The organism is Halorubrum salsamenti, assembly GCF_007671685.1.
Lineage (GTDB): Archaea > Halobacteriota > Halobacteria > Halobacteriales > Haloferacaceae > Halorubrum > Halorubrum salsamenti.
This window is the reverse complement of record NZ_VCNL01000003.1, coordinates 386,832-443,763: the sequence shown is the minus strand read 5'-3', so window position 1 is coordinate 443,763 and position 56,932 is coordinate 386,832. Positions and strand designations below refer to the sequence as shown.

Annotated in this window: 51 protein-coding genes and 1 pseudogene (2 of these 52 only partly in view); 21 read left to right on the top strand and 31 right to left on the bottom strand. The window is 70.7% G+C overall.

Annotated elements, in window-relative coordinates; translation table 11 throughout:
- Positions 1–500, bottom strand: the 5' end (the start) of a protein-coding gene (locus FGL94_RS11185) for a DNA-directed DNA polymerase (protein WP_144924930.1). The gene continues 2,302 nt to the left of window position 1, outside the view; 500 of the gene's 2,802 nt are visible here — the first part of the coding sequence; its start codon is at positions 498–500; its stop codon lies off the left edge, out of view.
- Between the two features lie 101 nt (positions 501–601).
- Here FGL94_RS11185 and FGL94_RS18345 point away from each other — a divergent pair, with 101 nt between their 5' ends.
- From FGL94_RS18345 to FGL94_RS11175, 3 genes are all read left to right on the top strand, one after another.
- Positions 602–775 carry a DUF7331 family protein gene (locus tag FGL94_RS18345; protein WP_186313395.1) on the top strand — a complete coding sequence of 58 codons (174 nt, stop codon included), beginning with the start codon at positions 602–604 and terminating at the stop codon, positions 773–775.
- A gap of 102 nt (positions 776–877) precedes the next feature.
- Positions 878–1,315 (top strand): DUF7322 domain-containing protein, encoded by a 438-nt coding sequence (locus FGL94_RS11180; protein ID WP_144924927.1) that lies wholly within the window; start codon positions 878–880, stop codon positions 1,313–1,315.
- Between the two features lie 27 nt (positions 1,316–1,342).
- Entirely contained in the window at positions 1,343–1,783 is a 441-nt protein-coding gene (locus tag FGL94_RS11175; protein WP_144924924.1) for a DUF7346 family protein, read from the top strand.
- Between the two features lie 252 nt (positions 1,784–2,035).
- Here FGL94_RS11175 and rad50 read toward each other — a convergent pair whose 3' ends face one another.
- From rad50 to FGL94_RS11155, 4 genes are all read right to left on the bottom strand, one after another.
- Positions 2,036–4,744 carry a DNA double-strand break repair ATPase Rad50 gene (rad50, locus tag FGL94_RS11170; protein WP_144924921.1) on the bottom strand — a complete coding sequence of 903 codons (2,709 nt, stop codon included), beginning with the start codon at positions 4,742–4,744 and terminating at the stop codon, positions 2,036–2,038.
- On the bottom strand, positions 4,741–6,060 hold the full coding sequence (mre11, locus tag FGL94_RS11165; protein WP_144924918.1) for a DNA double-strand break repair protein Mre11: 1,320 nt from the start codon (positions 6,058–6,060) through the stop codon (positions 4,741–4,743). Before mre11 ends, rad50 begins: the two co-directional genes overlap by 4 nt.
- 66 nt (positions 6,061–6,126) lie before the next feature.
- The gene (locus FGL94_RS11160; protein ID WP_144924915.1) at positions 6,127–6,435 is read right to left on the bottom strand and encodes a hypothetical protein; all 309 of its coding nucleotides are present in this window, start codon (positions 6,433–6,435) and stop codon (positions 6,127–6,129) included.
- Between the two features lie 101 nt (positions 6,436–6,536).
- On the bottom strand, positions 6,537–6,800 hold the full coding sequence (locus FGL94_RS11155; protein ID WP_144924912.1) for a MarR family transcriptional regulator: 264 nt from the start codon (positions 6,798–6,800) through the stop codon (positions 6,537–6,539).
- Positions 6,801–6,940: 140 nt separating this feature from the next.
- Here FGL94_RS11155 and pan1 point away from each other — a divergent pair, with 140 nt between their 5' ends.
- Positions 6,941–8,158 carry a proteasome-activating nucleotidase Pan1 gene (pan1, locus tag FGL94_RS11150; RefSeq protein ID WP_144924909.1) on the top strand — a complete coding sequence of 406 codons (1,218 nt, stop codon included), beginning with the start codon at positions 6,941–6,943 and terminating at the stop codon, positions 8,156–8,158.
- 58 nt (positions 8,159–8,216) lie between these two features.
- Here pan1 and FGL94_RS18340 read toward each other — a convergent pair whose 3' ends face one another.
- From FGL94_RS18340 to FGL94_RS11095, 12 genes are all read right to left on the bottom strand, one after another.
- Entirely contained in the window at positions 8,217–8,363 is a 147-nt protein-coding gene (locus tag FGL94_RS18340; protein WP_186313394.1) for a hypothetical protein, read from the bottom strand.
- 81 nt (positions 8,364–8,444) lie between these two features.
- Entirely contained in the window at positions 8,445–9,620 is a 1,176-nt protein-coding gene (locus FGL94_RS11145; RefSeq protein ID WP_144924906.1) for a DHH family phosphoesterase, read from the bottom strand.
- A gap of 118 nt (positions 9,621–9,738) precedes the next feature.
- Entirely contained in the window at positions 9,739–10,677 is a 939-nt protein-coding gene (locus FGL94_RS11140) for an NAD-dependent epimerase/dehydratase family protein (RefSeq protein WP_144924903.1), read from the bottom strand.
- On the bottom strand, positions 10,674–11,123 hold the full coding sequence (locus FGL94_RS11135) for a DUF5791 family protein (RefSeq protein WP_144924900.1): 450 nt from the start codon (positions 11,121–11,123) through the stop codon (positions 10,674–10,676). The genes FGL94_RS11140 and FGL94_RS11135 overlap by 4 nt, the downstream gene beginning before the upstream one ends.
- Positions 11,124–11,165: 42 nt before the next feature.
- Entirely contained in the window at positions 11,166–14,456 is a 3,291-nt protein-coding gene (locus FGL94_RS11130) for a DUF7286 family protein (RefSeq protein WP_144924897.1), read from the bottom strand.
- Between the two features lie 2 nt (positions 14,457–14,458).
- On the bottom strand, positions 14,459–15,100 hold the full coding sequence (locus tag FGL94_RS11125; RefSeq protein ID WP_144924894.1) for a DUF7284 family protein: 642 nt from the start codon (positions 15,098–15,100) through the stop codon (positions 14,459–14,461).
- Positions 15,097–15,537, bottom strand: coding sequence for a DUF7285 family protein (locus tag FGL94_RS11120; RefSeq protein ID WP_144924891.1), 441 nt, complete (start codon positions 15,535–15,537; stop codon positions 15,097–15,099). Before FGL94_RS11120 ends, FGL94_RS11125 begins: the two co-directional genes overlap by 4 nt.
- Positions 15,518–16,006, bottom strand: a complete 489-nt coding sequence (locus FGL94_RS11115; protein ID WP_144924888.1) for a DUF7283 family protein — start codon at positions 16,004–16,006, stop codon at positions 15,518–15,520. Before FGL94_RS11115 ends, FGL94_RS11120 begins: the two co-directional genes overlap by 20 nt.
- 69 nt (positions 16,007–16,075) lie before the next feature.
- Positions 16,076–17,899, bottom strand: coding sequence for a type II secretion system protein (locus FGL94_RS11110; protein ID WP_144924886.1), 1,824 nt, complete (start codon positions 17,897–17,899; stop codon positions 16,076–16,078).
- The gene (locus FGL94_RS11105) at positions 17,896–19,866 is read right to left on the bottom strand and encodes an ATPase, T2SS/T4P/T4SS family (protein WP_144924882.1); all 1,971 of its coding nucleotides are present in this window, start codon (positions 19,864–19,866) and stop codon (positions 17,896–17,898) included. The genes FGL94_RS11110 and FGL94_RS11105 overlap by 4 nt, the downstream gene beginning before the upstream one ends.
- Before the next feature lie 33 nt (positions 19,867–19,899).
- Positions 19,900–20,370, bottom strand: coding sequence for a DUF7311 family protein (locus FGL94_RS11100; RefSeq protein WP_144924879.1), 471 nt, complete (start codon positions 20,368–20,370; stop codon positions 19,900–19,902).
- 27 nt (positions 20,371–20,397) lie between these two features.
- The gene (locus tag FGL94_RS11095) at positions 20,398–21,111 is read right to left on the bottom strand and encodes a DUF7310 family coiled-coil domain-containing protein (protein WP_241659159.1); all 714 of its coding nucleotides are present in this window, start codon (positions 21,109–21,111) and stop codon (positions 20,398–20,400) included.
- A 223-nt stretch (positions 21,112–21,334) separates the two neighbouring features.
- Between FGL94_RS11095 and FGL94_RS11090 the strand changes: the two genes are divergently transcribed.
- Together FGL94_RS11090 and FGL94_RS11085 are read left to right on the top strand one after the other, a co-directional pair.
- On the top strand, positions 21,335–22,414 hold the full coding sequence (locus FGL94_RS11090) for a tubulin/FtsZ family protein (RefSeq protein WP_144924873.1): 1,080 nt from the start codon (positions 21,335–21,337) through the stop codon (positions 22,412–22,414).
- Between the two features lie 85 nt (positions 22,415–22,499).
- Positions 22,500–23,198, top strand: a complete 699-nt coding sequence (locus FGL94_RS11085) for a phosphoglycerol geranylgeranyltransferase (protein ID WP_144924870.1) — start codon at positions 22,500–22,502, stop codon at positions 23,196–23,198.
- A gap of 41 nt (positions 23,199–23,239) precedes the next feature.
- Here the strand turns inward: FGL94_RS11085 and FGL94_RS11080 are convergent, their stop codons facing one another.
- A complete protein-coding gene (locus FGL94_RS11080; protein WP_144924867.1) occupies positions 23,240–23,842 on the bottom strand; it encodes a riboflavin synthase in 603 nt (200 codons plus the stop codon).
- A gap of 128 nt (positions 23,843–23,970) precedes the next feature.
- On the opposite strand from FGL94_RS11080, the gene FGL94_RS11075 reads away from it, so the two are divergent.
- Positions 23,971–24,285 (top strand): DUF7533 family protein, encoded by a 315-nt coding sequence (locus FGL94_RS11075; RefSeq protein ID WP_144924864.1) that lies wholly within the window; start codon positions 23,971–23,973, stop codon positions 24,283–24,285.
- Between the two features lie 39 nt (positions 24,286–24,324).
- On the opposite strand, the gene FGL94_RS11070 is transcribed toward FGL94_RS11075, so the two are convergent.
- The 6 genes from FGL94_RS11070 to FGL94_RS11050 all read right to left on the bottom strand — a co-directional run bounded on the left by FGL94_RS11070 (position 24,325) and on the right by FGL94_RS11050 (position 30,615).
- Positions 24,325–25,713, bottom strand: a complete 1,389-nt coding sequence (locus FGL94_RS11070) for a M24 family metallopeptidase (protein WP_144924861.1) — start codon at positions 25,711–25,713, stop codon at positions 24,325–24,327.
- Positions 25,710–27,554, bottom strand: coding sequence for a UvrD-helicase domain-containing protein (locus FGL94_RS11065; protein WP_144924858.1), 1,845 nt, complete (start codon positions 27,552–27,554; stop codon positions 25,710–25,712). The genes FGL94_RS11070 and FGL94_RS11065 overlap by 4 nt, the downstream gene beginning before the upstream one ends.
- 128 nt (positions 27,555–27,682) lie before the next feature.
- Positions 27,683–27,841 (bottom strand): DUF7563 family protein, encoded by a 159-nt coding sequence (locus FGL94_RS18335; RefSeq protein WP_008002314.1) that lies wholly within the window; start codon positions 27,839–27,841, stop codon positions 27,683–27,685.
- A gap of 88 nt (positions 27,842–27,929) precedes the next feature.
- A complete protein-coding gene (locus tag FGL94_RS11060; protein WP_095635507.1) occupies positions 27,930–28,112 on the bottom strand; it encodes an HVO_0416 family zinc finger protein in 183 nt (60 codons plus the stop codon).
- Between the two features lie 149 nt (positions 28,113–28,261).
- On the bottom strand, positions 28,262–28,999 hold the full coding sequence (locus FGL94_RS11055) for a G protein-coupled receptor family protein (RefSeq protein ID WP_144924855.1): 738 nt from the start codon (positions 28,997–28,999) through the stop codon (positions 28,262–28,264).
- Positions 28,996–30,615: a methyl-accepting chemotaxis protein gene (locus tag FGL94_RS11050; RefSeq protein WP_144924852.1), complete on the bottom strand. Its 1,620-nt coding sequence runs from the start codon at positions 30,613–30,615 to the stop codon at positions 28,996–28,998. Before FGL94_RS11050 ends, FGL94_RS11055 begins: the two co-directional genes overlap by 4 nt.
- Positions 30,616–30,736: 121 nt before the next feature.
- Here FGL94_RS11050 and FGL94_RS11045 point away from each other — a divergent pair, with 121 nt between their 5' ends.
- On the top strand, positions 30,737–31,186 hold the full coding sequence (locus FGL94_RS11045; RefSeq protein ID WP_144924849.1) for an acyl-CoA thioesterase: 450 nt from the start codon (positions 30,737–30,739) through the stop codon (positions 31,184–31,186).
- A 349-nt stretch (positions 31,187–31,535) separates the two neighbouring features.
- Complete coding sequence (locus tag FGL94_RS11040) at positions 31,536–33,305, top strand: L-lactate permease (RefSeq protein WP_144924846.1); 1,770 nt, start codon at positions 31,536–31,538, stop codon at positions 33,303–33,305.
- Between the two features lie 621 nt (positions 33,306–33,926).
- Here the strand turns inward: FGL94_RS11040 and FGL94_RS11035 are convergent.
- The gene (locus FGL94_RS11035) at positions 33,927–37,028 is read right to left on the bottom strand and encodes an FAD-binding and (Fe-S)-binding domain-containing protein (RefSeq protein ID WP_144924842.1); all 3,102 of its coding nucleotides are present in this window, start codon (positions 37,026–37,028) and stop codon (positions 33,927–33,929) included.
- 105 nt (positions 37,029–37,133) lie between these two features.
- On the opposite strand from FGL94_RS11035, the gene FGL94_RS11030 reads away from it, so the two are divergent.
- A complete protein-coding gene (locus tag FGL94_RS11030) occupies positions 37,134–37,502 on the top strand; it encodes a VOC family protein (RefSeq protein ID WP_144924840.1) in 369 nt (122 codons plus the stop codon).
- Between the two features lie 510 nt (positions 37,503–38,012).
- Here the strand turns inward: FGL94_RS11030 and FGL94_RS11025 are convergent.
- The 5 genes and pseudogenes from FGL94_RS11025 to FGL94_RS11010 form a co-directional block, all read right to left on the bottom strand.
- Positions 38,013–38,924 carry an HpcH/HpaI aldolase/citrate lyase family protein gene (locus tag FGL94_RS11025; protein ID WP_144924838.1) on the bottom strand — a complete coding sequence of 304 codons (912 nt, stop codon included), beginning with the start codon at positions 38,922–38,924 and terminating at the stop codon, positions 38,013–38,015.
- 186 nt (positions 38,925–39,110) lie between these two features.
- The gene (locus FGL94_RS18330) at positions 39,111–39,287 is read right to left on the bottom strand and encodes a hypothetical protein (RefSeq protein WP_186313393.1); all 177 of its coding nucleotides are present in this window, start codon (positions 39,285–39,287) and stop codon (positions 39,111–39,113) included.
- Positions 39,288–39,422: 135 nt separating this feature from the next.
- A pseudogene (locus tag FGL94_RS11020) lies at positions 39,423–39,638 on the bottom strand (alcohol dehydrogenase catalytic domain-containing protein); the annotation flags it as partial.
- 51 nt (positions 39,639–39,689) lie between these two features.
- Positions 39,690–40,676, bottom strand: coding sequence for a bile acid:sodium symporter family protein (locus tag FGL94_RS11015; protein WP_144924835.1), 987 nt, complete (start codon positions 40,674–40,676; stop codon positions 39,690–39,692).
- Positions 40,677–40,761: 85 nt separating this feature from the next.
- Positions 40,762–41,913, bottom strand: coding sequence for a sensor histidine kinase (locus FGL94_RS11010; protein WP_144924832.1), 1,152 nt, complete (start codon positions 41,911–41,913; stop codon positions 40,762–40,764).
- Between the two features lie 376 nt (positions 41,914–42,289).
- Between FGL94_RS11010 and FGL94_RS11005 the strand changes: the two genes are divergently transcribed.
- Entirely contained in the window at positions 42,290–43,555 is a 1,266-nt protein-coding gene (locus FGL94_RS11005) for a dicarboxylate/amino acid:cation symporter (protein ID WP_144924829.1), read from the top strand.
- Positions 43,556–43,579: 24 nt separating this feature from the next.
- Here FGL94_RS11005 and FGL94_RS11000 read toward each other — a convergent pair whose 3' ends face one another.
- Positions 43,580–44,665, bottom strand: coding sequence for a sulfite exporter TauE/SafE family protein (locus FGL94_RS11000; RefSeq protein ID WP_144924826.1), 1,086 nt, complete (start codon positions 44,663–44,665; stop codon positions 43,580–43,582).
- A 294-nt stretch (positions 44,666–44,959) separates the two neighbouring features.
- Here FGL94_RS11000 and FGL94_RS10995 point away from each other — a divergent pair, with 294 nt between their 5' ends.
- From FGL94_RS10995 to FGL94_RS10950, 10 genes are all read left to right on the top strand, one after another.
- On the top strand, positions 44,960–47,266 hold the full coding sequence (locus tag FGL94_RS10995) for a type II/IV secretion system ATPase subunit (protein ID WP_144924823.1): 2,307 nt from the start codon (positions 44,960–44,962) through the stop codon (positions 47,264–47,266).
- Positions 47,263–49,257 (top strand): type II secretion system F family protein, encoded by a 1,995-nt coding sequence (locus FGL94_RS10990; RefSeq protein ID WP_144924820.1) that lies wholly within the window; start codon positions 47,263–47,265, stop codon positions 49,255–49,257. Before FGL94_RS10995 ends, FGL94_RS10990 begins: the two co-directional genes overlap by 4 nt.
- A gap of 85 nt (positions 49,258–49,342) precedes the next feature.
- A complete protein-coding gene (locus tag FGL94_RS10985; protein WP_144924817.1) occupies positions 49,343–49,573 on the top strand; it encodes a DUF7860 family protein in 231 nt (76 codons plus the stop codon).
- 840 nt (positions 49,574–50,413) lie between these two features.
- Positions 50,414–51,493 carry a nicotinate-nucleotide--dimethylbenzimidazole phosphoribosyltransferase gene (locus FGL94_RS10980; RefSeq protein ID WP_144924814.1) on the top strand — a complete coding sequence of 360 codons (1,080 nt, stop codon included), beginning with the start codon at positions 50,414–50,416 and terminating at the stop codon, positions 51,491–51,493.
- Positions 51,490–52,815 (top strand): cobyrinic acid a,c-diamide synthase, encoded by a 1,326-nt coding sequence (locus tag FGL94_RS10975; protein ID WP_144924811.1) that lies wholly within the window; start codon positions 51,490–51,492, stop codon positions 52,813–52,815. Before FGL94_RS10980 ends, FGL94_RS10975 begins: the two co-directional genes overlap by 4 nt.
- Positions 52,816–52,820: 5 nt before the next feature.
- Positions 52,821–53,882, top strand: a complete 1,062-nt coding sequence (locus FGL94_RS10970) for a CobD/CbiB family cobalamin biosynthesis protein (protein ID WP_144924809.1) — start codon at positions 52,821–52,823, stop codon at positions 53,880–53,882.
- A complete protein-coding gene (gene cobS / locus FGL94_RS10965; RefSeq protein WP_144924806.1) occupies positions 53,873–54,661 on the top strand; it encodes an adenosylcobinamide-GDP ribazoletransferase in 789 nt (262 codons plus the stop codon). The genes FGL94_RS10970 and cobS overlap by 10 nt, the downstream gene beginning before the upstream one ends.
- The gene (locus tag FGL94_RS10960; protein ID WP_144925054.1) at positions 54,661–55,344 is read left to right on the top strand and encodes an NTP transferase domain-containing protein; all 684 of its coding nucleotides are present in this window, start codon (positions 54,661–54,663) and stop codon (positions 55,342–55,344) included. Before cobS ends, FGL94_RS10960 begins: the two co-directional genes overlap by 1 nt.
- Complete coding sequence (locus FGL94_RS10955) at positions 55,341–56,405, top strand: pyridoxal phosphate-dependent aminotransferase (RefSeq protein ID WP_144924803.1); 1,065 nt, start codon at positions 55,341–55,343, stop codon at positions 56,403–56,405. Before FGL94_RS10960 ends, FGL94_RS10955 begins: the two co-directional genes overlap by 4 nt.
- Positions 56,398–56,932 carry the 5' portion of an adenosylcobinamide amidohydrolase gene (locus FGL94_RS10950; protein ID WP_144924799.1) on the top strand. Its footprint extends 221 nt past the window's final position, so only the first 535 of its 756 coding nucleotides appear in the window; it begins with the start codon at positions 56,398–56,400; its stop codon lies off the right edge, out of view. Before FGL94_RS10955 ends, FGL94_RS10950 begins: the two co-directional genes overlap by 8 nt.

The following is a 56,932-nucleotide window of genomic DNA, read 5'->3' as shown; positions in this document are numbered from 1 at the left end:
TCGCGGGGCGTGCGAGTGACGATCCGGGTGAGCGGCTCGCCGCGGATGCTCTCGTACGGCTCGCCCTCGACGTTCTCCTCGCGCGTGCCGATCACCACGTCGTACTCCTCGACCGGGTCGCGGTCGAGGTCGGCCGTGGGGACGTAGAAGTACGGCTCGACGCCGAGTACCCGGAGATGTTCGACGGTGTCGTTCTCGGCGTCATCGTCGGTGTGTTCCGCCGGCCGCCGACCGAACACGTGTACGACCGGGTACTCGTCGCTGCCGTACCCCTCGACGGCGTAGTCGATCTGGGTGATCATCAGCTCGACGGTCCCGGTCGATTCCGGGAACTTCGCCTCGTCGACGTCGACCACGTCGCTGACGTGTCCGCGCCCGCCGCCGGCGACGGCGGCCGCCTCCTGTGCGGCCAGCTCCTCCCGTTCGGCCTCCGTGCTGTCTCCCGGCCCGTCGCCCGTCTCTCCGGACGACGAGAAGTCCGACAGCCCCGACTGAGTCATACCCCCGCTTCGGCGCACCCGGCTAAAAAACTCGGCTTTCGGGTGCGGCGAGGAGTCCCGCCACGGAAAGGCATATAATGTGTGACGGCATACCACGCTCTATGTCTTCGGACCCACGTTCCGAATCCCAGGCGGCTCGCCCGGCCGATCGCGACGAGGTCGACGCCGAAGTGGAGGTGTACGAGGACGACGGGAACGTGGTGATTTTCGACGCCGCGAACCCCCTCGCGTGGGTCGAGGCGAGCCGAACGGTCAGGCTGGCCGACGCGGTCTGACGGCGGCTGATCCTTTCGTCCCGATCTGCTTCCCTCGAAGCCGCGGCTCGCGAATCGAATCGGTGCGGAACCCCTTTGCCCCGCCCCCTCGTACGTCCGGGCGTGTTCAGCCTCGACGAGGACGACGAGGGCGAAATCTCCGTCGGCGAGAGCTCCGACGCCGAGCGGGAGATGACCCCCGACATTCCGAAGGCGCCCTCGGTGAAGACGTTCGACGACGACGGCGACTTCGAGGGCGCGAGCGACGTCGACTCGGGGACCCTCCGCGCGTTCGTCGTCGCCGTCGTCTACGCCAACGCTGCGGTCCTCCTCGTCGCGCTCGGTCCGATGGTGTGGTTCTTCGAGGGCTGGTCGCGGATCGGTCCCGTCCTGTTCGTCGCCGGGCTCCTCGCGGGCGTCCGGACCTACCAGACGTACCGGTCGTGGAAGCGATCGAAAGACGCGGCGGAGTCGGATCCCGGAGGCGACGCGGACAGCGGCGACGAGTCCGGTTCCGATTACCCCGCCGACCCAGACGGCTCCTCGCCCCCGGAAGCGTAATGCCCGCGCGGCCGCTTTCTCCGATCCATGCAGACGGTTCGTGACGCGGCCGGCGAGACGTACCTCCTCGTGAAACGCTCCGCCGAGTCGAGCCGGGTGCGGGACCCGGCCACCGGCGAGGAACGGTACGTCGACAACGACGAGCTCCGCGTCGTCGACGGCGAGTCGCCGCTCGCGACCGCGGCCTCGGGTGTGCCGGCGCCGGTCCGGCGGACGCTCGGGGCGGTCCGCGACGACCGGTCGCTCGGCCTCCTCGCTGTGGTCGTCGACGAGGGGCCGATCGCCGCGATCGACCTCCTCGACGCGGCCGATATGTGCGAGTCCGACATTCACGGGACGATCTCGGAGTTCCGCGCGGCCGGCCTGATCGACGAGGTCGACGTCGCGGGGCGGCGAGGCTACGAGGCGACCTCGGTCGCGGTCAAGGCGCTGGGGCTGTTAAGGGGCGGGTCGGAGGGCGACGAGTAGCTGTTTATAAGCCCGGCCCGTGGCCGTTCGCGGCTGTTCGCGCCTGTCCCCTCACCCGGCCGAGCGTGTGCCTCGCGCCTCCCCAGCCTCGTCGGTCGGCGCTTTTAAGCGCCGACCGACTCCCTCGCGGACCGCTCGCGCCTTATAAGGCGCGAGCGGGCGCGCCGATGTGGGTATGGAGGCTGTCGTCGCCGCTCCTCTCCGATCGTCTCGCAGTCGCCTATAGGGTGAGAGCGCAGAGAGCCCACTCGCTCAGTCGTCGGCGAGTTCGCCGATATCGAGCTCGTCGGCGTCGAGCGCGGCGGCGTCCTCCCGGTGAACCGTCGACCGGTTCGTGCGCGGGTCCTTCTCCACCGTCACCAGCTCGTCGGCCGCGCCCACCAGCTCGTCGTCGTGGCTGACGATGAGGATCTGGCGCACGCCGAACCCGCGCATCTCCTCGACGAGCCGGACGAGCCGGGAGACGTGGCCCGAGTCGAGGAAGACGGTCGGCTCGTCGAGGATGAGCGGCGGGGTCGGCGCCGCGCCCTCGATACCCTCCGAGAGCAGCCGGTAGATCGCACAGCGCAGCGAGAGGTTGAACAGGGCGCGCTCGCCGCCGGAGAGCTGCTCGGGGTCGAGCGGCTCGCCGTCCTTCTGGTAGACGGTGAGAACGTACTCGCCGTCCAGCTCGATGTGCGAGTAGGCGTCGTTGCCGTAGACGAGGTCGAACGTCTCGTTGAGGGTGCGCTCCAACTCGGCGACGTTACGCTGGCGGAGCTCCGCCCGGAGGTCGCCGTACATCGCCTCCAGCTCGCTCGTCTCCTCGTGGAGGTCCTCGAGCGCCGCGACGGTGTCGGCCAGCTCCTCGCGCTCGTCGCGGAGGTTCTCCAACTCCCGAATTTCCCCCTTCACCCCGCCGATCGCGTTCTCCAGCTCGGTCCGGCGCTCCGCGAGGCTGTCGAGCTCGCCCTCGACCTTCTCGAGGTACTCCTCCGCGCGCTCCTTCTTCCCTCTCGCCTCCTCGACCGCCTCCTCGTCGACGGCGTCGGCGAGCTCGCCGCGGCGCTCGCGCTTGTCTGCGAGCCGGTCGCGACGCTCGTCGTTCATCTCGCTCAGGTTCTCCCGCTTCTCGCGGCGACGCTCGATCTCGTCTTCCGCGTCTGCGACCGCCGAGAGCCGCTCTTCGATCGCCGCCACCGCCTCACGGGCGTCGTCGACCGCCGCGAGCGCGTCTTCGAGCTCCGTCACGCGTTCCGCGGCCTCCTCGGCCTCCTCGCGCTTCCGGGCGGCGACCTCGCGGGTCTCCTCGGCCTCATCGCGGAGTTCTTCTGCCCGATCGCGCTTCTCCGCGGCCGCCTCCCGCTTCCGCTCCGCCTCGGCGCGCTTCTCCTCGACCCGCTCTTCGAGGGTGTCGACCGTCTCGTCGATCTCGTCGAGCCGGTCCGCCGCCGACGCGAGACCGTCCAGCTCCGCGATCCGGTCGTCGAGGTCGCTCTCGCGCTCGCGGGCGTCCTCTAGCTCGGCCTCTAGCTCGGTGACGCGCTCGCGGTCCTCGTCGATCCCGCTCGCGTGCGGGGAGTCTTCGACGGGCTGGCCGCACTCGGGGCACTTCCCCGCCGCGAGCAGTTCCTCGGCCTCTTCGACGCGCTCGCGGGCGTTCTTCAGCTCCGCCGACAGCTCCGCGATCCGCTCGCGGACCTCGCCGCGCCGCTCCCGGAGGGCCTCTCGCTCGTCCGCCACGCCGTCGCGGTCCACGTCGGCGTCGGCGGCCGCGAACCGCTCGCGCAGGGTCTCGGCCTCCTCGCGGAGCTCCTCGATCGAGGACTCGCGCTCGTCGGCCTCGTCCGCCGCCGCCTCGGCCTCGTCGGCGAGGCTGTCGGCCTCGGAGTCGACCTCCGCGGCGCGCTCGGCGCGGTCGTCGGCCTTCCCGGCGAGGTTCGTCGCCTGGTTGCGGAACGCCTCGGCGCTCACCCGCTCGTCGTCGAGCTCCTCGCGGACCTCGCTCTCCCGGTCGTCGAGCTCCTCGCGTCGCTGAGCGATGGCTTCCTCGCTCGCCGCGTCGAGCCCGGCGTCGTCGAGCCGGTCGTCGATCGCGGCCTCGATCTCCGCGATCCGCTCGCGGGCCTCGCGGATCGCGTCCCGATGCTCGTCGCGCTCCCGTTCGGTCGTCCGGATCGTCTCTTCGATCCCGTCGATCTCCGCCTCGACCGACTCCAGCTTCTCCCGCTTCTCCGCGTGGGTCGACAGCGTCTCCGCGGCGGCCTGGCGCGTCTCCTTCGCCTGCTCTCGCTGCGTCTCGTAGCGGCCGATCTCGTCGGTGACCTCCGAGAGGTCGCTTTCGAGCCCGTTGAGCCGGTCGTGGAGCTCCTTCTCCTCCTTCTCCGCGATCTGGTCGTCGAGCTGGTCGAGCCGCCCGCGACGGTTCTCCAGCACGTCCTCGACGCCGAGCCGGGCGTCGCCGGCGCGCTCGCGGTACTCCTCCAGTTTCCCGAGCTGGAGCAGGTCGTCGATCGTGTCCTGGCGCTCGCGCGGCGTGGCGTTGATCAGCTTGTTCACCTCGCCCTGCCGGACGTACGCGCAGTTGACGAACGCCTCGGCGTCCATCCGGAGGAGTTCCGTGACGAAGTCCCGCACCGCCCGGGCGCCGTCGCGGGTCGCGTCGCTCCCGTCCGTCGCCTCGAGCGTGCACTGGTGGTCGATCCGCCCGTCGTACGCCTTGAGCCGTCGCTCGACGTGGTAGGAGACGCCGTCGTGGGTGAACCACAGGTCGACTTCGGTCTCCTCCTCGCCGTTCGTGATCACGTCTTCGAGGGTGCCGTCGAGCGCCTTCGAGCCGTAGAGCGCGAAGAAGCAGGCCTCTAACAGCGAGGACTTCCCGCTGCCGTTGAGTCCGTGGATGACCGTGACACCCTCGGTCAGTCGGAGATCGGCGTCGCCGTACGGCTTGAAGTTCGCGAGTCGGACGCGGTCGAAGTTCACAGGTAATCCTCCATGGAGACCTGCCCGTCGGTGTCGGTCGCGCTGGTCGTCGCGGTCTCGTCGTCGCCACCGGTCGGTTCGCCGTCTGTTTCGTCGACCGCGAGTTCGGGCTCGCCGTCTTCGGGTTCAGTCTCATCGCCCTCGGACGTGGATCGCTCGCCGTCGGATTCGTCCCCGTCTGCCTCCTCGCCTCGGTCGAACGCGTCGAGATCGTCGATCCGTTCTTCGACCCGGCGCTTCACCGCCTCCCTGACGTTCGTGTCGGGGACCGTGCCGGAGCGGACCGCCTCCTCGACGTCGAGGGCGGCCTCCGACAGCGCCATCTCCTCGACCCGCTCTCGGACGGCGTCCTCGGGGTCGGCGAAGCTCACGTCGACCTCGGCGTCCGTCTCCACCTCGCGACGGTCGGTCACGCGGGCGATCAACGCCCCCTCGTCGGTCGCGAACTCCTCGATCGCGGCCGGCGTGACGGGGTCGCCGTCGCCGGTAACGTCGACGAGGACCACGGCGTCGTCGAGGTCGTGTTGGCGGACCTTCTCGCGCACCCGCGCCGCGCCCTCGCCCTCGCGGAGGTCGGCCTCCACGAAGACGAACGGGCGGGTGTCGAGCGCGCGCCGCCGGATCTCCACGCGGTCGTCGCCCCCGGCGGCGTCGGCGTCGAAGGTGACGAGGTTGTACCCGCGCCCCTCGCGCTCGCTCGCGCTCGCCCGCTCGGTCGAGCCGGGGTACGTGACCCACGTGTCGTCGACCTCGGCGGAGTCGGGCGTGTGGTTGTCGCCGAGGAGCATCGCGTCGAACGCCACGTCGCTCTCGGCGAGCACCTCCTCGGTGTCCCAGTCCGCGTAGCCGAACGGCTCGAAGAGGCCGTGCGCGACGAGGGCGGCGTACTCCGCGTCGTGGTCCGCGAACGCGTAGCCGAGGTCGTCGCGGCGCGAGACGGGGACGTGATCGAGCCCGTAGAAGGCGGTGTCGCCGACGACGGTCGGCTCGTCGTCGAGCCGGGTCGCGAGCCCGAGCCGCTCGAACAGGTCGAGCCACTGGCCGCCCCGCGTCGACTCGTGGTTCCCGACCACGGCGAGGAAGGGAACCCCCGCGTCGTCGAGCCGGCGGAGAACCGTGATCGTCCCCATCAGGTCGCCGAGTTCCGGGCGGCGGTCGTGAAAGAGGTCGCCGGCGTGGACCACCGCGTCGACCTCGTCCTCGATCGCGTCGTCGATCACGGCCGCGAACGCGTCGAGGAAGTCCTGCCGTCGGACCGGCGAGTGGTACTGCGCGTACCCCACGTGGGTGTCGCCGGTGTGGATCACCCGTGTCATCTGTCCGGCTCTTGGCCGGTATCGGGTTTAGGGGTTCCGGGGGCGGGGCGGAAGTGGTCCGGCGGGTTACTGAGGGGTCTCGTCGCAATCGCCGTCCCAGTCGTCGTCGCCGGCGGCCGCCGCGCGAAACCGTCGGAACGCCGTGCGCGCCTCGCGTCCGCGCTCCGCAGCGGCTTCGTCGCCGGCGCGCTCGGCAGCGGCGATCGCCTCGTCGAGCCGGCTGACCCCGTCGGCGTCGACGAACGCCGCGGCTCGCTGGAGGTCGGACCGCGCGGCGTCCGCCTCGTCGATCACGGCGATGGAGGGGTGGGTCGCGGTGTCAGTACGGCTCGCCAGCGCGGAGAGCGCCCGCTTGACGGCGACGGTCGAGACCATGGATGGGCTGTGTCGCCATCTTTGATAAGGGGTGGTTCCGAGAGGCGGGAAGGTGGAGACCGAGAGTGGGTAGGAGAGAAGCGGCCGTTCCCGCTCGTCTCTCACACCGACAGCGTGTACAGCCGCTTCCGGGCGTCGGCGAAGGAGAACCGGGAGTCGACGACGCCCTCCTCCTCCAGCCGCGAGAGAGCATACCTGACGGTTCGAGGCGGGAGAAGCGTCTCCTCGGCGAGTTCGCTCTGCGTGAGTGTATCGTTGTAGTCGAGGACCTTCGCGACGAGCTTCGCGCTCGGCGGCAGGTCTCGGACGGCGCTCCAGCGGTCGGTAACGTCCTCCTCGGCGGTGACGGCGTCGGTGGTGCTCATGCGTACTTCACTATATCTCATGCCGTTTAATAATATTTACTATCCTATTTAATTACTATTGAGCATTTACAACCGGACGCTTCCCCGCTATCTCTCCCCCACCCGAAACCTCTTACGCGCGAGACGCCTTATTACGCACAATGACAGACACCGTCGACGACGTCGAGCTGCCCTACGACGAGGGGTCGGCGTCGAGACAGGAGAAGATCGAGTCCCTCCAAGAGGAGCTCGACGTGCTGGAGTCGCAAAACGAGGAGATGCGCGACAAGCTCCTCGACGCGAACGCGGAGAACAACAAGTACCAGCAGAAGCTCGAACGGCTCACTCACGAGAACAAGAAGCTAAAGCAGTCCCCGCTGTTCGTGGCGACGGTTCAGGAGATCACGCCCGACGGCGCCGTCATCAAACAGCACGGGAACAACCAGGAGGCGCTCACCGAGATCACCGCCGAGATGCGGGAGAAGCTCAACCCGGACGACCGGGTCGCGGTGAACAACTCGCTCTCCGTCGTCAAGAAGCTGGAGAAGGAGACGGACGTGCGCGCTCGCGTGATGCAGGTCGAGCACTCCCCCGACGTCACCTACGCCGACATCGGCGGGCTCGAAGACCAGATGCAGGAGGTCCGCGAGACCGTCGAGATGCCCCTCGAACACCCCGACATGTTCGAGGACGTTGGCATCACGCCGCCGAGCGGCGTCCTGCTGTACGGGCCGCCCGGCACCGGGAAGACGATGCTCGCGAAGGCGGTCGCCAACGAGACGGACGCCACCTTCATCAAGATGGCCGGCTCCGAGCTCGTCCACAAGTTCATCGGCGAGGGCGCGAAGCTCGTCCGCGACCTGTTCGAGGTCGCCCGCGAGAACCAGCCCGCCGTCCTCTTCATCGACGAGATCGACGCGATCGCGTCGAAGCGCACGGACTCGAAGACCTCGGGCGACGCCGAGGTCCAGCGGACGATGATGCAGCTGCTCTCCGAGATGGACGGCTTCGACGAGCGCGGCGAGGTCCGGATCATCGCCGCGACGAACCGCTTCGACATGCTCGACCCCGCCATCCTGCGCCCGGGCCGCTTCGACCGCCTCATCGAGGTGCCCAAGCCGGGCACCGAGGGCCGCGAGATAATCTTCCAGATCCACACTCGGAAGATGAACCTCGCGAGCGACATCGACTTCACCGAGCTCGCCGAGATGACGCCGGATGCCTCGGGCGCCGACATCAAGGCCATCTGCACGGAGGCCGGAATGTTCGCGATCCGCGACGACCGCACCGAAGTCACCCTCGACGACTTCCTCGGAGCTCACGAGAAGCTCCAGCAGGACGAGGAGAGCGGTGCCGACGACTCGTTGGCGTTCGCCTAAGGCGGTTCGTCGCCTCCGATTTCTCTCTTTCGTTCGTCACGCCGCTAGCCGCCACTCGCTACAGCGCTCGCAGAATCACGTACGGCACGACGAAGAAAAACGCGAAGATCAGTCCGGTCGCGATGGCATAGCCGACGCCGACGCCGGCGAGCGCGCGCCAGCCGTCGTCGGTGGGCAGATCGCTTAGCGAAAGGTCCGGGCTCATACTCGTGGCTTCGCCGCCGCCGACTTAAGTATCGGTGGCCGATCCGTTCTGTCGTCTCCCCCGTCCGCCGGCCGCTCGCGCTCACACGTCGCCCGCCATCGCGCGGAACAGGTCGTCGGCGAGCGCGTCGCGGTCTACGGTCTTCGGGTCCTCGTCATTCGCCGGATCGATCGTCGGCGTGATCGTCCCACCGCCCATCCGCGAGTGGCCGCCGCCGTTGCCGTTGTCGCGGTCGGACAGCACGGCGTCGATCGCGTTGCCCATGTGGACGCGGTCGTCTCGCGACCGGCCGGAGAGGTGGACCGTCCCGTCGCGCTCCCCGATGACCACGACGGCGCTGACTCCCTCCAGCTGGATCAGCTCGTCGGCCGCCTGCGGGATCGCGTCGACGTTGTTCACCCCGCCGACGTCGGCGACCGCGAACGACCCCTCGATCCGGCGGCCAGCGATGGCCCGCGCCTTCACCTCCAGCACCTCGGCGTCGACCGCCGGGTTGGCGATCCGGTCGAGCCGGTCCTGGTCGACTCCGGGGTACACGTACGCCGCGGCCGCGAAGTCGGGTTCGCTCGCGCCGACGGTGAGGTGTTTGGTGTCGGTGAGGATCCCGTACAGGAGCCCGGTCGCCGTGTCGGTGGGGAGAGTGAGATCGCTGTTCGTCTCGCTCGCGTGCTTGTCCGGCGGCACCGGCGCCGCATCGTTCTGCTGGAAGTACTCGGCGATGACCGAGGCGGTCGCGCCGTAGTCGGTCCGCACGTCGGTGAACGACTCACCGGCGCCGTCGCCGGGGTGGTGATCGACGACGGCGAGCGGGAGCACGCCGTCGGCGCCGGCGAATCCTCGCGGCTCGTTGTGATCGACCAACACGACCGACTCGGCGGCCAGATCGCTCACGTGTTCGATCGGCTCCAGGTCCAGATCGAGCACCGTGCGAAACGCCCGGTTTTCCTGGTGGCGGATCTGTCCGGGATACTGGACCGTCGCGTCGACGTCGAGCTGCTCCGCGAGCGAGGCGACGCCGAGCGCCGCCGACATCGCGTCCGGGTCCGGATTCGGGTGCATCAGCACCGCGATCTCGTCGCGCCCGGCCAGCAGCCGACGGAACCTGACGCCGGGCGTCCTGCGAGCGCGGAACAGCACGTACGCGCCGCCGACCGCGACGACCGCGACGATCGCGGCCGCGACGACGAGCTCCGGGTTATCCCGTGCCATCGCCTCCGCCTGCGAGAGCCGGTCGTCGACCGCGCTCGGAGACCACATACGTGCCGGTCGACTCGCTCCCGGTACATCAAGGTTCGTTACCGTTCCGACCCGCCGACACCGACCCGCAGAGAGCGGATCAACGGTCGAATCCAGACCGATCACGCCAGCCGCGGTCTCACTCGCTCGCCGCCCGGAACGCCCGCACCGCGTCGCGGTACCCCTCGCGGAAGGTCGGGTAGGCGAACTCGTAGCCGAGCGCCCGCAGGCGGTCGTTCGAGCAGCGTTTGCTCGTCCGGATCCGCCGTTCGGCCGCCGCGGAGAGGTCGCCCGCTGCGATGCGCTCTTCCGTCGACCGTTTTGCCGGCCGCGGCACACCGCACGCGTCGGCCAGCCAGTCGGCGAACGCGTGCTTGTCGGCCGGCTCGTCGTCGACGACGAGAACGGCGTCGTCGCGAGCGCGGTCGCTTTCGAGGAGGAACCGGACCGCCCCGGCGGCGTCGTCTCGGTGGACCATGTTGAGGTAGCCGGCCGTGACCGGCCGGTCGAGATAGCGGTCGAGTCGGTAGCGGTCGGGACCGTACAGCCCCGCGAAGCGCGCGACTGTCCCGTCGATCCCGAACTCGGCCGCGGTCTCCAGCGCGGTCCGCTCCGCCTCGGCGAGGACGCGGGTCTTATCGGTCGTGGGCTCGATCGGCGTCTCCTCGTCGACCCACGCGCCGTCGTGGTCGCCGTACACGCCGGTCGAGGAGGTGTAGACGAGCCTGTCCGGTGTCGCCGCCCGCGATCCGTACGCCTCGATCACGTTTCGGAGGCCGTCGACGTACACCTCGCGGGCGGCCGCGGCGCCGCGTCCGCCGGAGCTGGCCGCGAACACGACCGCGTCCGCGTCGGGGAGCGCGTCGAGCGACGCCGGGTCGGTCGCGTCCGCGCGGACGGCGTCCACTCGGCTCTCACTTTCCGCGTCCCCCTCGCCGTCTATTTCCTCTCCGACCGATTCGATCGCGTTCAGTCCGGCGTCCGACCGCCGGACGCCCGTCACGGCGTGCCCGCGCTCGGCGAGCTGCCGGGTGAGTTCGAGGCCGACGTAGCCGCAGCCGACGACGACGACCCTCATGGCTTGCGCCGCTCGATGACTGCCATGATCTCCGCGAGCTGACCCAGCGTCATCGGGGCGCGTCCCTCCAGCGCCTGCTGGACCTCCTGTCCCGTGAGGTCCGCGTCGATCGCGGCGGCGATGGCGTCGACGTCGAGCACCGCCGTCGCCATCCCCATCAGCAGGTGATCGCGGACCTCGGCGACAACGGTGTCGCCGTCGCGGCCGGTCGGAACGGCGACGATCGCGGCACCGTCTTCGAGTCGAATCCCCGCGACGTCGCCGTCGGTGGCAGTGTCGAGGACATGTCCATCGAGCCCGGCCTCCTCGGCGATCCGGTCGCGACCGGCCTCGGCGACTGCCTCGCTCACCAGCGTCTCGAACGACGCGAGCAGCGTCGCCGCGGTCACCTCGCCGGTGTCACTTTCGGCTCCCGTCGCGCCGTCGGCGACGACCTCGTGAAACATGGTCGCCCTCGGTCGCCGCGTCTCAAAACGGCTGCGGTCGGCTCACGACGTCGTACACTCCCCCTCGTCGCTTGCGGGCGACTCCCCCATCGCGCCGGGACATGGCCACCCCCCAGACCGCTCGTCTCGGGTCCCGTCCACGTCCCCGACGCCGGGCGGACCGGCCGGAACCGCGACGGCGACCACCGTCTCGGTCTCGAACGCGACCGGTTCCGTCTCGCCGAGTCGCACCGTCTCCCCGCCGACGTCGACGGTCACGTCGCCCTCGCTTCGAACGTACGCGAAACGCTCTCCGGGCGCACCCACGTCGGCGCGCAGCGCGAACCGCGGGTACTCCCCGCGGACCTGCACGCGCCAGGCGTTCACCGTCGTCACCCAGTACCCCGGCACAGGCGCGACCGGGAGTCCCGCGCCGACGGTTCGCGCGGGCTTGAGCGACCACTTCTCGCCGAACTCTTCCGCCGTCTTCTCGCTCGCCTTCCGGGCGGCCGCCTCGCCCGCCCGCGCCGCCTCCTTTTCGATCGCCTTCTCCATCCGATCTCTGAGCAGCACCCGCGCTCCGCTCGTCGCCCCGTCGACGAACCGGGTCGGCACCCGAACCGCGTCCCTCTCGGCCGCGCTCCGGGTCGCGACGCGGAGGTTGGCGGCGAGCGCCGCTTCGCCCGCCCGCGACAGCGACCCGACGCTCGCGGCCTCGGCGGCGACCCGATCCGGATAAGACCCGTTCCCGACGGCGACGGCGCGTTCGCCCGTCGAGCCGTAGCTCGCGGCTGCCTCGTCGAGCGCCCTGCGACGCTCGTCGCGCGACAGCGAGGCCCGGACGCGGAGCGCCGATCGGAGCTCCCTGTCCACCTCGTCCAGCGATCCGTCTATCTGTCTGGCGAGCGCGTCCCGGTCCGCCCGTAGGTCGGAGTCGTCGCCGGCCGCCAGCGCCTCGTTCGCCAGGAGGAGCGACCGACCCGCTGTTCCGACCCGCACCGTGTCTTCAGTGCCGAGAATCCGGTCGACGACGCCGCTCGACACCTCTCCGTACGGCACGGTGACGTAGTTCACGTTGCGGACCGCGAGCGGTCGGGTCGTCGTCCCGTTCACGCCGTCGACGGCCTCTCCGTCGACGGTCGTTCGCGGGAGGTATCCCGGAGATCCGTTCGGCGCGAACGTCACTGCCCCGCCGGGACCGTTCTCGCCGACCGAGTACGTCCCGGGATCACGGGCGGCTTCGCGGCTCGCGAGTGCGTCGCCCACGTCGGGTCCGTCGAACGCGCCGTTCACGCTATCGAGGAACCCGTCCGTCGCGCGCTCGCGGTCGTCCGCGGCGCTCTCGAGTTCGCCGATCACGGCGTCGAGGTATGCGGCACGGGCGGCGGTCCCGGCCCGATCGGCGGCGCCGTCGTACGTCGCCGGCGCGTCGACGAGTTCCGTGCGTCGGTCGCGGACTGCGTCGGCGAGATCGGCGTACGGCTCCGCCTCGCCGACAGCCGCGTCCTCCATCGACGCCTCGGTCTCGATATCGCGCACGTCGCTCGCGAGCGCGGCCACGTCGGCCGCGACGGCGTCTCGATCATCCGACGAGCGGGACCCCACGACGGTCGTCGACTCGCGGACCTCCCCGCCCTCGACCGCGTCCTCGGCGATCCGGTCGACGCCGCCGTCGGTGTCGACGCCCAGATCGGCTCGGGCGGCCGACGGCGTGTCGCGCAGGTCCGGGCCGTCGGTCGCGTCGCCCGCGCCGAACGTCGCGGCGGCTCGCTCGGGCGCCCCGTCGGTCGGCGCGTGTTCTCCAGACACCGACACTCGCACCCGGTAGCGGTCGGTGGCCGCGTCTCGCGTGGTCGCCCGATGGACCGTCTCGTCGACGACGCTCCCGTTCGGGCCGCGCTCGACCGTCACCCGCTCCCATTCGGCGACTGCGACGCGCTCGACGGTCGCCTCGCGGGTCGCGACGCCGAACGAGACGCGCTCACCGGGGGCGACCGTCCCCGACGGAACGCCCTCCGGCACGCCGGCTCCGGAGACGACCGGCGACCGCTCCGTCCGAGTCAGGTCGACGCGCTCCCAGTCGCCGGTCGTCGCGAGCCCCGAGGTGGAAGGGGCCGGCGGCGTCGGACGCCCACCGTCGTCAACCAGCGTCGTCGACGTCTCGAGGCTCGCTTCGACCCGGTACGCGCTCTCGATGATCGCGTCCAGATCGCCGTAGACGCGCGTCGCCCCCTCGTCGGCCGCGCGGCCGACCGGCACCGGTGTTCGCTCGTCCGTCCGATCTGTGTCTGGTTCGAACGCGGCGTCCTCGCTCGGCTGACCGGACGGATCGCCGGTCTCGTCCGGGTAGTCGCTCTCGCTCGGACTGCCCTCTCCCGGAGTCGGCGCGTCGAGCACGACATCGGTCCACGATCCCTCGTCGACGCCTGTCGGTTTTAGCAGATCGGTGACTCCCGTCCGCGCCGTCGCGCGAGCCACTCCGCCGCGTGCGTTCGGGTCACTCGCACCGAACACGTCGCGCTGGGTCCGGACGATTCCCGCGTTCGTCGACAGCTCCACGTGGCGGTTCGCGAGCACGTTCTCGACCGGTGCGCCCGCGAACTGCGCGTACCCTCGCGCCCACGTCATCGGGTAGAGGCTCGCAGTGAGCTGGCGTCCCAATCCCGGTCCCTCGACCGGTCCCCGGTCGAGCCGCTCCTCGAACCGCTCCGTCCGCTCGTGCGCCGCGAGCGTCGGCACGGCGACCACGACCGTCCGGTCTCCCGTTCGCTCGACGACGATGCGTCCGTTCCGCGTCGCGGTCGTTTCCACGCCCTCGAACGTCACCTGCGTCGCCGTTCCGTTCGCGACGGACTCGACGCGAACCCGATCGCGGGCCGCCGCCAGCTCGCTCGGGTCGTCAACTGCCGGCAGCGACGCCGTCGCCGTCACGCCCCCCACGTCCGCGTCGACGGCTGCGAGCGCCTCGGCACCGGCGATCGCGAGCCGGATCCGGAACGCGTCCTCGAAGCTGGACCCGTTCCTGACCGCGGTCGTTCCATGTCCGCCTTTCGAGCCGGTAACCCTCTCGCCTGGCGCCCGTGTCACCGGCTCTGCGGCCGCGTCGTGCGCGGCCTGACGCGCCGCGGTCCTGAGCGCGGCGGTCGAATCGGCGTCGACGCGCTCGACGGCGCGCTCCACGCTCCGGTCCTCGCTGATAAGTCCCTGATCCGCGATCCCCGCGGCGTACGTCGAACTCGTCACCAAGAGGAGAACGCCGATCAGCGCGAACGGGACCCGCGCGCGTTCGTCGACGGTGAAGGAGCGGCATCGTCCGGGGCCGGACGTGTGCGTTCCCGATGATTGGTTCTCCATGTTCACCACCTCCTGATCACGATCCTGATCGTTTCGGTCGCGTCAGAGTCGTTCGGAGCCGGATGCGTGATCACGGCGACCGTGACGTCAGCGCCCCGCGGCGGCTCGCTCCCGACAACGACCGGGCCCGGTGATTCGGACTCGGTTGCCGATCCCTCCGTCTCGGAGCCCCCGTCTTCTCGATCGATGCGCCACGGGATGCCTGTCCCGGTCGCCCCCCGGAGCGCCGATCCGTCTGTGTCGTCCGACGAGGGGCTCCCCAATTCGCCGCCGGTTTCGTTCGCAGGTCCGTCTGACGCTCTCGTTTCCATCTCCGCGTCGATCCGCGTTCGCGGTCCGATACCGCGTTCGATGGCTGACAGCGCTTCGGACTCGAACGCCTCTCTCGCCGCGTGTTCCTCACCATCTCCTCCGGCCGCCACCAGCGCCAGCAGTTCGGCGCGCGTCGCGTGGACCGTCCGCGTCCCGTTCGGTGCCTCGCCCGACGCGTACGTCACCGTCACCGTCTCCGTCGCGATCAGATCGGCGACCTCGGCGGCTTCGGCTCCCATCGTCGCGCGGTCGCTGTCGGCCGCGCCGAGCGCGACGACGCTCGCGGAGACGCAAAGCAGCAGCACCGTCACGTCGAGCACGGTGCTGGTCATCGGTACACCGCCGCCCGAAGAATCCCGCGGACGTTCTGACCTGGCCGGACGCCGACCGTTACCGGTCGCTCGGCGACCGCGACCGCGTCCGTGCCTCGAACGGCCTCAACCGCCGGCGCCTCGTCGCCGGACCGGACCGTCCACGTCTCGCCGTCGGCCTCGATCGAGACGGTCGCGGCGTATCGGAACCCGTCGACGCCGCGCAGTCGTTCCGGATCGACGACTCCACCCGTCGTCACCGCCGGTTCGACCCGATTAAGCGTCGATTCGGCAGTCGGGCGCTCTCGTTCCGGCGCCGCGTCGTCGAGCGCGACGACGTACAACCCGAGCGCTGCGCCGACCGCAAGCACAGCGACAAGGGCGGCGATCGGTTCGACCGCGGCGCGACTCTCCCCTCCCTTCCCACACAGGAGCTGCTCACCCGACGAGCGTGACATGTACTCCTCCGTAGTGAACGCGTCTCACGGTCAGCCGATCCGGCGCCGGACGCCACTCGTGGTCTCTCGCCCGAACGCGCTCGGCGGCGGCGGCGAATGCCTTTGGATCGTCGAACTCGGCGTCCGGTGGGACGCCGGTGAGCACTCGACGGAGCCCGTCGCCGTCGGGGTCCTTCTCTCGTCCCTCCAAGACGGGCGTTATCCGCGGCGCGCGGAGCGCCGCTCGCACGGTTCCGCCTCCACCGTCGAGCGTAACGGAGCGTTCGGTGAGGCGGATTCGGTCCGCGGCGATCCCGTGCTCCGCCGTCGCGGGATGTTCGCCGTCAGCGATCGAGTCGATCGTATGAGCGACGCCGCTCGCGTCCGGCTGTGGGGAGGCCGGGAGCGCGGCGGCGACACCGACGGTCGCGACGCTCACCAGCGCCAAGCCAAGCCACGCGTACGTGGCGTCGAGGTGGGTCTCGAACACGGGGCGGCTGGCCGCGGCTTCGCACTTAAAAGATCGCTCTGGACCGTCTTCGGAAGGTCCCTTGCCTCGCTACAGCAACAGTCCGGCACCGCGGAACGCGACGAGGTAGGTCGCGGTCGCGGTCGGGAGCGCGATCCCGACTCGATAGGCGACGAGTGTCCGGTCGAATCCCCGTTCAAGACCGGTCGCCAGCGCGGTGAGCAGCGCCGCGAGAACCAACACGTACGCGCCGACGATCCGCCCGAGCATCGGCACCGAAAGTGCTCCGCCGCCGTCGGAACCCGGAGATGATTCCGCAGCCGTTCCGACTACTCCGCCGCCGGTCGCACCGGTGCCTCCGGCACCACCGGTACCGAGCACGTCCGCTCCCGCCGCTGCTCCGGCGCCGATCCCCCCAGCGTCGACCGTGTCGACACCGGTAGCGAGCGCGACCGTCGCCCCGCCGACGAGCGGCGCGAACACCGCTGCGGTGTTCGTCAGCGTCCCCGTCACGGTCGCGAGCTGCCGTCGAGCATCGCTCTCGAGTTCGCGGAGGTCCTCTAGTTGGTCGGCGAGTTCGAGCAGCACGTCACCCGCCGGCCGACCCTCTCGCGCGGCGACGGAGAGCAGCGCGACCGCGCCCTGCACCCGCGGCGACGGAACCGGAACAGCCGGACCGCCGCGGCCGAGAAACGCCTCCCGAACGCCGACGCGGAGCGTGTCGCTCCGCTGTCCGGCGCGTTCGAACAGTCTGCCGGTCGCGCCGTCGAGCCGTTCACCGGCGTTCGCGATCGCCGTCTCGACGGCGACGCCCTCGGCCACGTCGCCGCCGATCACCGTCATCGCGTCGGGGAGGGTGCGCTCGACGGCGCGGACGTTCGACAGTACCGCTCTGCGGCGGCGGACGGCGACGAACAGCGCGACGCCGCCCCCGACGCCGCCTCCCGCGACCGGCGCGCCCCAGTTGGCGACGAACCGCGCTGCGACGGCGGCGGCGACGGCTCCGGTTCCCAGCCCGGCGACTGCGGCGTGGATCCCTCTCTCCGGGACGTCCGGGTGGTCTCCGTCGATGCTCGGCGGCGCGAACGCGACCGGGCGACGGGAGAGCAGCCACCCCGACGCCGCGAGCAGTCCCGCCGGCAGCGCGCCGAGGTACAGCGCCGCGACGATCCCGGACCCGATCGGAACTCCTGCCGCGGCGGCCGCCGGAAGGAGAGCGATGAGCGCGAGCGGAAGCAACACCCCGAACGCGTACAGCGCTGAGACGGGACCACGGACCTCGCCGACGAAGGCGGCGAGCCGGTCGGTCGTTCCAGCGATCGTCGCGTCGAGCGCGCGGTCCAGACACCTCCCTCGACGTTCGGGCGGCGCCGACGCCGCCGTCCGGACAAGCGCCGCCGCCCGGTCGATCGCCGGAAACCACGGTTGCCATTCGCGGGCGAACGCTCGGAGCCCACTGGTCGGTCCGTCGGCGTTCGCTCGCTCACGACGCGCGAGACCGTCGGCGAGCGGACCGTCCCCGGTCCGTGCGGCGAACCGAACGGCGCGTTCCGTCGACGGATCCAACCGCATCCGCAACACGAGCCGTCCGACGAGCCCGGGTGCGGCCCCGAGAGCCCTGGTCCGCCGGAGCGAGGCGAGCCACACCGGTCCCCGATGGACGATGTGTGTGGCACCTAGGCCGCCTGCCAGTCCGGACAACAGACCCGGAACGGGTCCGACGGCGAACGAGACGACGACGGCGCAGACGAGTCCGACACCCACTCCGACTCGGTATCCCGTTTCGATCACTCGGGCGCTCGTCGCATCCCATCCGAGGAACGCAATCGCTCGACGGAGCTCCGCCGACCCCTCACCGTCGTCCGCCGCACCGTGCCGTCGGGGTTCACCGAGGGAACCGTCCGAACCGGTCATCGTTCACCACCGGCGAAGCGGTCGTTCTTCCGCCGACCGTCGTTTCTCCTCCGGTTGTTGCCGTCGCAGTCGGCGTAGCGTTCCGGTGTGATCCGTCCGGTTCTCGCCGCCTCTCCGATCCGTTCGCCCCGGAGATCGACGGCATCTCGGACGGCTGCGTACGGTTCGCCGGTTTCAGCGAGCGACTCGACGAGCCGGCTCTCCCCGCGATCGATCCGACCGGTGGGGACCAGCCCCGTTCCGGTTCGCTCGAACAGCGGCTCGAACGAGGATTCGCCGTCGTGGCCGACGACCTCGGCGATCGTCTCGACGCGGTGATCGTCGAGCAAGACGATCAGGTCGGTCGCGGCGAACGAGGAGGGAGAGACGCCGAGATCGCTGACGACCCGTTCCCGGACCGCGGCGGGGTCCTCGCCGTGGATCGTCCCGAGGACCGCTTCCCCGGCCGCACCGACGCGCATCGCTTCGTACAAGGCCGCTGCCTCCTCTCCGCGGACCTCACCGACGACGATCGCGCCGCCACCGAGCCGGAGCGCGGTCCGAACCGCCTCGCTCGGCGACGGCTCCGCGCCGCCGCCCACGCGGAGTCGCTGGACGTCGCGTCCGGCTGCAGTCACCGCCTCGGCCGGTAGCTCCGGCGTGTCTTCGATCAGTATCGACCGCGTCTCGGCCGGAAGTTCCCAGAGGAGCGATCCGAGCGCGGTCGTTTTCCCCGCGCCGCGACCGCCGGCGACGAGCCCGGTTACGCCGCGCTCGACGGCTACCGAGAGGAGCCCGGCGGCTGCCGGCGTGATCGTCTCGACGTCCACGAGCCGCGCGAGGGTCCACGCGTCCGGATCGCCGCGGCGGAACGTGAAAGAGAGACCCTCACTGGCGGGATCCGTCGTCGCAGCGACCCGAACCCGACCGGCTTCGGCCTCGATCGTCGCGTCGAGCGTCGGGCTCGCGCGGGAGAACCCCCGTCCGCTCGTCCGCCGGAGCCGTGACGCCAGCGTCGCCGCGCCCTCCGGCGGTAGCCTGACGTTCGTGCGACAGCGTTCCCCGTCGGCGACGACGCGAAGCGGGTTCTCGACGACGGGCGCCGACAGCGTCGCGTCGCTCACCCGTTCGTCGGCGAACACGTGCTCGAACGCACCGTACCCGCGAGTGTGTCTGCGGAGCACGTCGACCAGCGTCGAAACGGGGTCGCCGGCGGCCGCGACCGACCGCACTGCCCGTCCCGGAGCCCTGTCTCCCCCGGTCGGTTCGTCGAGCAGCCGGTCTTTGGCCGCGGCGAGCCGCTCGACCGCCTCGTCGTCGAGCCGCGTCGACGGCGGCGTGAGGTGATACGTCCGCAGCGGCCCCGCGCCCTCGTACAGCCGCACGGTCGCGCCGGTGTCGATCTCCCATCGGTCGACGAGCGACGCGTCCGGCGGCGGCGCCGACGCGACGCGCGTGGCCGCGATCGTCGGACCGGCGTGCGCCCGCAGCACATCGCCGGTCTCTTCCGCGTCCGCGACGGTCTCGGCCAGTCCGGTCTCCGCGGCGATCCGCTTCGGCGGTCCCTCGCGGCCGCTCGCCTCCCGTGCCGCCGCGATCGGCTCCCGGGTCACGCGTTCTGCGAGCCGCGTCTCGTGGAACTCGATCTGCTCGCGGAACCGCCCGGCGGCAATCAGACACGCCGCGGCCCGTCCGGCGTAGGTCCGCTCTCGACCCGCGTGGCGCGTCCGAACCACGTCGGCGTCACGCTCCGTCAGCGCCTCCACGACGGTCGCGAGGCAGGCGGGGCTCGCGGCGAGGTCGCCGCGTCCGGGGCAGTCGTCGGCGTCGACCGTCAGAACGACTCGGTCGTCGACGCCGGTGCCGACCGGCTCTCTGAACGACGGATCGCACCGACAGTCGTCGTCGCCGCCGTCGACCCACGGAAGCGAGCGCAGCGGCGCGTCGCCGCCTCCGAGCGACGACAGCGAGGAGAGATCGAAGCTCATGGCGGACGTGGTCGCGGTATCACGTATAAACTCTCACCCGATCCGCGCGATCCTGACGGTCGGGCCGCCGTCGTCGACGAGGCGGAGTTCCAGACGGCTCTCGCCGCCCGTCCGGAGCGCGATTGGCCCGTCGGCGACTTCGACGGTCGCGGCCGTCGCACTGGGAACGATCGGGACGGTCCGGTCGCGCCCGCTGTCGATCCGATACCGGAGCGCGGCGCCGGACTCGTTCTCTGATCGTTCCGGCTCGACGAGCGCGAGCCGGTCGATCCGCGCGGCGGTGACGCCGCTCGGCGCGCGGACCGTTACCGTCGTCCGGGCGGCGAGCGACGGGTCAGAGACGTCCATCGACCCGGAGGCGAGCCCCCCGATCGCCCGCTCGACACGGTCCGACTCGGCGCCGAGCCGCTCCTCGGTCGTCGCGGCGCGGGCGTCTTCCAGCGCCGGCATCGAGACCGAGAGGAGCGCGACGGCGACGAGGACCGTGAGAACGACACGGATCACGGCTCCGTCGTCGCGGTACGAAGACGTTTATAAGGACTCACGGAGCCGATCCAGCGCGCCGGAGCGCCACGAGTCATCCACTTCCTCGCCGTCTGTTTCGGCACGATCGACCGCCGACTCGGCCGGCGATCCCGTTCCGTCCCCGCGATACCGTTCCGACGGAACGGCGGCGTCGAGGGCGGCCTCACTCGGCACGGCGTCGTCGATCCCGTCGCAGTCCGGGGTTACGTCTTCGTCTGCGGCTGCCCTGCTGTCCGTGATCGGGCTGTCGCCCGCGGTTGCGTCTCCGTCCTCGCCTGCCTTCGCGAGCGCGAGGTCAGCGCGGCGTTCAACCGCTTGGTTCACCGCTCGGATCGATCCGACGTACCCCCTGATCGCTTGCGTCGCGGCCTCCAGCTCCTCGATGCGTGCTTCGAGATTGTCGAGCCGAGTCGCCAGCTCCTCCCGCTCCGCGCTCGCGGCGGCCTCGTCGCCGATGTCGGCGACGGCGTCGTCGCTCTCGGTGATCGCCCGCTCGACCGCGCGGAGCCGCGCTTCGACTCGGTCGTCGCCTGGTTCGGGGTTCGGATCGGTGCTCGACTCGGTGTTCACGTCGGCGCACGGACCGCCGCCGGAATCGCCGGTCCGCCTTTGACTCTTGCCGGCGAGCGAGGTCTGGTCGAGCCCGGTCCGCTCTGAGCGCGCTCCCGTCTCAGCTCCGTCTCGCCGGCTCGGCCGGTCCTCCATCGCTCGATCTGTCATCGGCCGTGTCGATCCGGCCGTTCCGGCCGGCCTACGGTCGGCTCGGCCGAAAGACGGGGAACGACCCGGACGGCCGTCGCTCGTCGTCTCGGATGCCCCTCCGCCGTCGGCGAAGGATCGATCGCGGTCGCGAGTGTCGTCGGTCACGCGGTCGACTGGCCGCGGTTCCTTACTTAAATCTCGGGGGAAAAAGTATTACCACGCGATCGGTTACCTTACGATAATGAAAGCGGTCCTCCTCGGCGTCGGACAGGCGGGCGGGAAGCTCACGGCCGCGCTCGCCGAGTTCGACGCCGACGCCGGCTACGGTGCGGTGCTCGACGCGCTCGCTGTGAACTCCGCGTCGGCGGACTTAGCGCCCCTCCCGCTCGACACGGTCCTCGTCGGTCAGTCCCGGGTGAACGGCCACGGCGTCGGCGGCGACAACGAACTCGGCGCCGAGGTGATGGAAGAGGACGCCGTCGAGGTGTTAGACGCGCTCGCGTCGAAGGTGAACGCCGACGCGGAGGCGCTGTTCGTCGTCGCGGGGCTCGGCGGCGGCACCGGCTCGGGCGGCGCGCCCGTGCTCGTCCGCGAGCTGAGCCGCGTGTACGACGTGCCCGTGTACGCGCTCGGGATCCTCCCCGGCCGCGACGAGGGGGCGATGTACCAGGTGAACGCCGGGCGCTCGCTGAAAACCCTCGTCCGCGAGGCCGACGCGACGATCCTGCTCGACAACGACGCGTGGCGCTCCTCCGGCGAATCGGTCGAGGGCGGCTACGCGGCGATCAACGCCTCGATGGCGAAGCGGATCGGGCTCCTGCTCGCGGCCGGTGAGTCGGTCGAGGGAGTCGCCGAATCGGTCGTCGATACGAGCGAGGTGATCAACACGCTGCGCGCCGGCGGTATGGCCGCGGTCGGCTTCGCGTCCGCGCCCGCGGCGGCGGACCCCGAGGAGAACGTCACGACCGTGATGAGTACGGTCCGGAGCGCGGTGATGACCGGGATGTCGCTCCCGAACGCGACCGAGGCGGACGCCGCTCTCGTCGCCATCGCGGGCGAGCCCGACCGGATCTCGCGGAAGGGGGCGGAGAAGGCGCGCAAGTGGCTACAGGAGGAGACCGGATCGATGCAGGTGCGCGGCGGCGACTTCCCGATGGACTCCGACCGGGTGGCCGCCCTGGTCCTCCTCGGCGGCGTCGAGCGCTCGCGCCGCGTCGAGGAGTTCCTCGAACGCGCGCGACAGGCGGTCAGAGACGAACCGGAGGAACAGCCCGACCCGGCCGACGCGTTCCGGAACGACGAGATCGACGACCTCCTCTGAGTCTCGTTCACGCGGACCGGCGGACTCGCCCGCTCGCGAGACAGGTTCCGCACCTTTTTGGTTCCCGCCGGTGGAGTCGCTTCCGATGAACAACCCGTGGGACGACTGGGACCACGTGCTGAAGGTCGATCCCGACAAGGAGCTGTACGGGGACGACACCTTCGAGGACGTCTGCCGGACCGGAACCGACGCGATCGAGATCGGCGGGACCCTCGATGTCACCGCGGAGAAGATGACACGCGTCGTCGACGCCGCCGCCGAGTACGACGTGCCGCTCTATCAAGAGCCGTCGAATCCGGGCGTCGTCATCGACTCGCCCGCCCTCGACGGCTACCTGATCCCGACCGTGTTCAACGCCGGCGGCCCGTTCTGGATCACCGGCGCGCACAAGGAGTGGGTCCGAATCGACGACCTCGACTGGAGCCGGACGCACACCGAGGCGTACATCGTGATGAACCCCGAGGCGTCGGTCGCCCAGCTGACGGAGGCCGACTGCGACCTCAGCGCCGACGACGTGGAGGCCTACGCGAAGGTGGCGGAGCGCATGTTCGGCCAGGAGATCGTCTACGTCGAGTACTCCGGCATGTTCGGGGACTCGGAGAAGGTCGCCGCCGCCCACGACGCGCTCGACGAGGCCACCCTCTTCTACGGCGGCGGGATCCACGGCTACGAGTCGGCCAACGAGATGGCCGCCCACAGCGACGTGATCGTCGTCGGCGACCTGCTCCACGACGAGGGCGTCGACGCGGTCCGCGAGACGGTGAAGGGCGCGAAGGACGCGTAAGCCGGTCTGAGGAATACGGCCGACGTACGTTTTCGGCCGCGTCAGTAGCCGTCGACCATGTTTTCGACGTACTTCGCGATCACGTCCACCTCGAGGTGGACCGGGTCGCCGACCGACTTCTCCGAGAGCGTCGTCAGCTCGTAGGTCGTCGGAATGATCGCCACGTCGAACTCTCCGCCCCGCTTCTCCGCGACCGTCAGCGAGATGCCGTCGAGCGTCACCGACCCCTTGTCGACGAGGTAGTCGCCGTAGGCTCCCGGGATCGAGACGGTGAACCGCCAGTCTTCGCCGACGCGCTCGATCGCCGTCACCTCGGCGACGGTGTCGACGTGCCCCTGTACGACGTGGCCGTCGAACCGGCCGTCGGCGGGCATCGCGCGCTCGACGTTGACCGCGTCGCCCTCGGCGACTTCGCCGAGATACGTCTTTTCGACCGTCTCGCTCGCGAGGAACACCTCGAACCAGCCGCCCTCCTCCGCGTCGATATCGTACTCCTCGACCGTGAGACAGGCCCCGCTGACGCTGATCGACTGGCCGTGGTGGAGGTCGTCGAACCCGTCGACGGCGACCCGAAGCCGGAGCCCGTCCTCGGTCTCGATCCGCCCGCGGACGGTCCCGGTGTCCTCGACGATGCCGGTGAACATACCGTAACTGGACGCGGGCGACACATATCGGTTCGGTGTTCGCTTGGGGCTCCTCTGCGGTCGCGCCCCACAGCTGCGGTCCGCCGGCGCCGCGCCCCTTTTGGCCCCCCGGGGCCAACGCGGTCGCAATGAGGCTCGGACTGACCGACATGGTCGGGTTGGCGGCGTCGCTGATATTCGCCCTCCCGCTCGCGAACTACGCGGTCATCCGTCTGTTCGCCGGCGAGGTCGCGCTCGGCGTCGGCCTGCTCGTCGTCGCCACCGCGATGGTCGTGCTTCCGCAGTACTTCCTCGATCCGGGGCGGATTCTCCGCGGACTGCTCGCGGGGCTGCTCCCACGGCAGCTCCGCGGACTGCTCGCTCTCGATACCCCCGAACCGAGATCGACCGAGGAGGAGACGACCGAGGCCGCGTCTGAGGAGTCCACCGCGGTCGAAAAGTGAGCGTCGGCTGCGATCGAGAAGCGAGCTTTCTGCCCGAAGTCACTCCCGCGCGCCCGGAACGATCCCGAGCGGGGACTCGGCCAGCACCTCGTAGCCGTCCTCGGTGACGACGACGAGGTCTCCCAGCCTGACGCCGCCGATGTCCGGGTCGTACACTCCCGGCTCGACCGTGACCACGTGGCCCGGTTGCAGCTCCGTTCCGCCCGACAGCGACGGCGACTCGTGGAGACTCACGCCGACGCCGTGGCCGGTGCCGTGGGTGAAGCCGGCCTCGCCCTCCCCCGCGTTCGGGTCGAACCCGTACGCGCCCAGTTCGGCGGCCGCCTCGCCGTGGACGGTCTTCGCGGGGACGCCCGGTTCGACCTCGTCGAGCGCGACCTCCCGAGCCGACTCGACCGCGAGGGACGCCCGACGCTCCCAGCCGCCGTCGCCGTCGACGACGAACGTCCGGGTCAGGTCACCGCGGTAGCCGTCGGGGCCGCGCGGCGAGACGTCGATCAACACTGTCTCGCCCGGCCGGATCGGGTCGTCGCCGACGAAGTGGCGATCGGCCGCCGACGGGCCGACGCCGATCGCGGTGTCGCCCGCGTCCCGGACACCACGGGCGGCGAGCGTCGCGTTAACGGCTCGGCGCAGCCGCTCGGTCGTCAGGGGGGTTCCCTCCCAGCGGAGGGCGGGCCTGCGGTTTGCGTCCGAGCCCTCGTCGGATTCCCTCCCGACGACCTCGCTTGCGGCCAACACGGTCTCGGCGCGCGCCATCCCCGCGACCGCCGCTCGCTGGACGCGACGGAGTCTGTCGATCTCGGCGCCGGTCTTCCGCGATCGGGCGGTCGGGACCGCGTCGGTCGACGCCAGCGCGTTGCCGGCGCGTTCGAGGTACACCGCCGCGTCGTGTGGGATCGACGGGGGGACGAGGAGGGTGCGGTCCTCTCGGTCGTCATCTCCGTCGTCATCGCCCTTCTCGTCGCCGAGCAGGTCGCGCACGATCGCCGCCGCGCGCTCGCCTGCGTGGTCGCCGACGCGCTCGCTCTGCACCTCGCGGGCGACGCAGTCGTGGAATTCGCCCTCGCCGTCGTTCGACTCGCCGTCGTCCTCACCGTCTCCTCGGTCGCGTGCGCCCGCCACGAACTCCCGTTCGGCCTGCTCGCGGAACAACGAGGGTGCACAGAGGACGGCGCGGCCCGCGGCGTCGTCGTCCGGAACGACCACCAGCGCGTACGGTCGGTCGGGACCGGCGAAGCGCGTGAGGTACCGGAGGTCGTCGTCGAAGCGGTCGCCGACCGCGACGAAGGCGTCGGCGTCGGCGGCTGCGACCGCCTCGGCGATCGGCGTGAGATCGGTGCGGAGCGGGCGAAGCTGGCCGGAGGCGGGGGCGTCGGAACCGCCGCCGCCCCCGTCACTGCCGGCGTCGTCGCTCCCGTCGCTCACGGCTCGGGTTCGGGGACGGCCAGCTCGGCCTGCACCTCTTCGACGAGCTCCTGTGCGGGCTCGTCGCGGAGTTCGTTAAAGAGCAGGACGCTGATCGGGAGCGTCGGCGCCCCGCTGATGAGGCTCTCCATGATCACGAGCCGCTCGCGGGCGCGGGACATCCCGACGTAGAAGACGCGGCGCTCGTTGTCGGTGAGGACCGGGACCGGGCTCGTGGTCTTCGTGAACTCCTCGACGCCGTCCACGTCGGTCGGGTCGTCGATGGAGGCGGCCATCTGCTCGACCACCTTCTCGGTGAGGTCGGTCGCGACGAACACGTGGTCGGCCTCGCGGCCCTTCGCGGAGTGAATGGTGCCGACGCGGACGCGGGTCGGGTCCATCCCCCCGTAGTCGCCGTCGAAGTACGCGCCCATCGACTTCCGCTGGAAGCTCGTCACCTTCCGGACCATGTCGTCGGCGCTCGCGGTGTCCGGCATGAACGGGATGAACTCGTCGAGCTCGTCGGTCGTCACCGCGAGCTGGGCGACGTCGTCGGCGTCGGCCGCCTCCTCGCGGTCGTCGAGGAAGTCGTAGAACTCGTCGCGCTCGTGGGTACCGAACGCGGAGTCCTGCAGCATGTCGGCGAGCCGCCGGGCCTCCAGCCCGTTCACGGGATCGCCGGCGTCGGCCTTCTCGATGGCGCTGACGTAGTCCTGCACTCGATCCGTCCACATCCGGCCGTCGGTCAGCATCGTGAACGGGATCCCGTGGTCGATGAACTCGTCGATGAAGTCGAACATCTGGTAGCGCGCGCGGAACAGACACATCACGTCGCCCTCGTCGTCCTCGACGGTGTACCGGACGTTCCGCACGAGTTCGAGCATCGACGGCGACTCGATCGCCTCGACGGAACCGCCCTCCTTGCGGGGGTGGAGGTCCTTCTCCTGTCGCTTGTCGATGTGGCGGATCTCGGCGTTAACGACGTTGAGGATCTCGGAGGGGAGCCGGTAGGAGTTCGGGAGGACGACGTCCTCGTCGACGTCGGTGTCGAGGAGGAGGTCGGGGTCGGCGCCCTGCCACGCGTAGACGACCTGGTCGTCGTCGCCGGCGATGAGCACCTTCCGCATGTGCGGCTTCCACTCCTCGAAGACGTTGTACTGCAGCGTCGTGATGTCCTGGAACTCGTCGATGATCAGGTAGTCGACGTTCGGCACCAGCGAGCGCTGCGCGACGCGTTCGAGCATGTCCGCGAAGCCGACCAGGTCGTGGTCGCCCTTGTAGCCGCGCCACGCGCGGATCGTCTCGGGGATGTCGATCCGGTCGTCGTCGGAGGGCCACGTCGGGGTGTACTTGTTCCCCTGCTGGGCGTTGGGGTCCTCCTCGGGCGGGAGCCGGACCTCCTCGACGTTCCACTGGAAGGGCACGTCGTACCAGTCGGCCACGTCGCGCTCGGTGCGCTGGAGCCACTGCGAGGTGGCGATGATCTTGTTGCCGATCGTCGTCGACCGCGCGGTCCGACGTCCGGCACCGCCGTGCTGGTCCTCGAACTCGATGCCGTACTCCTCACAGAACTCCTCTTTGTCGCTCTCGCCGACCACGTCGCCGCGCGACAGGTCGAGCAGCTCGTACGCCTTCGCGTGCATGGTACAGACGTTCCCCTGGAGGCTGCGCGGGGAGATGTCGAGTCGCTCGGCGAGTCGCTCGCGGATCTCGGCGGCTGCAGCGCGCGTGTACGAGACGACGAGCACGTCGCGGACGTCGGCGTTGTCGTCCTCGAGGATCCCCTCGACGCGGTCCAGGAGCGCCGTGGTCTTCCCGCTGCCCGGACCGCCGAACAGTCGCGTCACCGTGGGATCGGTCATTATCTACTCCAGACTCCGGTTCTCCTTAAACGCCGTGGCTCGGCCCGTTCCGGAGGGAACACCGCGTCGGACCGTCTCCGCGTCTTCCGTCGGGGTGTCGACATGGTCGGTTCGGGAGAGTGGCGGACTCAGTTGCTTCGCGTCGCCCGCGCCTCGCGCACGTCGGCGCCGTCGCGGACGAGGTCCTCGCAGGCGGGGCAGACTCGGGGCCGATCGACCTCGTTCGGCGTGAACACCCGAACGTAGTCGGTCGTGACGAACGAACCGCAGTTCTGGCAGGTCGGCATACTCGCCACTATCGATTGATACCACATAATACTGCCGCCAAATGTGGTCGAAAGAAAACCGCTAACCGACCGTGCGACGCCGTCGGCGTCAGGTCGGACGCCAGTCGCACACGTCACACTGCGCGGTTCCCTCGGGGTGTAGCGCACCGCACTCCGGGCACTGAAGCTTGTTATAGGATCGCTCCCAGCGTACGATCTCCGTCTCGTGGCCGCGGTCGGACAGGAACTCGTCGAACACGTCGTCGTCCGCGCTGGGTGCACTACTAGACATGCATGCTAGTGAATGCCATGCGGGTATAAATATCTTGTTGCGGCTCTATCGATCTGCGAAAACGGCAACGAACGGTCGGGTTTCACCGACAGAACTGTCGAACCTCACGACGCGGCTCGGGCCGTCCCGTTACACTCCGCTCTGTCCGATCAGTCGGCCGCTGTCGGGGCGGTTCCCGAACCGGAGTCGGCGCGGTCGGTCCCGGCCGTCGCGTCTGCCTCGCCCTCGTCGTCGAGCAGCGTCTCGGCGTTCGCGATCACGAAGCCCGCGAAGCCGACCCGCAGGATGAAGTCGATGTACTCCAGCGTCACCGCCTGCGTGAACGCGTCGAAGACGCCGAACAGCTGGAGCATCGCCCACGTGATCAAGATCCCGAAGACGAACAACACGAGGTTCCGCGTCTTCCGGTAGAACAGCGCCCGCCGCGGGGACCGCCGCCGCGCGGCCGCCGCCACCGGGCCGAAGTAGAGCAAAGCGAGTAGCGCGTACCCGACGACGATGGCCGCGGTCGCCGCGAGCCCGACCGTTCCGTCGGCCACGTCGGCCACGTCGTAGGCGGTCCGCATGAGGAGGATCGTCGCGACGACGACCCCGATGTACCGGCGGCTCGCCCCCGCGACAAACGCCGCGAACCCGAACAGGAGTGGGTAGGTCGCGTAGTCGCTAACCGTCTGTGGCAACACCAGTTCGCCCGTGCCCACCGGCACGGCGCCGATCCCCGCGCCGCGAGCGGCGACGAGCACCGAGGCGGCGGCGACCACCGCGACGAACGGGTAACAGTACCGCCGCGCGGCCGGCCGCTTCAGCCGGACCGCCGCGAACAGCGCCACCGCCCAGCCGCCGTACAGGGCCGCGGAGACGAACCGCACCGTCGACGGCTCGATCATCGGTCCACCTCCCCGCCGTCGGCGGCAGGAACCGCGGCGCGGTCGCCGCTCGGCGTCTCGCCCGCATCGCCGTCTCCGGTTCCCGCGTCACCGTCTCCGGTTCCCGCGTCATCGGTCCGCGTGTCGAACTCGTCGAGGCGACGCTCGAGCGTCCGGGTCCGGTCCGACAGCGACGCGGCCGTCTCGCGGACGGTCTCCATCGTCGCCGCGGTCTCGTCGGCGGTCTCCGCGAGGGATCGCGCCCGGTCCGCGGCGGCCTCCGCGGTCCCGTGGACCTCGTCGACGGTCGCCGCGATCGCCTCGACGCCCGTCGCGCCCTCGTCGGTCGCCCGCGCGATGTCCGCCATCGCCACGTCGACGTCCTCGACGGTCCCGGTGAGCTCCTCGATCGCGTCGCCGGCGTCGCGGGCGGCCTCCGTGGTCTCGTCGAGCTCCGCCATCGTCTCGTCCATCTCCGCGGCCACCGCCGCCACGTCGCCGGTCACCGCGTCGATCGTCTCGTCGATCTCCTCGGTGGACGCCCGCGTCTCCTCCGCGAGCGACTTCACCTCGTCGGCGACGACCTCGAAGCCGTCGCCGTCGCCCCCGGCGCGGGAGGCCTCGATCGAGGCGTTCAGCGCGAGGATGTTCGTCTGTTCGGCGATGTCGGCGATCATGTCGGTGGTCTCGCCGACCCCGTCCATCCGGTCGTCGAGCCCGTCGATCAGCTCCTGCAGCTCGCCGAGCAGGTCGGCGATCGCGAGGACGGAGTCGACCGCCTCGGCGGCGTGTCGCTCGCCCGCCTCGCCGAGTTCGGCCGCGTCCGCGGCGTCGCCCGCCACCTCGTCGGTGGTGGAGGCGATCTCCTCGACCATCGCGGAGAAGTCGTCGGTCTCGTCGGTCGCCTCACGGAGCCGATCCGTCTGATCGTCGAGCGCGCCCGCGAGCTCCCGCATCTCCGTCGCGACCGTCTCGTTCATCTCCGCGACGTCGTCGGCGCGCTCGGCCATCCGTTCGCCGGTCGACTCCACGTCCTCGGCGAACGCGTGGAGGTCGTCGAGCGTCGCCGACAGGTCCGCGGCCATCTCGTTGTACGCGCCGGCGATCCGCGCGATCGCGTCCACGTCGGCGTCCTCGGGCAGCCGTCGGGTGAAGTCGCCGTCGGCCGCGTCCTCCATCGCCGAGCCGATCCCCTCGGCGTGGTCGAGGAGGTCGTCCGTGAGCGCCTCCGCCTCCTCGCGGGCCGCCTCCGCGTCGGCCTGCGCCCGCTCCGACTCCGCGACCGCGTCGCGCAGCGAGCGCCGCATCTCGTCGACGGCGCCGAACAGCCGCCCGATCTCGTCCGGTCGGTCGGAGTCGGCGCTCGCCTCGAAGTCGCCGTCGCGGATCGCCTCCGCGACCGCCGTGAGCCGCCGCAGATCCACCCCGACGTTCCCGACGAGGACGATTCCCAAGAGCCCGAGATTGAGCGTGACCACGACCGCTGTGGCGCTCAGCGCCGCGAGCCCCGCCTCGCCCGTGCCGACGGCGGCGACGTGCGCGCCGAAGATCGCGAGGAACGCCAGCGTCGTGCCAAGCGCGAGCGACACGAGGACGCCCACTCGGCGCCCGTAGTGGTCCGTTATTGAGCCGAGCATAGATTGTTACTCGAAGGTGGATATGTGCGTCATATAGGACTAACCGTCGAGTTATTGAGTGTGATAATCTGTCTGCGCCCCCGCCGACGCCCCTTTCACGCCCGGACGTGTGGAGTTCGCCATGCCGACCGTCAGCGACACCTACATCGAGAACCGTCAGCGCGTCCAGCCCACCCACACGAACAACTACGAGTCGGCCCACGGGGGCAACGTCGTCAAGTGGATGGACGAAATCGGCGCGATGTCGGCGATGCGCGCCGCCGGCGAGACGTGCGTCACGGCCAAGATCAACGGGCTCGACTTCAAGCGACCGGTGCCGCAGGGCGACACCTGCATCGTCGAGTCGTACGTGTACGCGGTCGGGCGAACGAGTCTCCGCACGCGGATCCGGGCGTTCCGCGAGTCCCCCCGGACCGGCGAGCGCGAGTTGACGACGGAGTCGTACTTCGTGTTCGTCGCGATCGACGCCGACGGGACCCCGACGCCGGTGCCCGAGCTGACGGTGGAGGGCGACCGGTGCCGGAAGCTGCGGGACGCCGCGCTCGCGGCCGAACCGGACGAGGAGCGCTGAAGGTCAGTAGTCATCCGAGACGCCGAGCCGCCGCGTGCCATTGGGGCCGGCACGTACCGACTCCGGATATATCCGCGTCCGGCGGCCGCCTCGGACGCGGACCCCGACCGGCTCGCCGCGGACGTTGCTGGCGGCGGAAACATCGGATATCAGAAAGCTGAGTTATAAACAACTTGATCACGGAAATTTTCGCAGTCCGAGTGGAGGTGAACCGCCGGTTCCCAGTGGTCCGGAAACTCATCTTTTATAATTAATGAACGTGATGTACTTCGCGTCGTATGTGGGTGGTAACCTGTCACATGAGTCGGGGACGGAATCGTGTCAATGAGAGTGGCCGAGGGGGGAAGCCATGACCACGGGGATCGACGTTGCTGTAGCCGCCATCCCGCTGCTTCTCGCTGGCGTGCTGTTGGTCGGGTTGCTCTGGCCGGCGACTCGCGCCATGCCGGTGGCGTGGCTCGCGGCCCTGGCGATCGGATACACCGTGTGGAGCATGCCGGTGAACTGGCTGGCGGCGGCGTCGGCGAGAGGATTTATGACCGCGATCGAGATCCTCTGGATCGTCTTCGGTGCGCTCGTGCTGTTGTACACCCTGATGGAGGCCGGTGCGTTCGACCGGATCAATCAGGGGTTCGCGACGGTCAGCGACGACCGACGCGTGCAGATCGTGTTGATCGCCTTCTTCATGGCGACGTTCATCGAGGGCGCCGCCGGGTTCGGGACGCCCGCGGCGGTCGTCGCGCCGCTGCTCTTGGGGCTCGGCTTCCCGGCGCTCGCGGCGGTCGTCGCCGGGATCATCGGGCACATCATCGCCGTCACGTACGGCGCGGTGGGGACGCCGATCGTGGTCGGGATCCAGAACCCGATGGAGAGCGTCGAGTTCACCCGCACCGCGATTCAGGACGGCGGGATGACCGTCCAGGAGTTCTCCGTCAACGTGGCGGCGTGGGCGGCGACGTATCACGCCTTGGTCGGGTTCGTGATGCCGCTGTTCGCGGTCGGGATGGTCGTCTACTTCTTCGGCGACCCGGACGACCGCTCGCTGGCGCCGGCCTGGGAGGTCGCGCCGCTCTGTCTGGCGTCGGGGATCGCCTTCGCCGTGCCGTACTGGATCTCGGCGTGGTTCCTCACGGCCGAGTTCCCGTCGCTCATCGGGTCGATGGTCGGCGGCGCGATCATCCTGAGCATCCTGCGCGCGGGGTACCTCCTGCCCGACGACGAGTGGGAGTTCCCGGAGCGGGAGAGGTGGGCGGACCACTGGGTCGGCTCGATCGAGCCGGGGCAGTCGAACGGATCGAACGGCGGGGGCGCGGACAGCCGCGGCGGCGTCTCGCCCGAGGCCGAGGCGGCCGACCTCAGCGGCGTCGAGGACATGTCGCTGCTGAAGGCGTGGTCGCCGTACGTCCTGCTCGTGGTCCTGCTGGTCGTGACGCGCGCGGTCGGACCGATCTCGAACTTCATCAACCAGGACATCTTCATCGTCAGTTGGAACGAGATCCTCGGCACCAGCCTCGACGGCGCCGTCGCGTGGATGAACGTACCGGGCTTCTGGCTGCTCGTGAGCGCCGTGCTCGCGATCCCGATCTTCAGCATGTCCGGCGAGGAGGTCGGTGACGCCTGGAAGGAGGCCGGCCGGAAGATCGTCTCGCCGTTCATCGCGCTGGTGTTCGTCATCGCCATGGTGCAGGTGATGCTCCAGTCCGGCGCGCATCCCGGTAACACGCCGGGCGGCGTCAGTATGATCGTCCTGCTCGCGCAGACGACCGCCGACCTCCTCGGCGTCGCGTACCCCGCCGTCGCCGCGCTGATCGGCGCGCTCGGCGCCGCGATGGCCGGGTCGAACACCGTCTCGAACATCACCTTCGGCGCGTTCCAGTTCGAGGCGGCGACGCAGCTCGGGCTCCCGCGGACGATCATCGTCGGCGCGCAGGCCGTCGGTGGCGCCATCGGGAACCTCGTCGCGATACACAACCTCGTCGCCGCGCTGGCGACGGTCGGCCTCCTCGGACAGGAGGGGCGGGTGATGCGGCTGAACCTGATCCCGCTGCTGTACTACGCGACGGGCGTCGGGCTGCTGTGTCTGCTGTTCAGCTACGTGCTGTTCCCCGGCGTGTTCTGAACGCCGGAACGGTACGGCGGTGCGGCTCTTTTCACAACCGATCGACGATCTGGAAAGAGCGCTCCCAAGTCCCGGCTTCTCGCTTATAAATAACCAGCAGCGAATCAGCAGTGGACACCTCCAAAGCCCCAGTCGCGAGGGCTCGGGGGCCTTGCTGTCGTTCGAAAGGCGCTGCGCGCCTTTCGTGATGTCGTCAGAACGCAAAGCGTTCTGACTGCTAGCCAGAAATCACCGATTTCTGGCGATGACGGGAGAGCTTCGCTCTCTCGAACCGCGGTCCTCGTCACTCGTTCTTGCGGTCTCGCCGGCGGCTCCGCCGCCGGCTGTCAGAGGGACCTCTAGTCCCTCACTACTCGCACCCTGCGAGCGCTCGGCGGCGCGCGCCGACCACGTCGTTCCGTATACGTGACCGTCGCAGTCGCTCACTCTTTTTAAACACCGTATGGTCGATGTCGATCTGATTCACCCACTTCCGGTGTCGCTCGTCACCCGCCCCGTACTGGGGATGCTCGAGATGTGTAATACGGGTAGATATCGTTCGCTGCTCGTCTTCGCGCGGGGCGGCGGCGAAAATCTGCACCCGAGGGAAGCGTCGCGGGGCCCGTCGCCCGCGACGGTGACTCAGTCGTCCGCGGGCGACGCACTAGCCGCGCCGGAGTCGGTCGCGTCGGCGACGGCGTCGGGCGCGGGGCCGGTCACCGCCTCGGCGACCTTCTCGATCGGATGCGGCGGGTTCTCGGCGTCGGCGTCGCGGTCGCCGAGCTGCGACCGACAGGAGGCGCCCGGCGCGGTCACCGTCTCGCCGTCGCTCTCGTCGACCTGATCGAAGAGGATCCGGCCGATCGCCTTCGAGATGTCGTAGTGCTCCGACTCGTAGCCGAACGAGCCGGCCATCCCGCAACAGGAGGAGTCGAGCGGGTCCACGTCGTAGCCGGCCCGACGGAGCACGCCGACCGCGTGGTGGTCCTTGTTCGTCGCCTTCTGGTTGCAGTGGCCGTGGTACGTGAGGGACTCCGCGGGCGCGTCGAACGCCAGCCGCTCGTCGACCCGACCGGCGTCGAGGTACTCCAAGACCCCGTACGCGGCGGCCGACACCGTCTCGACATCGTCGCCGTCGAGGAGGTCGAGGTACTCGTCCTGGAACATCACCGCGTCCGAGGGCTCGACGAAGACGACGGACTGCCCCTCGCGGACGCGCGGCGCGAGCGCCGCGACGTTCGTCTCGGCGCGCTCGCGGGCGTCGTCGAGGAAGCCCGTCGAGAACGCCGCGCGGCCCGAAGGCGCCAGATCGCCCGGCACCTCCACCCGAACGCCGGCCGCCTCCAGCACCTCGACGGCGGCCTTCCCCGCCGCCGGGTAGCTGTAGTTGGTGTACGTGTCGGGGAACAGCGCGACCGTGTCGACCGCCTCCGCGGGGTCGACCGTCGACCCGCCGCGCGCCTCGAACCACTCCTCGAAGCTCTCGGAGCGGAACGTCGGCAGCTTGCGGTCCGGGGCGATCCCCGCGACCGCGTCCATTACCCTCCGGGCGCCGGGGATCTTCGTCGCCGCGTTCGACACCGGCGCGAGCGCGCTCCCGAGCGCCGAGAAGCGGTCGATGTCCCGGAAGATCCGCTCGCGGAGCCCGGAGCCCTCCTCCTCGTGGTGCTCGTGTTTCACCTCGGCCTTGAGCTTCGCGAGGTCGACGCCGGTCGGACAGTCGCTCTGACACCCCTTACAGCCGACGCAGAGCCCGAGCACCTCCTCCTGGAACCGGTCGGAGTGGATCTCGTCGTCGTCGAGCTCGCCGCTGATCGCGGCTCGGAGCATGTTCGCCCGACCGCGGGTCGCTTGGACCTCCTCCTCGGAGGCGCGGTAGGTCGGACACATCACGCCGGAGTCGACCTCCCGGCAGGTGCCGCAGCCGTTACACAGCTCGACGAGGTGCGAGAAGCCGCCCTCGTCGGAGAAGTCCAGCTCGGTCTGCGGCTCGATCGACTGGTACTCCGGTCCGTACCGGAGGTTCTCGCGCATGTCGGTGTCGGCGGCGGTGTCGGGGTAGCCCCGCTCGGCGGCGGTGTCGCCGTCGACGTAGACGACCTTCCCGGGGTTCATCCGCCACTCGGGATCGAACGTCGACTTGAGCTCTTGGAACGCGCTCCAGAGCGCCTCGCCGTACATCTTCGGGTTGAACTCGGTGCGCGCGAGGCCGTCGCCGTGCTCGCCCGAGAAGGCGCCGTGGTGCTCTATGACGAGGTCGGTGACGTCGTCGGCGATGGAGTGCATCTTCTCGACGCCCTCCTCCTCCTTCAGCGAGAGGATGGGCCGGATGTGGAGGGTTCCGGACCCGGCGTGCGCGAAGTACGCCGCCGACGTGTCATGGTCGGTGAGGACCTCCTCGAACTGCCCGACGTACTCCGCGAGCTCCTCGGGCGGCACCGTCGCGTCCTCGATGAACGGGTACGGCTTCGGGTCGCCCTGCATGCTCATCAAGAGGGGAATGGCCGCCTTCCGGAGGTTCCAGAGGTCGGCTTGGGCCTCGTCGGTGTACGCCTCCAGCACGTCGAACGCGTCGCCCTCCTCGACGAAGTGCGCGTTCGTGTCGGCGATGGCCTCCTCGAAGTCGTCGACGAGTTCGGAGTCCCACTCCAGCATGAGCGCCGCCGTGGCGCGGTCCGGGATCGGCTCGGCGTACTGCGCGAACTCCTGCGAGTCCGCGGCGAGCGAGAACACCTCGTCGTCCATCAGCTCGACCGCGCTCACGGGGAACTCCAGCGCCTCGGGGACCGCCTTCATCGCGTCGACCAGCGAGTCGAAGGTGTACAGCGCGAGCGCCGTCTCCTCGGGGCGCGTGACGAGCGACACCTCGGCCTCGACGATCGTGCCGAGCGTCCCCTCGGCGCCGACGAACAGCTTCGAGAGGTTGATCACCTCCTCGCCCTCGTCGTTCTCGTAGATTGCCTTGTGGAGGTTGTACCCGGACACCGAGCGCTTGAGGTTCGGGTACTTCTCGTCGATCTCGGCCTCGTTCTCCTCGACGAGCCGTCGGGTGGTCTCGTACAGCGCGGCCTCCTGATCGCCTTTTCCGACGATCTCCTCGTACTCCGGCGAGTCCAGGACGACCTCGCGGGTGTGGATCAGCGAGCCGTCCGCGAGCACGACTCTCAGCTCCTCCGTGTACGCGTCGGTGATCCCGTATCGCACCGAGTGGGCGCCCGTGGAGTTGTTGCCGATGCCGCCGACGACGGTCGCCCGCGCGGAGGAGGCCGGGTCGGGAGCGAACTTGAGTCCGTCTTCGGCGAGCCGGTCGTCGAGGTGGTCCTGAACGACCCCGGGCTGGACCACCGCCCGGCGCTCGTCGGGGCGGACCTCGACGATCTCGTCCATGTACGTCGAGAAGTCGAGCACGACACAGCCCGGGCCGACGCTCTGCCCGGCCAGCGAGGACCCGGTTCCTCGCGGGATGACGGGGACTTCGTGGTCGGCCGCGACCTCCATCGTCGCCTGCACGTCCTCGACCGAGCGCGGGATCACGACGCCGGCGGGGCGCGCCTGATAGATGCTCCCGTCGGTCGCGTACAGCACCTGCGCGTACTCGTCGAACTGGACGTCGCCGGCGACGCGCTCGCGGAGGTCCTCCGCGAGCGCCCGGTAGGCGGGCACGTCCGGTCGATCGTGACCGAGCGCGGCCGCCGACGTGTCCAGGTCGGGAGTGCCACTTCCCCGCGTGGGCTCAGTTGCCATACGATAACCGGGGGACGAGACGTGAATAAAACCTTTGTTAATGATACTTTTGCGGGAGCGCGCGACCTCGCCGGGATTTATTGTGTCGCCGCGATACCGAGGCCCATGGAGATACTCCACACGTGCCTCAACGTGGCCGACGCCGACCGCACCGCCGACTGGTACGTCGAGCAGCTCGGGTTCGAGCGCTCCTGGGAGTTCACGACCGCCGACGGCGACACGCGCAACGTGTACGTCGCCGACGACGCCGGCGTCGAGTTCCAGCTGTCCGACACCGACGGCGAGGAACCGGGCGACGACGGCGACCGCTACGACCACGTCGCTATCGGCGTCGACGACGTCGACGCGACGTTCGAGGCGATCGACCACCACGGCGTCGTGAAGGAGCCCGGCGACCAGCCGGAGGCCGGCGCGCGCACCGCCTTCGTGAAGGACCCCGACGGGCACGCGGTCGAGCTGATCGAGCCGTTATAAGCGGCGCCGGGAAGCGGGGGCGGGATTTATCCGGGCTGCTGGCGCAGAACGGTTCACGCCCCGGTGAGAGCTATCTCTCGGTCAGTACGGACATAGCGGCGCTCGATAGCGAGAGCGGGTGTTACAGATCGCGGTGACGAGACGGTGTTTAAAAGGAGAGTGAGCGGCTGCGACGATCACTTATAAAGAACGACGCGGGGGCGTGCGCAGCCCGCACGAGGTCGCCGGCGCTGCGCGCCGGCTGCCAGAGGGACCTTCGGTCCCTCGCTGGAGTCGGTCGCCCGAAGCAACGCGGAGGGCGACCGACGAGGCTGGGGCTTTGGAGGCCTTCACCGCAGACCAGTCGATCGCTTATAAATACCCGCCAGCGGCACCGCTCGACTACTTATAAACAACCACTCACCCAGCCTGATACACTCACTCCCGTGATCGACTACTGCCGCTCCGGAACGCGCTCGACGCGAAAAAGTCGGTGTGTCGGAAGCGCCCGAGTCGAAGTCGGGCGCGGCCTTAGAGGATCCCGGCGGCCTCGGCGGTCTCGACGATGTCCTGGGCCATCTTGTTGGTCGCCTCGTCGACCATCTGGCCGTCGACGCTCACGGCGCCTTTGCCCTCCTCCATCGCCTCGGCGTAGGCGTCGACGATGCGCTTGGCGCGCTCGGCGGTCTCCTGGTCCGGCGCGAACACTTCGTTACCGATCTCGATCTGCGACGGGTGGATCGCCCACTTGCCGTCACAGCCGATCATGTTGGCGTTCTCGGCGGACTCGCGGAAGCCGTCGGCGTCCTCGATGTCGGCGTACGGGCCGTCGAGACACGGCAGACCGGCCGACTTCGCCGCGGAGTTACACTCGGAGAGGGCGTGGTGCCAGTAGTGGCCGGGGTACTCCGGGAACTGGCCGATGTCGAGTCCGGGCGTCCCCATCGCCGCGGAGTAGTCGCCCGGGCCGAAGATGATCGACGAGAGCCGGTCGGAGGCGTGAGCGATGTCGTGGACGTTGTGGATCCCCTCGCCGTCCTCGATCTGGGGTTCGAGCCCGATCCCGCCGACCTCCAGCCCGTTGTTCTCCTCGACCTGTGCGAGCAGGTTCTCGACGGTGTGGACGTCGCTGGCGGACTTCACTTTCGGAACGATGATGTCGTCGATGAACTCGCCGGCCTCGCCGACGACGGTGATCAGGTCGTCGTACCACCACTTGGTGTCGATGCCGTTCATCCGGAAGCTGAGGACCTTGTCGCTCCAGTCCTCCTCGCGGGCGGCCTCGATGAGGGGTTCGCGAGCGTCCGGCTTGGCGTTCGGCGCCACGGAGTCCTCCAGATCGAGGAACACCTCGTCGGCGTCGCTGTCGGCCGCCGAGTGCATCATTTTCTCGTCGCTCGCAGGCGTTGCAAGCTGCGTCCGGCGAAGGGTAACGTCCGTCATATAGCGAGTCTATCATGCTTATCCATGAAAATAAAGATACCTTACGCGGGGGTATTTTCTCTGAGTCAGGACCGAGTGAACCTCGCGTGAGGCCGTCCTCCGAGACCGCCCTCCCGATCGAAGTCACTCACCGAGCCGTCGACCGCGAAAACCCGTCGGAGCTCGGGCGGAGCCGGCCCCGGTCGTTCAGTCGTCGGCCGGGGCGCGCGGTTCCGTCGGGGGGTCGCGCTCCTCGCGCCCGTCCGCCGGGTCGTCGACGGCCTCGGCGTCGGAGGGCTCGTCGAGACGCGCGTCCGCCTCCTCGGACCGGTGGCGCTCCCGGATCCCCTCGACCGAGCGCGCCTCGGAGTTGTGGTGACACATGACAACTATCAACACGAATTGTCCGCTGATAAGGATTACGCCGAGACCGGGGCGAAAACGACTACAACTGGTATCCTAGGGCTTCACGAGCACCTTGACCGCCTCGCGCTCGTCCATCATGCGGTACCCCTCGTCGACCTCGTCGCCGACCGCCTCGACGATCCCCATCGGCTCGCGACCGACCGGGGAGCCCTCGTCGCGGTCGCTGTCGCCGCGGTAGAACCACAGGTCGGAGCCGCAGACCGCCGTGTGAGTCACCCGGCCGATAGCGTCGGTCGGGGCCTCGATCTCGGGGCGCGGTCGCTCCTCGACGCCGATGTCGCCGGGACCGTTGCAAATGGCGGCGCGCATGGAACCTGCTACCGGCGCGCGTCACAAAAGGGCGTGGTCGGTTCCGAGAACTCAGTCGGCGCCGACCGACGGCTCGTACTCGGAGATCGGTTCGCCGTCGATCCGGGTGAACAGCGTCGCCAGCGCCGGGCCGCTCACGTTGTGCCAGACGCTGAACAGCGCCGGGATCAGCGCCGCGATGGGATCGAAGAAGGCGGTCGCGAGCGCGACGGCCAGCCCGCTGTTCTGGAGGCCGACCTCGAACGCGCACGCTCGGGCCCGGTCCTCGGCCATCCCGGTCAGCTTCCCGACTCCGTAGCCGGCGCCGAGACCGAGTCCGTTGTGGAGGACGACGGCGACGGCGACCAGCGCGCCCGCGGTGAGGATGTTCTCGACGTTGAGGCCGACGACGGCGGCCACGATGGCCACGATAGCGACGACGCTGATCGCGGGGAACACCGAGAGCCCGACCTTCGCCGCGGTCGGCGCGTAGCGGTCGAGCAGCAGTCGCAGAACGAGCCCCGCCACGACCGGGACGAGCACGACCCAGATGATGGTCTCGGAGAGCTGCGCGAAGGTGACCGAGATCTGCTCGCCGGCGAGCGCGACGATCCACGCCGGCATCACGAGCGGGGCGGCGATCGTCGTCACCGTCGTGATCGTCACCGACAGCGCCACGTCGCCGCGGCCGAGGTAGGTCATCACGTTCGAGGCGGTCCCGCCCGGCGCCGCGCCGACGAGGACCAGCCCGATGCCGACCTCCCACGGGAGCCCGAGGACGACGACGAGCGCGTACGCGAGCGTCGGCATCACGAGCCACTGCGCCGCCGCGCCGATCAGCACGTCGCGCGGGCGCTCCACGATGCGTTTGAAGTCGTCCGGCGTGAGCGTCAGCCCCATCCCGAGCATGATCACCCCCAGCAGCGGGGTGATGTAGTCGGCGATCGGCGTGAACGCCGACGGCGCGTACAGCGCGGCCCCGGAGGCGACGAGAACCCAGAGAACGAAGTACTTGCTCGTGAACTCACCAACCCGTTCGAGTCGGTCCAGTGCGGTCATCTCGTCGGCGTTTGCCCGACCGACTGAAAGGGCCTACAGTTCGGGCAAGGTTCTCCGTCTGTCCCGCGAGGCGCCGCTGTCGCCTTCAGTCGTCGCTGTCGCCTTCAGTCGTCGCTGTCGCCGTCGCCGCCCCGAGGAGTTCGTCGCTCGCGGGCACCCCCTCCGTCTCCTCGACGCGCTCGAACCGGACCGCGACGACCTGCCCCTCCGCGGTCGACGCGAACGCGAGGTCGGCGTCGGACCGGTCGGCGACCCACTGCGCGAGCCACAGCCCGAGGCCGTCGGTGTGGCGCATCGAGGTCTCGTAGCCGCGCCGGAGGGTCTCGACGGTCTCCTCGGGGATCCCCGGGCCGTCGTCCGCGACCCGGAGCGCGGCGTCGTCGCCGACCCGCCGGACCGAGACGTCGACCCGTCGCGCGTCGCCCTCGTTGTGTACCACCGCGTTCTCGATCACCTCCGACACGAGGACCTCGGCGAGCGGGTGCGCCCGCACCCGACACGCCGCCGCGACGGGGGCGTCGAACTCGACGTCCGGGTGTTCGGCCCGGAGCCGCTCGATCACGCCGTCGACGACATCGACGAGGTCCACGCTCGCCTCCACGTCCTCGTCGGCGCCGTCGGGACCGATCACTTCGCCGATGTGGCGGGCGTGCTCGCTGACGGTCAGCAGTCGATCGACGTTCTCCGCGACGACGGCGACGCTCTCCTCGCCGCCGTCGGCGCGCTCGCCGAGGAGTTCGACCCGTCCGCGGACGACCGTCATCGCGTTCCGGATGTTGTGGCGGAGCACCCGGTTCAACACCGTGAGCTGGTCGTTCGCCCGTTCGATCTGGTCTTGCGCGCGCTGCTGTCGCGCGTCGGTCAGCCCGAACGCGAGCCCGAACACCGACCCGACCGACGCCGCGCCGACGATGACGACGGACGGCCCCTCCGGCGGCGGGCCCTGGCTCAGCTCGTAGGTGACGAAAAGCAGCGCGACCGCCCCGAGCGTCAGCGCCCCCAGCGCGCTCCAGCCGGTGACCCGGAGGGTGTACGTCGGGGAGAGCGGCGACCGAGCGACCGGGACCGTCGCGGCGACGACGAGCGCGCTACACGCGATCGGGACCAGCGCGCCGGTCACGATCGCGGTCGGGTCGCTCATCGCCGACAGCGAGGTCAGGTGGTATCCGAGGGGGACGAGGCCGACGGCCGCGAGCAGCCCCAGCTCCCCGGCGTTCCGGAGCCGTGTCGTCCGCATTAGTGTCGACTCGTCGTCACGGGATTTAACGGTTCCCGGTTCGGTATCAGCTCGAAAAATCGGGGACCGAAATCTGACGCCGGGAGTCGGTGAACGCGGTCCGTCGCGATTGCGTCTCGCCGAAGCCGGGGAACCGGCGTTCGCTTGCCGGTATCGGTGACGGACCGTCTCACGGTCGACCCGCCCTCGACGCGGGACGAACGGATCGCTCGGTCTCCGCCGCCGCAGCCGCTCGCGCGTCTGCCGAACTTCCGCCGTCCGGTAGCCGATTCCTCGCGACAGGCGGACGGTGAGACATCCCGAACACGGCGTCACAGATCGCTTCAAGCCCGGTCCGTAACGCAGGGATTTCCCCCGCGGATCGCCACCCGTCGACATGGCCAGTCTCATCGGATCGCTGTGGCGTCGGTACCGATCGGTACCGCTCATCTACCGCATCGCGGTCGCGTTCCTCCTCGGATCGCTCGCCGGCGCGGTCTTCGGCGAGCGGATGACCGTCGTCGAACCGTTCGGCGACCTCTTCTTGCGCCTGCTCAACATGCTCGTCGTCCCGATCATCGTCTTCACGCTGCTCACCGGGATCAGACAGCTCTCGCCGGCGAAGCTCGGGCGGATCGGCGGCGCGACGGTCGGGCTCTACGCCGCGACGACGACGCTCGCCGGGCTGATCGGGCTCACGGTCGCGAACCTGCTGCAACCGGGTCGCGGCGTGGAGTTCACGGGCGGCGAGGCGCAGTCGCAGGCGCCGCCGTCGCTGACCGAGGTCGTCCTCGGCATCGTCCCGAACAACCCGGTGGCCGCGATGGCCGACGGGAACCTGCTCGCGACGGTCTTCTTCGTGATCGTGTTCGGCATCGCGCTCACCTACGTCCGGGCGCAGAAGCCGGAGCTCGGAGACCGGGTCGACGGCGTGTTCGAGGCGTTCGAGATCGGTGCCGAGGCGATGTTCGTGGTCGTCCGCGGCGTGTTGGAGTACGGCGTTATCGGCGTGTTCGCCCTCATGGCGGTCGGTATCGGCACGGAGGGGGTCGGCGTGTTCTCCTCGCTCGGCGCGCTCGTGCTGGCGGTCGGCGTCGCGGTCGTCGTCCACATCTCGTTCACCTACCTGTTCGTGCTCATGCGCGTGGTCGCCGGCGTCTCCCCCGTCGCGTTCCTCAGGGGCGCGAAGGACGCGATGCTCACCGCCTTCGCGACGCGCTCGTCCAGCGGGACGCTCCCGGTGACGATGACGAACGCCGAGGAGGACCTCCGGATCGAAGAGCGGGTGTACTCGTTCGCGCTCCCCGTCGGCGCCACCGCCAACATGGACGGCGCCGCGATCCGACAGGCGATCACCGTGATGTTCGCGGCCAACGCCGTGGGACAGCCGCTCGCGCTCACCGAGCAGCTCCTCGTGTTGGTCGTCGCCGTGCTGATCAGCATCGGGACCGCGGGCGTCCCCGGCGCCGGGCTCGTCATGCTGACCGTCGTGTTGAGTCAGGTGGGGCTCCCGCTCGCGGTCGTCGGCTTCGTCGCCGGCGTCGACCCGATCTTAGGCCGCATCGCGACGATGAACAACGTCACCGGCGACCTGGCGGTCGCGACCGTGGTCGGCAAGTGGAACGACGCCGTCGACCTCACCGACGGCGTGTGGGGCGAGTAGGGGGATCGGCGCCGGGCGCCGCCGTCAGATCCCGCCGCCGGCCATCGCGAACAGCGCGACGGCGATGACCGCGAACAGCCCGCCCACGCCCAGCTTGATCGTCTCGGTGTTCAGCGCCGTCGAGACGTACGGCGCGATCTGGCCGCCGAGCGTGGTCGCCGGAACGGTCCAGACGACCATGTTCCACGGCGTCGTCGCCAGGTCCATCGCGTGGCCGCCGACCAGCCCGCCGCCGAACACGTGCACCACCGACGCCAGCACGGCGGTCGTCGCGACGACGATGTGGTTCGTACCGATCGCCACGCGGACCGGGACCTCGGTCCGGAGCATCGAGATGATCCCGAGTTCGCCGATCCCGAAGCCGGCGAGCCCCTGGAACACGCCGCCGACGCTGTAGTTGGCGAACCGTTCGAGGTAGCCGCCGCGCGAGTAGACGTAGTCGTCGCCGTCGCGGTCGACCCGGGTGACCGTGCCGGACTCGTCGGTGTCGACGCCCGCGGGCCCGAGCTTGTTCGCGTCGTCCGGGAGGTCTCGGGGCGACCCGCCGTCCGCGGCGACTTCCTCACCGTCCCCGCTCCCCGTCGGTTCCCCGTGTCCCAGATCGGCTCGGAAGAGCAGGTAGGAGGCCGCGATCAGGGCGATACCCAACAGCGCGTGGAACAGCGGCTCGGGGATGACGAAGGAGAGGAGCGCCCCGCCGACGACGAAGGGGACGCCGCCCAGCACGAGCGACAGCGAGAGCCGTCGGTCGACGAGCCCGTACTGGATGAACGCGAGCGACGAGCTCGACAGCCCGAACGACTCGCTGATGAGCCCGATCTTCACCAGCGTCGTCGGCTCTAGCGGGTACGCGACGAGCGGGAAGACGAAGATGAGAAACGGGACGAACAGCGCCGACCCGCTGATTCCGACGGTGTTGACGATGGTCGCGCCGACGAGGAACGCGACGAACAGCCACCAGTACTCGGTCCAGTAGCCGACGCCGGCGTCGGCCGGCGTCGGCGCGAAGCCGTACACCCCCGCGACGAACAGGAGGGGGGCGAGGAACACGAGGACGTGCTGATACCGGAGAATGGTACGCTGCACGCCACCCGACAGTGAAGCGCTCATTGAGGCGTGGAACGCGAATTACGGAGAGCGTTATAAATGGGTTTTTATTTGTGAGAATTTGAACGAACTATCATCCACGTTCACGGGCACGCTTCCGACCGAGTCGGCGATGCCGAGCCCGATCGGTTCGACGACGAATTCGATCGTTTGCACGAATATTTTCGAACACTGAAATTATCTACCACTGACAGAAAATAACTCTTAAACCGCCCGTCGGCCACCCGCGGATCGAACGATGCCGCGGAGACGTGACGACGACGCCGCGACGAACCGAGCGACGCGGGGAGCCTATCCGTGAGCGACGGGCCGACCCTCCGGATCGTCGACGACGCGGACGACGACCCGGGCGGCGCGGTGCCCGCGCCGGTGCCGCCGGACGACCCCGAGGCGTGGTACGCGCCTGCAGTTCGCGCGCAGTACGAATCGGAGCCGGGGGTCGTGGCGACCGTCCGCGAGCGCGACGGCGGCCGGTTCGGGTACGACGTGCGCGAGCCGCCGCTGTCGTCGGCCGACGAGCGCGCGCTCGACCGCGTCCGCGACCACTTCTCCGGGGTGCGCCACCGCCGCCCGCTCACGCGGGTCGGCGTTTACGAGCGCGCCGAGGCGGGGTTCGAGCCGAAGTACGAGCGCGCGCTCGACCGACTGCTCGACGCGAGCGCCGCGGCGCGCCGCCGGATCGACTACCACGCCTTGCGAGACCTCCGTCTCCTCGGCGACGTGACGCCGCTCGCCTTGGACGACCGGATCGAGGTGGCGGACGTGGGCGACGAGCGCGAGCTGGTCGTCCACACCGAGACGTTCGCGCCCTTGGAGACCGGTCTCGACGCCGACGCCGAGTACGTCGAGCGCGTCGCCGCCGAGCGGCTCGCCCGGTACGCGGTCGGGTTCGCCGGGCTCTCCGTCGAGGTGGTCGTCTCACGCGAGCGACTGCTCGGCTCCGACGCGTTCGAGACGAAGTACGCCGTCCGCGAGCCGGACCTCCTCCCCGGCGACGAGGCGCTGATCGAGGAGTGCAAACAGCGCATCTGGGAGACGACCGTCAACGGCGTCGTCGACGACCGCGAGGCGTTCGTCGCCGAGCACGCCCGCCGGTTCCTCTCCCGGCGGCTCACCGCGCGCAACACCCGCGCGTGGCTCGGCGCGGCGGCCCACCGCGCCCGCTCCGCGCTGGCCGACCGGGGGCTCGCGGTCCCGCCGGTCGACTCGCGGTACGCCCACGACCGGCTCGACGACCTGGCGTACTACGTGCTCCGCGACTTCGTCGGCGAGGGGATACTCACGATACCGATCCGCGACCCGAACTTAGAGGACGTGGAGGCGAACCGCGTCGGCGAGCGCGTGAAGGTGGTTCCCCGGACCTCGGTCTTGGAGGGGACCGAGGAGGGTGGGGTCGGTGGTGCCCGGGAGGCCGGGCGACGCGTCCCGACCAACCTCGCGTTCGACGACGAGACCGCGTTCGTCAACGTCGTCACCGGGCTGGCGGCCCGCGACGGCACCGAGCTCAACGCGTCGACGCCGTCGGCGAAGGTGAACCTCGACGTCGACGGGGTCGACGAGACGGTCCGGTGTGCCGTGGCGCTCCCCGTCATCTCGGAGGGCGGGCCGCACGTCTCGATCCGCAAACAGAGCGCGGACGCCCTGACGCCCGTCGATCTGGTCGATCGGGGGACGCTCTCGCCCGATCTGGTCACCCTGCTGTGGCTGCTGTACGAGCACCGCGGGGTCGTCCTCTTCGCCGGACCGACCGGCGTGGGGAAGACGACCCTGCTCAACGCCCACACGCCCTTCATCCCGTTCGACGACCGCCCGGTGTCGATCGACGAGGGGTCCCGCGAGGTCCGACTTCCGCACGAGACCGGGGTGTCGCTCACGACGCGCGACCACGAGGACGCGTATAAGGCCGTGAGCATGTCGGAGCTGATGGCGGAAGCGAACTACCTGAACCCCGACGTGGAGGTCATCGCCGAGATCAACACCCCCGCGAGCTTCGAGACGTTCGCGGAGACCCTGAACACGGGACACGGCGTGATCGGGACCACTCACGCCGAGGACGTGGAGGCGCTCGTCAACCGCGTGATCGAGCGCGGGCTCCCGGCGTACCTCCTCCGCGAGGTCGACCTCGTCGTCTTCCCGCGGCAGGTCGACGGCGAGCGCTACGTCTCGCGGGCGGTCGAGCTCCTCTCCGAGGCGGAGTACGAGGCGCTCGACCCGGAGGCGACGCGCAGCCCGACCGGGAACCCCAAACACGGCGGCGCCGGCGTCGTCGATAAGGGGACCGAAGCGGTGTACTACAACACGGTCGCGTGGCGCGACGCCGACGGCGAGTTCCGGTTCCCGGGCGCTCCCGAGAGCGACGCGCCGGCCGCCCCCGGCGACGGGCGCCGCCTCCACGCGCTCGCTCGCGTCGCCGACCACACCGACCGCGACGTCGACGCCGTCGAGTCCGAGTTCGCGTCCAAGCGCCGGTACGTCGAGTACCTCGTCCGTGACGGAGTCGACGACTTCGACGCGTTATTCGAGTTCCTCGCGGACCTCCGGACCGACGAGGCGGCGACCGTCGAGCGCGCCGCCCGCACGGCGGACGGGGAGGGGCGGCCGTGAGCGGGGACCCCCGGACGGGAACCGACGCGTCGGGAGGCCGTCGCGCGCTCGACGCGGCCGAGACCGACGGCTTCACGCGGGCCGGCGGCTACTCGGTGGTCGACCGCGTGCTGTACGCCCTGTTCGCGCGCCACGCGGGCGACCGCCGGCACGACGCCGACCGGAAGCGCTACCGCGGGACCGCGCTCGACACGGGGTTCGAGACGTACCTGTCGCGGGTGTACGGGCTCTCGTGGGTCGTCTGCGCCGCCGTCATCGTCCCGGCGCTGCTCGTCGCCGCGTCGACGGCGCCGGGCCTGCTCGCGGCGGCAGACGCCCGGATCGGCGCGCGCTCGCCGGTCCCGATCGCGTCGCTGTCGGCGGATCGCGCCGCCGTCGTCGTCGCCGGGCTCACCGGGTTCCTCGCGAAGCGCGCGACGGTGCGACTCGGCGGGCTTCACCTCCGGTGGCTCACGGCGACCCGCCGGACCGACATCGAGCGGACGCTCCCGCCCGCGGTCCGGTACCTCGAACTGCTCGCCGCCGGGAGCGACGGTCCCCGAGAGATGGTCGAGAAGGTCGCTTCGAACGGCGCGTACGGCGGGACCGCGGCCTCGCTGCGGAAGGCGCTCAACGCCGCGCGGCTCGCCGGGAGCCTCGACGAGGGACTGCGTCGGGTCGCCCGCGACACCCCCTCGCGGGAGCTGCTCGCGCCGTTCCTCCTCAAGTTCCGCAAGCACGCGGCGACCGGCGACGCGGCGCTCGCGGAGTACCTGCGGACGGAGCGCCGGATGCTCGCACACCGGCAGGACCGGGCCCGGAAGCGCGCCCGCCGGTTCTTGGAGCTGCTCACGGAGCTGTTCGTCGTCGTGTTGGTGTTGCCGGCGCTGCTCGTCATCGCGGCGACCGCGCTCACGGTCGTCGTTCCGGAGCTCCTCCCGCCGGTCGACACCCCGGTCGGCGTGGTACCGACGCGAGCGGTCGTCCTCTACGGCGCCGTCGCCTTCCTCGTCGCTATCGGACTTACCGGGGCGGTCGCGGTCGGCACGCTCCGCCCGCCGAACCAGCGCGCGAGATACGACCTGCCGGCGACGCCCCGTGGGATCGTCGTCTCCGCCGGACGCAACCCGGCGAGCGCCGCGGTCGTCTGTGCGCCGCCCGCGGCCCTGCTCGCGCTCGCGCTCGCGTTCGCGGGGTACACGCTCGTCAACGTGGGACTGCTCTCGTACGCGGCGTTCGCGCTGCCCGTCGGCGCCGTCGCGGGCAGACGCACCCGGATCGACGACGCGAAGGACCGCGAGCTGGCGGACTTCGTCCACGCCGTCTCGGGCCACGTCGCGCAGGGGCGACCCTTCCCCGCGGCGGTCGAGGCGGTCGCGCGCGACGCGGACCTCGGCGTGCTCGACGACGACGTGGCCGACCTCGCGTTCGCGCTCCGGTCGACGACCGCGACGGGAGGCGCGGAGGGAACGGGAAGCACGGAGGGAACGGGAAGCACGGGAGAGTCGGCGCCCTCGACCGACGTCCGCGCGGCCGCGATCGACCGGTTCGTCGAGCGAGTCGGGACCCCGCTGGCCGAGGGGACGCTCGGGGTCGTTACCGACGCCATGAACGCCGGGAGCGACGCCGACGCCGTCTTCGAGACGCTCCGGATCGAGGTGGGGCGGCTCTACAGCGAGCAGCGGGCGCTGCGCTCCTCGATGCACCCGTACGTCGCGGTCGGCTGGGCGGCGGCCGCGCTGGTCGCGGCGGTCGTCACCGTCGTCAACACGCAGGTGATCGACGCTACGCGGCTCGCCGACCTCGCCGGCGCCACCGACCTCGTGACCGAACCGGAGACGGTCCTCCCCGACCTCGAACGCTTCCGGCTGTACGTCGTCACGCAGGCGACGATGCTCGCGTCGGGCTGGTTCGCCGGGACCGCCTCCCGCGGGCGCTACGCGGCGCTGTTCCACTCCGGGCTGCTCGTGGCGATCTGCTACGCGGTGTTCACCGCGGGCGGGTTGGCGTAGGCGGCGGGCCCCGCAGCCGTTTCGACGCTGATGCGAGACTTATCGAACAGCAATCCTTATCAGATTCTCGGAAAAACCGTTGCCTATGGCTGGCCGTTACGGCAACATAGACTACCCCACGATCACTAAACGCGGTGTCCTGCTCGGGATCGGGCTGTTTCTGATCGGCGCCGTCGGTGAGGCGTACATCCACCTGACGGGCGCGCAGGTGCCGGGTTGGGAGGAGCAGCTCCTCCTCGATCTGGAGTTCCTCGGAACCGCGATCGCGCTCGTCACCCCGTTCGTCTTCGGGATCTTCCTCCCGCTCACCGAGTAGCGTGGGCCGAACCGGATTTATCTGATCGCCCGCTCCGTCCGATCTTCCTCACAAACCGGTGCTGTTGAACCCCTCCACAGCCGATATGTCCCGATCCGACTGCGATCAATACACACAGAACGGTGATCGATAGCGGGAGTACGTCTCTCAGTGTGGTGGTGTGGTCATTTATAAGTCGGATCGGGGTGTTGCTGTTGGTGGTTTATAAGTGATCGACGGCTCTGCGGTGATGCTCTCCAAAGCCCCAGCCGTGAGGCGGGCGCACGCTCGCTGCGCTCCTCGCTCAGTCGCTATCGCTCCTTCGTTGCGGTGCTTACGTCTCCTGCGCCCGCCTCACGGCTGCCCCTTTGAGCCCCACCCAATCGCACAGCCTCACACCTCCCCAGCCTCGCCGCGGCCGCCAGAGGCGGCCGCGGGCTCCCTCGCACGCGCTCCTCGTGGCCGCCCTCGGCGGCCACTCGGAGGCGCGCGCCACCGCACCGCGTTTATAAGTAGATGCTGCTGGCGCTCACGATAGTTTAAATACTGGATCGTTGTCATGATTCTGAAACACCCACTCCCGCTATCGATCGAGAAGCGGTCTCCCGCGCGTGTCTGGTTCAGACACATCACATCTGAAGTAAGGTTCCAACAGATCTCGAAAATCATCTCTCGCTCTGAGCCGGTCGCGAATCGACTCACTACCGGCCGACCGGCACTCACTCCGACCTCCAGTCCCGATCGATTAAAGTCCGCTTGTGCTAATCAACCGCTAGTGGTTATCATCGACCGGGGCGGCGACGGACGCGATCGACCGGCCCAGAGACCCGACCGATCGGGGCTGCGAGCCGGGGGGTCGGCGTGAGCGACGTGACTCTCGCGGTCGTCGCGGGAACGACCGCGACCGCCGCGATCGACGGGATCAGCGCCGCGGGCGCGGACCCGGAGCTGCGGAGACACACCCCCAGCGCCGACCTCGAGATCGTCGCCGACGGGCGGCCGGCCCCCGACTCGGCCGTCCCCGTCAGCCCCTCCGGCTGTCCGACCCCCGCGGTCGTCACCCGCGCCGTGCGCGAGCTCGTCGGCTTCGAGTTCGTCGGGGTCGACGCCGGGCTCGCGGTCCCGACGGCACCGACGGGGGCGCCGGTCCTCGACGCGGACGCCGCGCCCGGCGGCGACGTGCGCGACTCGGAGCCCGTCCCGGACGCTGCAGCCGTCTTCGAGCGGGCGCGCGGACTGGTGCCGGAGGCGGTGGGCGGGGGAGCGAACGCGTCCGACGGCGGCGACGCCGACCGCGAACTCCTCGTCGCCGAGACGATCCCCGGCGGCACGACGACCGCGCTCGGCGCCCTCACCGCGCTCGGCGAGCGCCCGGCGGTCTCCTCGTCGCTGCCGGCGAACCCCCTCGGAACGAAGCGAGCGGTCGTCGACGAGGGGCTGGCCGCCAGCGGGATCGCCGCCGGCGACGCGGCCGGCGACCCGCTCGACGCGCTCCGTCTGATGGGCGACCCCGTGCTCGCCGCGGCCACGGGGCTGGTCGTCGGCGCGGTCGAGCGCGGCGTGCCGGTCACGCTCGCGGGCGGGACCCAGCTCGCGGCGGTCGCCGCGCTCGCTCGGCACGCGGGCGTCGAGCGCCGACTCCCGCTCGCGACGACCTCGTTCGTCGCCGACGACCCCTCAGCAGACGTGGGCGCGCTCGCGGACGACCTCGGCCTGACGCTCGCCGCGACCGACCCGGCGTTCGGCGAGAGCGACCACCCGGCGATGACGGCGTACGCCCGCGGGGAGGCGAAGGAGGGCGTCGGGATGGGCGGGGCACTGGCCCTCTCCGAACGCGCCGGCGTCCCCGCGGGCGACGTGCGCGACCGCGTGGCGTCGATCACCGACCGCCTGCTGGCCGAGCGGGAAGTGGGAGGCCCGACGGGGGGCGGCTCCCGATGAGGGGGTTCGTCCTCGGCGGCACCGCCTCCGGCGTCGGCAAGACGGTCGCGACGCTCGCGGCGATCCGGGCGCTAGAAAATGCGGGACACGCCGTCCAGCCGGCGAAGGCCGGCCCCGACTTCATCGACCCGAGCCACCACGAGCGCGTCGCGGGGCGCCCCTCGCGCACGCTCGACCTGTGGCTCCAGGGCGAGGACGGCCTCCGCCGGAACTACGCCCGCGGCGAGGGCGACGTCTGCGTCGTCGAGGGCGTGATGGGGCTGTACGACGGGGATAAGTCGAGTACCGCCGCGGTCGCCGAGGCGCTCGACCTCCCGGTCGTGCTCGCCGTCGACGCGAGCGCCGGCATGGAGAGCGTCGCGGCGACCGCGCTCGGCTTTCGGGCGTACGCCGACCGGATCGGCCGCGACGTCGACGTTGCCGGCGTGATCGCCCAGCGCGCGCACGGCGGGCGCCACGCCGACGGGATCCGCGAGGCGCTCTCGGACGGCCTCGCGTACCTCGGCCGGATTCCGCCGAACGACGACCTAGAGGTTCCCGACCGCCACCTCGGCCTCCACATGGGCGACGAGTCGCCCGTGCCCGACGACGCGCTCGACGCGGCGGCGGAGGGGCTCAGGCTCGACCGACTGATGGACGTCGCGCGCGAGCCGGCGGGCGCGGCGGAGCCGGCGGAAGCGGTCGAGGCGCGGGCGTCGACCGACGCGGACGACGACCGCCCCCGCGTCGCCGTCGCCCGCGACGACGCCTTCCGGTTCGCGTACCCGGCGACGATCGAGCGCCTGCGCGAGCGGGCGACGGTCGAGGCGTTCTCTCCGGTCGCGGGCGACCCCCTCCCGCCCTGTGACGGCGTCTACCTCCCCGGCGGCTACCCGGAGCTTCACGCCGCGGAACTGGCGGCGAGCCCGGCGCTCGACGAGGTCGCGAGCGCGGCCGCCGAGGGGACTCCCGTGCTCGGCGAGTGCGGCGGGCTGATGGCGCTCGCCGAGTCGCTGACGACCGTCGAGGGCGAGACGCACGCGATGGCGGGCGTCCTCCCGGCCGACGTGCGCATGCGCGACCGGTATCAGGCGCTCGATCACGTCGAGTTGCGGGCGACGCGAGACGCGCCGACGGCCTCCGCGGGCTCGACCCTACGCGGCCACGAGTTCCACTACTCGGAGGCCGACGCCGCGAGCGACGCCCAGTTCGCCTTCGACGTGGAGCGCGGGACCGGGATCGACGGCGACCGCGACGGCCTGATCGAACACCGAACGCTCGGAACGTACTGTCACGTCCACCCGGCAAGCGGGGCGTTCGACGCGTTCCTCGACGGGCTGTGACCGCGATGGCGATCGTTTCAGCTCCCGCCGCCGCGATCGCCCCCCTCGCCGCGCTGGCGATCGCGGTCGCGCTCGATCTCGCGATCGCGGAGCCGCCGGCCCGGGTCCACCCCGTCGCGCTGTTCGGGTCGGTCGCGGGGCGGTTCGACCGATCGTGGTCGCGCCCCCGTCTCGTCGGCGTCGCGGTCGCGGTCGGACTTCCGATCGTCGCCGCGGCGGTCGCGGGGGGAATCGTCGCAGTCGTGGTCGCGGCCGCGCCGAGCTCGCGCGCCTCTCTCGCTCACCCCGTTCTCGTCGCCGGCGCGATCCTCTTTTCGACCGTCAGCCTCCGGATGCTGCTGGCGACGACCGCGGAGGTCGTCTCGCTGACCGAGACCGACCCGGACGCCGCCCGCGAGTCGGTCCGGGCGCTCGCGGGCCGGGACGCGACCGACCTCACTCCGGCCGACCTCCGGAGCGCGGCCGTCGAGAGCGCGGCCGAGAACCTCGCTGACGGGTTCGTCGCCCCCCTCTGCGGATTCGCGCTCGGGGCGGCGGTCGGGCTCGCGGTCGGCCCGACGGCCGGGACCGCGGTCGTCGGATCGGGGGCCACCCTCCCGCTCGTCGCGGGAGTCGTCGGCGCGGTCTGGGTCAAGGCCGTCAACACGCTCGACTCGATGCTCGGCTACCGCTCGAAGCCGGTCGGCTGGGCGAGCGCGCGCCTCGACGACGCCGTGATGTTCCTCCCGGCCCGCGCGACCGCGGGCTGTCTGGCGGTCGCGACCGGAGCGATCGATGTCCTCCGCCGGGCCGCCGCGTGGGCCGACGAGCCGGGGTCGCCGAACTCCGGGTGGCCGATGGCGACCGCCGCGGCCGCGCTCGACGCCCGACTGGAGAAGCCCGGCCACTACGTCCTCAACCCGGACGCGACCCCGCCGAGCGTCGCCGACGCGGAGCGGGCGGTCCGGCTCGTCGGCGTCGCCGGCGGAATCGCGGTCGCCCTCGCGGCGGGGTGGCTGGCGGCGGTCGGTTGGTCGGTCGCGGCGGGGTGGCTCCCGACCTCCGCGGGGGTGGTCGGGTGGTCCTGACCGCGCTCCGGGGCGCCCTCGGCTTCCTCACTCGGGTCCCGGTCGGCCGCGACGAGGCGGCGTGGGGGGCGTTCGCGCGCTCGCCGTGGACGTTCCCGGTCGTCGGATACCTCGTCGGCGGGCTCGTCGCGGCCCCGCTGCTGCTCGCCGCGCCCCCGGCGTCGGTCCCCGCACCCACGGTCGCGCTCGCGTTCGTCCTCGCCGTCTACGCCGTCACGGGGATCGGCCACCTCGACGGCGTGGCCGACCTCGGCGACGCCGCGGTCGTCCACGGCGACCGCGAGGAGCGCCGCCGCGTGCTGAAGGACTCCGAGATCGGCGTCGGCGGGACCGTCGCGCTCGCATTGGTCGTGCTCGGGCTGGCGACCGCGGCGCTCGCGCTGATCGAGGTCGGAGCGACCGCGGGGAGCGGCGGCGTCTCCCTCGCCGCGCTCGGGATCGTCGTCGCCGCGGAGGTCGGCGCGAAGGCCGCGACCGCGGCGCTCGTCTGCGTCGGCGACGCGCCTCACGAGGGGCTCGGCTCCGCGCTGACCGACGAGTCAGCTCCCGGATCGGCGCTCCCCGTCATCGCGCTGGCGGCGCCCGCCGCGCTGCTCGCGTGGCCGCGAGTCCTGCCGGGCCTCTCGACCCTCGTCGCCGCGCTGGCGACGGCCGCGCTCGTCGCGCGCTGGTCCCGCCGCCGGCTCGGCGGCGTCTCCGGCGACGTGCTCGGCGCGACGACGGAGATCGCGCGGGTCGCCGCGCTGCACGCGGGGGTGATCGCGTGGACGCGCTTCTGATGTGCGGCGGCCGCGGCACCCGCCTCGGCGGCGAGACGGAGAAGCCGCTCCGGGAGATCGCGGGACGGCCGATGGTCGATCGCGTACTCGACGCGCTCGCCGAGAGCCGGATCGAGGCGACCCACGCGGTCGTCTCTCCGCACTCGACGCGGACGCGAACACACCTCGCTGGCCGGGCGAGCGAGTCCCCGTCGCTGTCGGTCGTCGAGGCGCCCGGGAACGGCTACGTCGCCGACCTGCAGTACGCGATGGACGCGGTCGGCGCGGGCGGAGGCCCCCTCCTGACCGTCGCCGCCGACCTCCCGCTGCTCGACGGCGCGGCGGTGAACGCGGTTCTCGACGCGGCTCGCGCCGCCGAGGGCGACTCGCTCACCGTCTGCGTGCCGGCGGTCCGCAAGCGCGAACTGGGCGTCAGCGCGGACGCGACGACCGAGATCGCCGGCCGCGAGGTCGTTCCGGCCGGGATCAACGTCGTCGGTGGGTCTGGGGACGGCTCCGAGAACGACACGGAGGACGGCGACGCCGCCGACGGCGACGCCGGCGCCGTCCACCTCACCGACGACGCCCGGTTCGCCGTCAACGTCAACTACCCGTCGGACGTGCGGACCGCGGAACGACTGCTGAAGCGCGACTCGGAGAGACCACCGACCGACGGCTCCGGACGACACCCCACCGACTCATGAACCTCGACAGCGCGCTCGGACTCGACCGCGAACCGCACGGGAGCAGCGACGACCCCGACCTGCTGGACTTCTCGGCGAACACGAACCCCGAGGTCCCGCCGGGCGTCGCGGAGGCGTACCGAGACGCCTTCGAGGCCGCCCGGTCGTACCCGGCGGAACCCCCCGCGGCGTTCCGCGAGGCCGCCGCCGAGTACGTCGACTGCGACCCGGACGCGGTCGTGCCGACGCCGGGGGGGCTCGCAGCCATCAGGGCCGCGGTCGCGCTCGCGGTCGACCCGGGCGACACCGCCCTGCTCCCGGCGCCGAGCTTCGCGGAGTACGCCCGCGAGGTGCGACTGCAGGGCGGCGACCCCGCCTTCGTCGCGGCCGATGCGGTCCTCGACGCCGACCCGACGGACCACGCGCTCGCGGTCGTCTGCGCCCCGAACAACCCGACGGGGACCGACTACGGCCGGAGGGAGCTGGAGCGGTTCGCGGCGCGGTGCCGCGCGGCCGACACGCCCCTGCTCGTCGACGAGGCGTTCCGCGGGTTCACCGACCGCCCCTCGCTCGCGGGAGCCGAGGGCGTCGTCGTCGCCCGGTCGCTGACGAAGCTGTTCGGGCTCCCCGGGATCCGGACGGGGTTCGCGGTCGCGACGGGGGACCTCGGCGCGGCGCTGGAGCGCGCCCGGCGCCCGTGGAACGTGAGCGTCCCGGCGCTTTCGACCGGCGCGCACTGCATGCGGCAGGAGGGGTTTATACGGGAGACCCGCGAGCGCGTCCGCTCGGAGCGATCGCGGATGGCCGCGGCGCTCGCGGAGCGGTACGGCGTAACCCCCTCCGAGGCGCCGTTCCTGCTGCTCGACGTGGGCGAGGTGGAGAGGGGGCGCTCGGTCGACCGGGTCGTCGCGGACGCCCGCGACCGCGGCGTCGCGGTCCGGGACGCGACCACCTTCCGCGGACTCGACTCGCACGTCCGGGTCGCGGTGCGTCGACCCGCCGAGAACGACCGCCTGCTCGCGGCGCTGGGGGTCGGCGACGGACCGACGGACGACGGGGAGACGGGGGACGACGATGTTTGACGCGACCGTGCGCGAGGGCGTGCTCCGACTGTGCCGACCAGAGACGCGCTGGCTCTCCACCGGCTGGAACGGGGGGCGATCGCGGGCGAACGCCGCCTACAACGTCTCGGTGCCGGAGGGGTTCGACCGGACGGACCTCGGCGCGTACCGCGACGAGCGGCTGGCGCGGGTGGGGTTTAAAAGTGAACGAGGCCCGCCGACCCTCTTCACCGGCGTCTCGATGACCCACGCCCGCGGTGCGCGCTTCGGCTCGGTCGTCGCGTACGCGACCGTCGGCCTGTCGAACCCGGCGATGCTGCCGATGGAGCCGGCGGGAGCGGCGAACGACGACGGCGCTAGCGACTCCGAGCGTGCCGCCGACGCGCCGGCCGAGGCGCCGACCGAGGAGCCGCCCCGGCGACCCGGCACGGTCAATCTGATCGTCGGGACGACCCGCCGGCTCGCGGACGGCGCGGCGGCGAACCTCGTCGCGGTCGCGGCCGAGGCGAAGGCGGCGACGCTGCTGGCGACGGCGGGCGTGCCGGGGA

Coding starts and splice junctions, on each gene's coding strand:
- FGL94_RS18345 (WP_186313395.1), top strand. CDS start 602: ATGTCTTCGGACCCACGTTCCGAATCCCAGGCGGCTCGCCCGGCCGAT.
- FGL94_RS11175 (WP_144924924.1), top strand. CDS start 1,343: ATGCAGACGGTTCGTGACGCGGCCGGCGAGACGTACCTCCTCGTGAAA.
- mre11 (WP_144924918.1), bottom strand. CDS start 6,060: ATGACACGGGTGATCCACACCGGCGACACCCACGTGGGGTACGCGCAG.
- FGL94_RS11160 (WP_144924915.1), bottom strand. CDS start 6,435: ATGGTCTCGACCGTCGCCGTCAAGCGGGCGCTCTCCGCGCTGGCGAGC.
- FGL94_RS11155 (WP_144924912.1), bottom strand. CDS start 6,800: ATGAGCACCACCGACGCCGTCACCGCCGAGGAGGACGTTACCGACCGC.
- pan1 (WP_144924909.1), top strand. CDS start 6,941: ATGACAGACACCGTCGACGACGTCGAGCTGCCCTACGACGAGGGGTCG.
- FGL94_RS18340 (WP_186313394.1), bottom strand. CDS start 8,363: ATGAGCCCGGACCTTTCGCTAAGCGATCTGCCCACCGACGACGGCTGG.
- FGL94_RS11145 (WP_144924906.1), bottom strand. CDS start 9,620: ATGTGGTCTCCGAGCGCGGTCGACGACCGGCTCTCGCAGGCGGAGGCG.
- FGL94_RS11140 (WP_144924903.1), bottom strand. CDS start 10,677: ATGAGGGTCGTCGTCGTCGGCTGCGGCTACGTCGGCCTCGAACTCACC.
- FGL94_RS11135 (WP_144924900.1), bottom strand. CDS start 11,123: ATGTTTCACGAGGTCGTCGCCGACGGCGCGACGGGAGCCGAAAGTGAC.
- FGL94_RS11130 (WP_144924897.1), bottom strand. CDS start 14,456: ATGGAGAACCAATCATCGGGAACGCACACGTCCGGCCCCGGACGATGC.
- FGL94_RS11125 (WP_144924894.1), bottom strand. CDS start 15,100: ATGACCAGCACCGTGCTCGACGTGACGGTGCTGCTGCTTTGCGTCTCC.
- FGL94_RS11120 (WP_144924891.1), bottom strand. CDS start 15,537: ATGTCACGCTCGTCGGGTGAGCAGCTCCTGTGTGGGAAGGGAGGGGAG.
- FGL94_RS11110 (WP_144924886.1), bottom strand. CDS start 17,899: ATGACCGGTTCGGACGGTTCCCTCGGTGAACCCCGACGGCACGGTGCG.
- FGL94_RS11105 (WP_144924882.1), bottom strand. CDS start 19,866: ATGAGCTTCGATCTCTCCTCGCTGTCGTCGCTCGGAGGCGGCGACGCG.
- FGL94_RS11095 (WP_241659159.1), bottom strand. CDS start 21,111: ATGACAGATCGAGCGATGGAGGACCGGCCGAGCCGGCGAGACGGAGCT.
- FGL94_RS11090 (WP_144924873.1), top strand. CDS start 21,335: ATGAAAGCGGTCCTCCTCGGCGTCGGACAGGCGGGCGGGAAGCTCACG.
- FGL94_RS11085 (WP_144924870.1), top strand. CDS start 22,500: ATGAACAACCCGTGGGACGACTGGGACCACGTGCTGAAGGTCGATCCC.
- FGL94_RS11080 (WP_144924867.1), bottom strand. CDS start 23,842: ATGTTCACCGGCATCGTCGAGGACACCGGGACCGTCCGCGGGCGGATC.
- FGL94_RS11075 (WP_144924864.1), top strand. CDS start 23,971: ATGAGGCTCGGACTGACCGACATGGTCGGGTTGGCGGCGTCGCTGATA.
- FGL94_RS11065 (WP_144924858.1), bottom strand. CDS start 27,554: ATGACCGATCCCACGGTGACGCGACTGTTCGGCGGTCCGGGCAGCGGG.
- FGL94_RS18335 (WP_008002314.1), bottom strand. CDS start 27,841: ATGCCGACCTGCCAGAACTGCGGTTCGTTCGTCACGACCGACTACGTT.
- FGL94_RS11060 (WP_095635507.1), bottom strand. CDS start 28,112: ATGTCTAGTAGTGCACCCAGCGCGGACGACGACGTGTTCGACGAGTTC.
- FGL94_RS11055 (WP_144924855.1), bottom strand. CDS start 28,999: ATGATCGAGCCGTCGACGGTGCGGTTCGTCTCCGCGGCCCTGTACGGC.
- FGL94_RS11050 (WP_144924852.1), bottom strand. CDS start 30,615: ATGCTCGGCTCAATAACGGACCACTACGGGCGCCGAGTGGGCGTCCTC.
- FGL94_RS11045 (WP_144924849.1), top strand. CDS start 30,737: ATGCCGACCGTCAGCGACACCTACATCGAGAACCGTCAGCGCGTCCAG.
- FGL94_RS11040 (WP_144924846.1), top strand. CDS start 31,536: ATGACCACGGGGATCGACGTTGCTGTAGCCGCCATCCCGCTGCTTCTC.
- FGL94_RS11035 (WP_144924842.1), bottom strand. CDS start 37,028: ATGGCAACTGAGCCCACGCGGGGAAGTGGCACTCCCGACCTGGACACG.
- FGL94_RS11030 (WP_144924840.1), top strand. CDS start 37,134: ATGGAGATACTCCACACGTGCCTCAACGTGGCCGACGCCGACCGCACC.
- FGL94_RS11025 (WP_144924838.1), bottom strand. CDS start 38,924: ATGACGGACGTTACCCTTCGCCGGACGCAGCTTGCAACGCCTGCGAGC.
- FGL94_RS18330 (WP_186313393.1), bottom strand. CDS start 39,287: ATGTGTCACCACAACTCCGAGGCGCGCTCGGTCGAGGGGATCCGGGAG.
- FGL94_RS11015 (WP_144924835.1), bottom strand. CDS start 40,676: ATGACCGCACTGGACCGACTCGAACGGGTTGGTGAGTTCACGAGCAAG.
- FGL94_RS11010 (WP_144924832.1), bottom strand. CDS start 41,913: ATGCGGACGACACGGCTCCGGAACGCCGGGGAGCTGGGGCTGCTCGCG.
- FGL94_RS11005 (WP_144924829.1), top strand. CDS start 42,290: ATGGCCAGTCTCATCGGATCGCTGTGGCGTCGGTACCGATCGGTACCG.
- FGL94_RS11000 (WP_144924826.1), bottom strand. CDS start 44,665: ATGAGCGCTTCACTGTCGGGTGGCGTGCAGCGTACCATTCTCCGGTAT.
- FGL94_RS10985 (WP_144924817.1), top strand. CDS start 49,343: ATGGCTGGCCGTTACGGCAACATAGACTACCCCACGATCACTAAACGC.
- FGL94_RS10975 (WP_144924811.1), top strand. CDS start 51,490: ATGAGGGGGTTCGTCCTCGGCGGCACCGCCTCCGGCGTCGGCAAGACG.
- FGL94_RS10970 (WP_144924809.1), top strand. CDS start 52,821: ATGGCGATCGTTTCAGCTCCCGCCGCCGCGATCGCCCCCCTCGCCGCG.
- FGL94_RS10960 (WP_144925054.1), top strand. CDS start 54,661: ATGTGCGGCGGCCGCGGCACCCGCCTCGGCGGCGAGACGGAGAAGCCG.
- FGL94_RS10955 (WP_144924803.1), top strand. CDS start 55,341: ATGAACCTCGACAGCGCGCTCGGACTCGACCGCGAACCGCACGGGAGC.